This is a genomic window from Thauera sp. GDN1 (genome assembly GCF_029223545.1).
Taxonomy (GTDB): domain Bacteria; phylum Pseudomonadota; class Gammaproteobacteria; order Burkholderiales; family Rhodocyclaceae; genus Thauera.
The window spans coordinates 2,921,100-2,978,770 of the sequence record NZ_CP097870.1 but is presented as its reverse complement, the minus strand read 5'-3'; the positions used below and the strand labels follow the sequence as shown (position 1 = coordinate 2,978,770).

The window sequence follows — 57,671 nt, the reverse complement described above, 5'->3', positions numbered from 1 at the left end:
TTGCGGAACCACCGGTGCCGCGCCGCGCCGCGGCCATCCCGCCCGCTCGAGCCATGCACGACAGGGGATTGCGCGCGCTGCCGTGTTCAGCCGGTGCCGTGCCCGACCACGCGCGTGTCGAGGTGGCCTTCGGCGAGCTGCACGCTCACCGCGGCGCCCGCCTCGACGCCGACGGCGCTGCGCAGCACCTTGCCATCGGCGTCGCGGGCGATCGCGTAGCCGCGCGCGAGGACCGCGTCGGGTGCCAGATGCGCGAGATGGGCGGCGAGGGTCTGCAGGCGGGTGTGGCGGTGGGCGAGCAGGGCGGCGCCGGCGCGGTGCAGGCGGTGCGCCAGCATGTCGAGGCGGGGCAGCTGCAGGTGGGGCTTCGGCACCGCTGCAGCAAGGCGCAGGCGGGCCTGGTCGCAGCGCCCGGCGGCACGTTCGAGCCGGCGCTCGAGCGCACGCTGCAGGCGTTCGCGCTGGCGCTCGATCGTCGCATGTTCCCGGTGCAGGCGTTCGCGCGGATGCACCAGGCGCAGGCTGGCGCGATCGAGGCGTTGGACGAGGCCTTCGAGCCGGCGTCCGAGCGCGCGCTGCAGGCGAGGCTGCAGCGCCTGCACTTCGCCGTGCGCGGCATGCCAGCCGGCGCTGGCCAGCTCCGCGGCGCCGGTGGGCGTGGGCGCGCGCAGGTCTGCGGCGAAATCGGCGATGGTGAAGTCGGTCTCGTGGCCGACGCCACTCACCACCGGCAGCGGGCAGGCGCGCAGCGCGCGTGCGAGCGCTTCGTCGTTGAACGACCACAGGTCCTCGAGGCTGCCCCCGCCGCGGACCAGCAGCAGCAGGTCGACGCCGTCCTCGGCTGCGCGCCGGCCCGCGGTCTCGACCGCAGCGACCAGGCGCGCAGCCGCGTCCGCGCCCTGCACGGGCGCGGGATAGAGCACCACGGGCAGATGCGGGGCACGCCGGCGCAGGGTGACCAGCACGTCGCGCAGCGCGGCCGCCTGCGGCGAGGTCACGATGCCGAGGGCGCGGGGAAAGCGCGGGATCGGCCGGCGGCGGGCGGGGTCGAACAGGCCTTCGGCGGCGAGCTTCGCCTTCAGGCGGTTGAAGGCCTCGAACAGGTCGCCGATGCCGGCGGGCCTGAGGGCCTCGATGTTGAGCTGGTAGTCGCCGCGCGCCTCGTATAGCGTGACCAGTGCCCGCGCCTCCACGCGCATGCCGTTCTCCGGGCGGAAGGCGAGGAGCTGGGCGCGGTTGCGCCACATCGCGCAGCGCACCTGTGCGTTGGCGTCCTTGAGGGTGAAGTAGACGTGGCCGGACGCGGCGCGGGTGAGGTTGGAGATCTCGCCGCCGACCCACAGCAAGGGCAGCGCCGCCTCGAGCGCCTCGCGCGCCATGCGGTTCAGTGCGGAGACGCTAAGTACCGGAGCAAAGGACGTTTCCGCGCCGCGATCGGTGTTCGTGGCGGGCAGGAAAAGGGGCGAACGCATGGGCGGATTGTAGCTCAATCCACAGCCGCGACGCCGTGTCAAGCGCGCTCATGCAAGTCCTTGATCGATAAGGGGTGTATGGTTAAGTTGCTGATTTTTAAAGGATTAAAATGTTGCACAATTTTTCATCGGAGCAAGCGGAGGCGCGTGGCGACAGGGTTCTGGGGCAACATCCCAAAACTGCCCACAAACTTATCCACAGGTTCTGTGGATTCCTGCCCGCAAGCCGCGCCGGCCGGGCGCCCTGGTGTCGAATGCCCGGGGCGTCGTGCGGATGGGGCGGGCACCGCTCGATGCGCAAGGGGGGCAAGGCACGCTGACCGTGAATCCGCCTTGCCGGCGCCCCGGCTGCGGCGCTAGAGTCTCGCCTTTATTCGCAAGAGGTTGGCGCGTGTTCGCGATCATTCAGGCCGTTGGCTGGCCGATCTGGCCCCTGATACTGGCATCGGTCATCGCGGTGGCGCTCATCATCGAGCGCTCGATCAGCTTGCGTCGTTCGCGCATCGTTCCGACCGGGCTGCTCGACAAGGTGCTAGCCGACCTTCGCCAGGGTGGCGTGTCCGCGCAGATGATCGAGCGCGTGGCGGGGCACTCGCCGCTCGGTCGCGTGCTCGCCGCCGGCCTGCGCAATGTCGGCAGCTCGCGCGAGGTCATGAAGGAGGCGATCGAGGAGACCGGGCGTGCCGTCGTCCATGAACTGGAGCGCTTCCTCACCACGCTCGGCACGATCGCCGCGATCAGCCCGCTGATGGGCCTGCTCGGCACCATCATCGGCATGATCGACATCTTCGCTTCGCAAGGCGTCAGCGGCGCAAACCCGGCGCAACTGGCGCAGGGCATCTCGATCGCGCTGTACACCACCGGCCTCGGCCTGATCATCGCGATTCCGGCAATGATCTTCTGGCGCCACTTCCGCGCGCTGATCGACAGTTTCGTGATCGACATGGAGCAGCAGGCGATCAAGCTGGTCGAGGTCGCCCACGGCGAACGGCGTGCCTGAGGACCCGGAGCGATGAACTTCCGCCGCGGCAGCCGAAACGAGGAACCGGAGATCAACCTGATCCCGCTCATCGACGTGGTGCTGGTGATCATCATCTTCCTGATGCTGACGACGACCTTCTCCAAGGTCTCGGGGCTGGAGATCCAGCTGCCGACCGCGGAGTCCGAGGGCAGCGAGTCGGTGGCTCAGGAGATCGACGTCGCGGTGACCGCGGCGGGCGAGGTGATGGTCAACCGCCAGCCGGTGGCCGAGCGCAGCATCGACGCGATCGCCGCCGCGCTCGGCAAGGCGGCGCCGGGCGAGTCCGGCGAACCGCCGGTGATCGTGATCAACGCCGACGCCAAGGCCGCGCACCAGAGCGTGGTCGATGTGATGCAGGCGGCGCAGCGCGCCGGCTTGCCGCACATCACCTTCGCCACCCAGGCTCCGGCGCAGTGACGCGCGGGCAAGTCATCCACGGTTTCTGCCTTTCCTGAGCATGGCTGCGCAGGCTCCGGCGTTCTGGCAAGGGCGGGGCGCGGTCGCGCAGCTCCTGCGCCCGCTGTCCTGGCTCTTTGGTGCGCTCGCAGCGCGGCGCCGGGCCTCGATCACGCCCGAGCGCCTGCCGGTGCCGGTGATCGTGGTCGGCAACATCGCGGTCGGCGGCAGCGGCAAGACTCCGGTGGTGGACTGGCTTGCCGGCGTGCTGCGCGCCGCGGGCTACCGGCCGGGCATCGTCAGCCGCGGCCACGGCGGGCGGGTCGGCGCCGAAGGGGGCGTCGCCCTCGTTCCCGACGACGGTGATCCGGAGCGCTACGGCGACGAACCGGTGCTGCTGGCGCGCCTCACCGGCTGTCCGCTGGCCATCGGGCGCGACCGCCCGGCCGCGGCGCGCGAACTGCTGCGCCAGCATCCGGAGTGCGACGTCCTGATCGCCGATGACGGCATGCAGCATTATCGGCTGGCGCGTGACATCGAGATCGCGGTGGTCGACGAGGCCACGCTCGGCAACCGCCTGCTGCTGCCCGCGGGGCCGCTGCGCGAGCCGCTCGCGCGCCTGGCCGAAGTCGACCTGGTCCTGGCGCACGGTCCGCTTTCGCCTGCGTTGCGTGCGGAGATCGGCGCGGTGCCGGTGTTCTCGATGCAGCTGCAGGGCGGGGATCTGCGTGCTTTGCGCGGTCGCGGCGACACCCGGCCGGCGCGCGATTTCCGTGGCCGGCGCGTGCACGCGGTGGCCGGCATCGGTCGCCCGCAGCGCTTCTTCGATCAGCTCGCGGGCGAGGGCATCGAGGTCGTGCCGCACCCCTTCGCCGACCATCATCGCTTCGTCGCGGGCGATCTCGCCTTCGCCGAGCCGCTGCCGATCCTGATGACGGCCAAGGATGCGGTAAAATGCGCGCCTTTCGCGCCTGCAGATTGCTGGGAATACCCGGTGCGGGCGCAGATCGGTTCCGGCGCCGCCGAACGCATCCTGGAGAAACTCGAAGATGGACGCACGTCTGCTTGAAATCCTCGTCTGCCCGCTGTGCAAGGGGCCGCTCGACTACCTGAAGGACAAGCAGGAACTGGTGTGCAAGGCCGACCGCCTGGCCTATCCGATCCGCGACGGCATCCCGGTGATGCTGGACGAGGAGGCGCGCAGCATGAGCGCCGAAGAAGTCGACGCGCTGCGCAAGTGAGCCGCGCGATGGCCGCGGCTGCTTTCCGCATCGTCATCCCGGCGCGCTACGCCTCCACCCGCCTGCCCGCCAAGCCGCTCGCCGACATCTGCGGCAAGCCGATGATCGTGCGCGTGCTCGAGCGCGTGGAGGGCGCGGGCGCGCGCGAGACCTGGGTCGCGACCGACCACGCCGAGGTGCGCGACGCGGTCGCCGCGGCGGGTGGCGCGGTGCTGATGACCCGCGCCGACCACCCCAGCGGCACCGACCGCCTCGCGGAGGTCGCGGCCCTGCGCGGCTGGTCCGACGATGACATCGTGGTCAATGTGCAGGGCGACGAGCCGCTGATCGACCCCGCGATCGTCGCCGCGGTCGCCGAAGTGCTGGCTGCGGATCCGGATGCGGCGATCGCCACCGCGGCCCACGCCATCCACGATCCCGCCGAGGTGTTCAACCCCAACGTCGTGAAGGTGGTGTGCGACGCCGTCGGGCACGCACAGTATTTCTCGCGCGCACCGATCCCCTGGGCGCGCGACGCGTGGGCCGGGGGCGGGCGCACGCTGCCCGAAGGCCTGCCGGTGCTGCGCCACGTCGGCCTCTACGCCTATCGCGTCGGCTTCCTGCGCCGCTATGCCGGGCTCGCGCCCTCGCCGCTGGAGCACTGGGAGGCGCTCGAGCAGTTGCGGGCGATGTGGCACGGCTATCGCATCCGCGTGCTCGAGCTGGAGCAGGCGCCGGCGGCCGGCGTCGATACGCCACAGGACCTCGAACGTGTGCGTGCGCTGTTCGCCGCCGGAGGGGTTTGACCACCCGGCGTGCGTCGGTTAAGTTTCGACTGTTATTCAATAAGGAAACGGCCATGCTCGATGGCCGTCCATTTTCGGGAGGGAGTATGCGACTGATTCTTTTGGGACCGCCGGGCGCCGGCAAGGGTACGCAAGCCAACTTCATCAAGGAGAAGTTCGGCATTCCGCAGATCTCCACCGGTGACATGCTGCGCGCCGCGGTGAAGGCGGGCACCCCGCTGGGTCTCGAGGCGAAGAAGGTCATGGATGCCGGCGGCCTCGTGTCCGACGACATCATCATCGGCCTGGTCAAGGACCGCCTGCAGCAGGACGACTGCAAGTCCGGCTACATGTTCGACGGCTTCCCGCGCACGCTCCCGCAGGCCGACGCGATGAAGGACGCCGGCGTTCCGATCGACTTCGTGCTCGAGATCGACGTGCCCGACGCCGAGATCGTCGAACGCATGAGCGGCCGTCGCGCCCACCTGGCCTCGGGCCGCACTTACCACGTCAAGTACAACCCGCCCAAGGTCGAGGGCAAGGACGACGTCACCGGCGAAGATCTGGTGCAGCGCGACGACGACAAGGAAGAAACCGTCAAGAAGCGCCTCGACGTCTACCACTCGCAGACCAAGCCGCTGGTCGAGTACTACAGCAAGTGGGCGGCTTCGGGCGACGCCAATGCGCCCAAGGTGCGCAAGATCTCGGGCCTCGGCGCGGTGGATGAAATCACCGCGCGCGCCTTCGACGCGCTGAAGTAAGCAGCAACATGGCAGCCCGGGGGTGTCCCAGCACACGCCCGGAGCGCACCGGCGCGGCCGCATTCCCGAGCAGGGGGCGGCCGCGCCTGCTTTTTGTGGGCACGCGTCTCGCGTGTCCGGACATGGCTTTGATCGAGCCCGGGCAGCACTTAGTGGCCCTTGGCAGGAGAGCACGGCGATGACCCACGACACGCTCCTCTATGCACATTCCGGCGGGGTGACCGCCGTGATCAACGCCACCGCCGCTGCGGTGATCGCCGCAGCGCGGGCGGAGGGCGGACGAGTGGGCCGGATCCTGGCCGCGCACCGCGGCATCGGCGGGATCCTGCGCGAGGACCTTATCGACACCACCGCCCTCGACGCGGCCGGGCTCGAGCGCCTGGCGCGCACCCCGGGCGGCGCCTTCGGGTCCTGCCGCTTCGACCTGCCGCATGACGACGGTGGCTTGGTGATGGACCGCCTGTTCGCCGTGTTCGATGTGCACCGCGTCGGCTGGCTGCTCTACAACGGCGGCAACGGCTCGATGGACGCGGTCGCCCGGGTGCAGGCCGAGGCGCGCAGGCGCGGCCATCCGCTGCAGTGCATCGGGGTGCCGAAGACGGTGGACAACGACATCGTCGGTACCGACTGCTGCCCCGGCTTCGGCTCGGCGGCCAAGTATCTCGCGACCTCGATGCTGGAGGCCGGCCTGGACATCGCCTCGATGGTGGGCGCCAGGGGCAGCGTATTCGTGATGGAGGTGATGGGGCGCAACACCGGCTGGCTGGCCGCGGCGACCGCGCTGGCTGCGGGGGGCGACCCCGACCGGGCGCCGCATGTCGTGCTGGTGCCCGAGGTCGCATTCGACGAGGAGGCCTTCCTCGCCCGCGTGCAGGCGGTCACCGAGCGCCTCGGCTACTGCGCGATCACGGTGTCCGAAGGCATCCGCCGCGCCGATGGCAGCCTGATCACCGAGAAGTCGCGCGATCCCCGCGGCTACGTGCAGCTCGGCGGCGCGGGCGGGGAGGTCGCGCGCCTGATCCACACCCGGCTCGGGTACAAGCACCACTGGGCGATTCCGGACTACATGCAGCGCGCCGGCGCGCACTGGCTGTCGGCGACCGACCGCGAGCAGGCGATGGCGGTCGGGCGGGGCGCGGTCGACTGTGCGCTGCAGGGATGCGGCGGCACGATGCCGGCGATCCGTCGCCTGCAGGATGCGCCCTACCGCTGGGACGTGGTGCCGATCGACACCGCGCCGATCGCCAATCTCGAGCGCGCACTGCCCACCGAATTCATCGCAGCGGACGGCCTGCACGTGACGCGGGCGGCCTGCGATTACATCCGCCCGCTGATCGCCGGCGAGTTCGTCCAGCCGACGGTCGACGGCCTGCCGGATTACGGCGGTTTCGCGCTGCCGCGGGTTGCGCGCCGCTTGCCCGCGTGGGACGCATGAAGTCTGCGTCTCGCCGCGGGTGCCCTGGCTGCGCCCGCGCTGGCCGTGCCGAGCGCGGGGCCGGGATGTGAAGCGCACGGCCCACCTGATCATTGCGGCGCTGTTGTTCGCCGGCCTGAACCTCTGGCTCGGCGACGGCCTGGGACGCGCTGGCGCCGGACTGGCCTTGCTGGCGACGATCGCGTGGCTGTGGGTCACCGAGGCGGTGCACGTCAGCGTCACCGCCCTGCTTGTGCCCCTGCTTGCCGCACTGAGCGGGGTGCTGGCCTTCGACGAGGCACTGCTGCAGTTCGCCGACCCGGTGATCTTCCTTTTCCTCGGCGGTTTCGCGCTCGCCGCGGGGCTGCAGCGCCAGGGGCTGGACCGGTGGATGGCGGGGCAGGTGATGCGGCGCGCCGGGGCGCATTTCGGGCGCTCGGTACGCTGGCTGTTCTGGCTCACCGCCTTCCTGTCGATGTGGATCAGCAATACCGCCACGGCGGCGATGATGCTGCCGCTGGCGCTCGGCCTGCTCGCACCGCTGGCGATCGACGACTACCGCCGCACCTGGATGTACGTGCTGCTCGGCATCGCGTTCTCGGCCAACATCGGCGGCATCGGCACCCTGGTGGGCAGTCCGCCGAATGCGATCGCCGCCGCCAATGTCGGCCTGAGCTTCGCGGACTGGCTGCTGTGGGGCGTGCCGCTGGTGCTGGTGATGATGCCGCTGATGGAGCTCGCATTGCGCTGGGCGCTGCAGCCCGCGCTCGAGCTCAAGGTGACGCCGCCCCCGCCCCAGGGCGCATGGACGCGGGCGCAGCGCCAGATGCTCGGCGTGTTCGGGCTCGCCGTGCTGCTTTGGGTATTCGGCGCACCGGTCGCGGCGTGGACCGGGCTGGGGCGCGGTTACGACGCGGCGGTGGCGGTGTTCGCGCTGGTCCTGCTGCATGGATTGAAGCTGGCGAGCTGGCAGGATGTGGAGCGCAGCACCGAGTGGGGCGTGCTGCTGCTGTTCGGCGGTGGCCTGGCCCTGAGCAAGGCGCTCGCCGACAGCGGGGCGGCGAGCTGGCTGGCGGCGCAGCTGGGCGATCCGCTGGCAGAGATGCCGGTACTGCTGTGCGTGGCGCTGATGATGCTGTTCGCACTGCTGCTCACCGAAGTCACCAGCAATACCGCTAGCGCCGCGTTGCTGGTGCCGCTGTTCCTGGGAATGGCGCCGCATGTCGACAGCGTCCCGCTGGCAGTCCTGGTGGCGGTCGGCACCTCCTGCGCCTTCCTGCTGCCGGTGGCGACGCCCCCCAATGCGATCGTGTTCGGCAGCGGGCATGTACCGCAGCGGGTGATGATCTCCGCCGGCATCCGGGTGACGGTGCTGATCTATCCGGTGCTGGTGGCGATCGCGGGGCTCGCGCTGGCGCTGTACTGAGGGCGGTCGCCATGAAATCCGGGGACGCCTGCACGGCCCCTAGTGGTGAGGGTCGTCCCGGTCAGGCCTGGCCCGGCAGCGCGCATGCCGGTGCAGCGTCCTTGCGCTCCGGCATGTAGGCCGCGACCTGGCACAGGATGGCGGCGACGTAGGGGATGCACTGCAGGCACAGGATGCCGACCCACAGCTGCGTCTCCAGGTTGTCGGCGCCGCGCTGCGCCACCAGCGTCGCCGCAGCCATCAGCAGCGCCACCAGCATGCCGATCTCCTCGCGGATCGGGTTGAAGAAGGCGAGGGCGCCGCCACCACGCCAGCCCTTGGGCGTGACCACGAACACGCCCTTCTTCTTCACCAGGCCGGCGAACACACCGCGCGCGATCGCGTGCGCCAGGCCGACCGACAGGATTGAGGCGCCGAGGATGTCCTTCCACGGGCAGTCCATGGTGCGGCGGTAGAGGATGGGGCCGAGCGCGGCCTTGAAGATCATGAAGCCGAAGATCGGCAGCGCGAGCGATACCACCGGCAGGCCGAAGGCCTTCGGGAACAGCAGGATGCCCAGCGTCCACAACAGGCTGCCGAAGGCGAACACCAGCTGCAGCGCATCGCCCAGCCAGGCGAACCAGCCGGTGAGGAAGTGGTAGCGCTGCGCCAGGTTCAGGCTGCTGCGGCCGAGCATCTGCGGCAGGTGGGCCTTGAGGATCTGCATCGCGCCGAAAGCCCAGCGGAAGCGCTGACTCTTGATCGCGGAGAAGCCGGAGGGGGTCAGGCCACGGCCGAGGATGTGGTCCACGTAGCGGGTGTCGTAGCCCTTCTCGATCAGGCGCAAGCCGAGTTCGGTGTCCTCGCAGATGCACCATTCCGACCAGCCGCCGACCTCTTCCAGTGCGAGTCGGCGCACCAGGGTCATGGTGCCGTGCTGGATCAGCGCGTTGCGTTCGTTGCGGTGGTGCATGCCGATGCGGAAGAAGCCGTCGAACTCCCAGTTGCACATGCGCTTGAAGGGCTGGGTCTCCCAGTCGCGGTGCGCCTGCGGCGCTTGCACGACCGCGACGTCGGGCTGGTCGAAGTGGGGGATCAGGCAGGCCAGCCAGTCGGGATCGACCACGTAGTCCGCATCGACCACGCCGACGACCTCGGCGCGCGGGTCGGTGACCTTGAGCCCGTAGTTGAGCGCGCCGGCCTTGAAGCCCGGCCAGTTGGCGAGGTGGAAGAAGCGGAAACGCGGGCCGAGCTCGGCGCAGCGGCGTTCCAGCGGCTTCCACAGCGCCTCGTCGCGGGTGTTGTTGTCGAGGATCAGGACCTCGAAGTTCTGGTAATTCATCCGCGCCAGGCTGTCGATCGTGGCGATCACCATCTCGGGCGGCTCGTTGTAGCAGGCGAGGTGGATCGACACGAAGGGCTGCTGGTCGGGGGCGTGAGGCGGCAGCGGCATGAACCGGCGCTGCCACTTCTTCTTGAACAGGACCTCGCCGAACTCGAAGCCGTGCGACAGCAGCACGGCGGCGGTCATGCAGGTGGCGCCGATCAGCAGCACCAGGCCGATCAGGTCGCGCTGGGTCAGGTAGTACTCGACCGGCACGTTGATGCCGATGATCAGCGTCGACACGCAGGCCTGGATCAGCGCGGCGAGGAAGACGCGGCCGAAGATGCTCCAGCCGGGCAGGAAGAAGGCGGCGAGCATCATCGGGATGAAGGCGAGCGCAGCGGCGTTGCTTGCCTTGTGCGACCAGTGCGGGTCGCGCTCGACGACGCCCTCGAGGGCGTACTTGGGCTCGCGGTCGGCGTTGAACATACCCCAGTAGGGCCCTGCCCAGCCTTCCACGTCGACCTTCCAGGGCTGGTCGATCGCTTCCATCAGGAAGTAGTCGATGCGGGCGGTGCGAGGATGGGCGAGGAACTCGCGCACGAAGCGCGCCTGGTTGTCCAGCGAAGGCACCGCGGCGTCGATGGTGGGGCCGCGGCTCGGCCAGCCGACTTCGCCGACCACGATCTTCTTGCGCGGATGCGCGCGGGCGACCTCGTCGTAGCGCTGGAAGGCGTACTCGACCGCCTTCTCGACCGGCAGGCCCTCGTGATAGGGCAGCAGGTGCACGGTGATGTAGTCGACGTGCTTGGCCAGTTCCGGGTAGCGCAGCCACACGTGCCAGGGCTCGGCGGTGGACACCGGCTTGCGGATCGCTTTCCGCACACGGTCGAGGTAGCCGATCATCTCATCGACGTCGATGTCGCCGCGCAGGATGGCTTCGTTGCCGACCATCACCCGCTCGATGTGGCGCATGCGGCGGGCGACGTCGATCAGGGCCGCGATCTCGCGCTCGTTGGCGTCCGGACGGGCATCGAGCCAGGCGCCGGCGGTCACCAGCATGTCGCGCTCGCCGGCAAGCTCGAGCAGATCGGGCATGTCGGTGACGCCGTAGGTGCGCAGGCCGTCGGAGCGGCGACCGAGCAGGTCGAGGTCGGCGGCGAGTTCCTGGCGCGTGGGGTAGGTGCCCTTGAGCGGGCTCTGGTCGCGCTGGAAGCCGTTGTAGGCAAAGCCCTTGATGCTCTGGTTGGTGCCGATGAATTCCGCACTGCGGTTGAGCTGCTGCCAGATCCAGTATTGGGCGAAGGCGACAGCTGCTGCGATCGCGAGTGCAACGGCGATGCGCGCGACGAGGGAGGCGGCTTTTTTCATCTCTTTTCCAGTGCGCTGCGTCGATCGGGCAGCGCGCAAGCATGGCAGGTGCCTTGTGGGCAGGGTACCGGAACGGCGGTCATGCCCGCGGTCCGCCGCAGCTGCGCGCGATGGCGCAGTGCGCAAATTTCGGCGCGGTCCGAGCTGTGACACAATGCGCGGATCTTCGAGTACGGTCGATCAGTCCGAACCGGGCGCATTTTATGCACGATTTCAGCCGCTTACGAGCGGAGGTGCGTGCCAATTTGCAACAGTTTTGCGGCTGGCCTGCTATCCGCTGATTTTGAATGAAAAGGCGTTGAACATGCGAATTAATTTGCCGAAACATGGCGTTGCGGCACCGCTGCTCCTTGGGGCGCTGGTGGCCGCGCTGGCGCTGTGGTTCCGCCACGGCCTGCTGGAGGCGGGCGTGCTGCCGCGCGACTGTACCGTGGTCGATGCGCCGTTCGCCGCCTGCGCGTTCAAGGACGCGCTGGTGCAGACCTTCCTGCACCAGCGCCTCGGCTGGGTGAGCCTGGGTGCGGGCGTGCTGGCCTTCGCCTTCTCCTGTCGTCGGCTGGCCTGGGCGGGCTGGCTGAGCGGTGTCGCGGGCCTGGTCCTGTACAGCTACGATCCGGCCGCCGTGGGCGGGCTGCTAGCGCTGCTCGTCCTGGTTGGCGCGGACGAGCAGCAGCGGCAGGGCGAGCGTGAGTCCGACCAGCAGCCAGGCAATCGCCTGCGGGTTGGCGGGCTCGGTTGACCAGCGCGCGATGACGCCGATGGCGATGACGGCGGCGCAGGTGCGTTCGCGCCGGCTGCCGCGCCTGCGCCACCAGCCGGTCACCCCCAGCACCACCGCAGGCACCAGATAGAGCAGGGTCGGAAAGTCGCGGTAGCGCGGATCGACCCACAGCAGCAGGGCCGCCACGGCGGCGGCGAAGAGCAGCGCCGTGCGCAGCATGCCGAGCAGACGCTCGGGCTGCCAACGGATGCTGTCGGCCTGCCCGGTGGCGGGGACGGCCTGTCCATGCCAGCGTGCCAGCGTGAGCGGCAGCAGGGCGGCGAGGGCGCCGACGCCGCCGAGCACGATCCATTCGAGCGCATTGCGATAGGCCAGGTGGGCGTGCTCCCAGTGCAGCACGGCGACCAGGCCGCCCAGCGCCCCGGTGGCGGTGAGCGCACTCACCCGCAGGCAGCGGGTGCGGCGACCGGTCATGGCGAGCAGCAGCGCGAGCACACCGCCGACGAGGGCGCCGCCGACCGGGCCGTAAAGGCTGTCGCGTTCGGCGACCGGGCCGGCGAGCGGGAACTTCGGCGCCAGGGTCGCGGCGTCCAGCATCCCCCAGTAGCCGCCGACCGTGCCCTCGAGCTTGCGCTTCCAGGGCTGGTCGATGGCCTCGATCAGGTTGTAGTCCCAGCCCTCTGCATGGGCGCGATGGACGAACTCGCGCACGTAGCGGGCCTGATTCACCCGCGACGGCTTCGACTCCTCGCGCTGGCGGCCGGCGCTCGGCCAGCCGGTCTCACCGATCAGGATGTTCTTGCCGGCGAAGTGCTCGCCGACGTGGCGGCGGGTTTCGGCCACGTGTTCGAGCGCGAGCTCGATGTCCACGGGCTCGTCTTCCCAGAAGGGCAGGATATGGACGGTTACGAAATCGACTTCGGCGGCGAGGCTGTCGTGGCGGGTCCAGAACTCCCACACGTCGGCGTAGGTGACCGGCACCCGGGCATTCGCCTTCGCGTGGCGGATGAGCTCGCGCATCTCGTCCTCGGTGCGCTCGCGGCGCAGCAGGACTTCGTTGCCGACGATCAGCGCGCGCACCACGTCGGGGTTGGCATTGGCGAGCGCGATCGCGTGCTCGAGTTCGCGCGCGTTGCGCGGCTTCTCGTAGCCGATCCAGGCGCCGAGCAGGACCTTCATGCCGAGCGGACGGGCGAGCTCGGGGACCTGGTCCAGCCCCTGGTCGACCGAGTACAGGCGCACGCATTCGGTGATCTTCGCCAGCGCGGCGAGGTCGGCGGCGATCTGTTCGCGCTCGATCCGGGTGTCGATGTCGAGTGGCGTCTGGCCGGGGCGGTGATAGGGCGCGTAGGACACGCATTTCAGCTTCTCGCCGTCGGCAAGATGCAGGTCGTGCATCTCGACCGGACGCGTGCGCGACCACAGGATCGCGGACAGCAGCAGGAGCACGCCCAGGCTGGCGAGCAGCAGCGTGAGCCACAGGGCCTTGCGGTCGGTGCGCGGGGGGATCATCACCTTGGTCTGTTCCGTCGGAGGAGGGGGTAGGGAGTGCGTATCGTGCAGCGCGCACGAGTCCGGCCGCGAGGCCCGGAATGACGAGCGTCGAGACCTGCGTCGGCGAGGCGAAAAAAAGCCACGCCCGAAGGCGTGGCTTCTTGTCGGGGCGGCCGGATTCTACCAGCGCGCAGGCCCCGCGGCAGGCTTACTCGGCGTAGTCGCTCATCGGCACGCAGGCGCAGAACAGGTTGCGATCGCCATACACGTCGTCGATGCGATTGACGCTCGGCCAGAACTTGTTCTCCGCCACCCACGACAGCGGGAACACCGCCTGCTCGCGCGAGTAGGGGCGGTCCCAGTCGCCGAGGAAGTCGGCCTGGGTGTGCGGCGCGTGCTTGAGCGGATTGTCCTCGGCAGGCCAGGTGCCGGCCTCGACCTGGCGGATCTCGTCGCGGATCGCGATCATCGCGGCCACGAAGCGCTCTAGCTCGCCGAGGTCTTCCGACTCGGTCGGCTCGACCATGATCGTGCCCGGTACCGGGAAGGACATGGTCGGCGCGTGGAAGCCGTAGTCCATCAGGCGCTTGGCGATGTCGACCTCGGAGATCCCGGTCGCCGCCTTGATGGGGCGGATGTCGAGGATGCACTCGTGCGCGACGCGGCCCTGGCTGCCGGTGTACAGCACCGGGTAGTGGTCCTTGAGGCGCGCGGCCAGGTAGTTCGCGTTGAGGATCGCGACCTCGGTCGCCTGCTTCAACCCTTCGCCGCCCATCATCGTGATGTACATCCACGAGATCGGCAGTATGCTGGCCGAGCCGAACGGGGCCGCGGAGACCGCGCCCTGGCCGAGGTTCGGCCGGTCGGCGGCGCCGGTGGGCTGCACCACGTGGTCGGCCATGAAGGGCGCCAGATGCGCCGCCAGACCGATCGGCCCCATGCCCGGACCGCCGCCGCCGTGCGGGATGCAGAAGGTCTTGTGCAGGTTCATGTGCGACACGTCGGCGCCGATCGTCGCCGGCGAGGTCAGGCCGACCTGGGCGTTGAGGTTGGCGCCGTCCATATACACCTGGCCTCCGTGCAGATGGACGATATCGCAGATCTCGCGGATCGATTCCTCGAACACGCCGTGGGTCGACGGGTAGGTGATCATCAGCGCCGCGAGCTCGGCCGAATGCTTCTCCGCCTTGGCCTTGAGGTCGCCGACGTCCACGTTGCCGTTGTCGTCGCACTCGACCACCACCACCTGCATGCCGCACATCTGCGCGGTCGCCGGGTTGGTGCCGTGGGCGGACTTCGGGATCAGGCACACCTTGCGCTGCGATTCGCCGCGGCTGGCGTGGTAGCGCGCGATCGCCACCAGGCCGGTGTACTCGCCCTGGGCGCCCGAGTTGGGCTGCATGCAGATCGCCGGGAAGCCGGTGACTGCGCGCAGGTAGTCGGCCAGGCCCTCGATCATCTCGAGGTAGCCCGCGGCCTGCTCGCGCGGGGCGAACGGGTGCATGTTGGCGAACTCCGGCCAGGTGATCGGGATCATCTCGCTGGTCGCGTTGAGCTTCATCGTGCACGAGCCGAGCGAGATCATCGAATGATCGAGCGCGAGGTCGCGGTTCTGCAGCTTCTTGAGGTAGCGCAGCATCTCGTGCTCGGTGTGGTGGGTGTTGAACACCGGATGGCCGAGCACGGCGTCGCTGCGCAGCAGTTCCGCGGGCAGGGCGCCACCGGCGGCCGCGACGCGGGCGTCGAGCGCGCCGATGTCGGTGCTTGCGCCAAAGCAGGCCAGTACCGCGGCCACGTCCTCGCGGGTGGTGGTTTCATCCACCGAGAGGCCGAGCACGGTGCCCGACACGCTGCGCAGGTTGAAGCCGGCTTCCTCGGCGGCACGCAGGATGGCGGGCGCGCGTGCGCCAACCTCGACCTCGATGGTGTCGAAGAAGGGGCGGTCGTGCAGGCCGAAACCGGCCTCGCGCAGGCCGGCGGCGAGCACCGCGGCGAGGCGGTGAATGCGCGCGGCGATCGTGCGCAGGCCCTGCGGACCGTGGTAGACGGCGTAGAAGCCCGACATGTTGGCGAGCAGCACCTGCGAGGTGCAGATGTTGGAGTTCGCCTTCTCGCGGCGGATGTGCTGCTCGCGGGTCTGCAGCGTCATGCGCAGGGCGGTCTTGCCGCGCGCGTCCTTGGACACGCCGATGATGCGGCCCGGCATCGAGCGCACGTAGCCCTCGCGGGTGGCAAAGAAGGCGGCGTGCGGACCGCCGAAGCCCATCGGCACGCCGAAGCGCTGCGCCGAGCCGAGGGCGATGTCGGCGCCCATCGAGCCGGGGCTCTTGAGCAGCACGAGCGCCATGAGGTCGCTGGCGACCGCGATCACGGCGCCTTTCGCCTTGAGTTCGGCGATCGGGGCGGTGAGGTCGAGTACCTCGCCGCGCGCGTTCGGGTACTGCAGCAGTGCGCCGAAGCAGTCGTGGCTGCCGGCCTCGGCGGCCTTGCCGTAGACGAGCTCGTAGCCGAAGTAGTGAGCGCGCGTGCGCACCACGTCGATGGTTTGCGGGAAGCAGGCCTCGTCGATGAAGAACACGTTCGACTTCGACTTCGAGACCCGGCGGGCCATCGTCATCGCCTCTGCGGCGGCGGTGGCTTCATCGAGCAGCGAGGCGTTGGCGAGCTCTAGGCCGGTCAGGTCGATCACCATCTGCTGGTAGTTCAGCAGTGCTTCGAGGCGGCCCTGGGAGATCTCGGCCTGGTAGGGCGTGTAGGCGGTGTACCAGCCCGGGTTCTCGAGCACGTTGCGCAGGATTACCGCCGGAGTGTGGGTACCGTAGTAGCCCTGGCCGATCATCGACTTCTTGACCACGTTGCGGCCGGCGATGGCCTTGAGGCGGGCAAGCGCCTCGTGCTCGGGCGTGGCGCAGTCGAGCAGCAGCGGCGACTCGAGGCGGATGCCGGCGGGGACGGTCTGCGCGATCAGGCCATCGACATCGACGACGCCGACGGCGGCACACATGCGCGCCACCTCTTCGGCGTTGGGGCCGAGGTGGCGATGAATGAACGCATCGCGCTGCTCGAGGCTGGCGAGCGGGGAGGAAAGCAGGTTGTCGCTCATTGGTCAGGCCTGGGCGATTTCCGCTTCATAGGCCGCGGCGTCCATCAGCGCGGCGACGTCGGCGGCGTTGGCCGGCTTGAGCTTGAACAGCCAGGTGGCGTAGGCGTCGGCGTTGACGCCTTCGGGGGCGTCGATCGCGTCCTGGTTGTTGGCGACCACTTCACCGGTGACCGGTGCGTAGATGTCGGAGGCGGCCTTGACCGACTCGATCACCGCGCAGGCTTCGCCGGCGTTGAGGCTGCGGCCGGCTTCGGGCAGCTCGAGGAAGACGATGTCGCCGAGGGCTTCCTGGGCGTGGTCGGTGACGCCGATGGTCAGCGTGCCGTCGTCCTCGACGCGGATCCATTCGTGGGACTTGGTGTACTTGAGGGTGCTGGGGACCTTGCTCATGGTGTTCTCCGCTCTGGAAAGTGGGTATCGGGTGGGAGTATCCGGGCGCGCCTGCGTCGAGGCGCGCCCGGATGACCGCCGGCCCTGTCCAGGCCGGCGACGGGATGGGGTCAGACGAGGGCCTTGCCGTTGCGCACGAAGGGCAGCTTCACCGTACGCGCCTTCAGGCGCTTGCCGCGGATGTCCACCTCGACGGCTTCTCCCGGCTGGGTGGCGACCGGAACGCGGGCGAAGGCGATCGATTTCTCCAGGCTGGGCGAAAAGCTGCCGCTGGTGGTTTCGCCTTCACCGGCGGCGGTGAATACCTTCATGTGCGAGCGCAGCACGCCCTTGTCCTCGAGGATCAGGCCGAGCAGGCGCTGGGTGACCGGATTGGCCTGCAGCGCTGCTCGGCCGACGAAGTCGCGCGCCTCGTCCTTCATGTCCACCGTCCACGCCAGGCCGGCGTTGAGCGGCGAAACGTCGTCGTCCATGTCCTGCCCGTAGAGGTTCATGCCGGCTTCCAGGCGCAGCGTGTCGCGCGCACCCAGGCCGCAGGGCTTCACGCCGGCGGCCGCGAGCGCGTTCCACATTGCTTCCGCGCGGGTGACGGGTACGGCGATCTCCAGGCCGTCCTCGCCGGTGTAGCCGGTTCGGGCGATCAGCAGGTCGCCGACCCGGGCACCGCTGAAGGGAGAGGGGATGCCGTTTGCGGTGGAGAGTTCGGGCAGCGCGGCGGTCGCACGCTCGATCGCGCGCGGCCCCTGTACCGCGATCATCGCCAGGTCGCGGCGCGGCTGCAGCGTGACGTTCGCTCCGGTGGCGGCGATGCGCTCGCGCATCCAGGCGAGGTCCTTGTCGGCCGTGCCGGCGTTCACGACGATGCGGTAGTCGGCATCGCTGAAACGATAGACGATCAGGTCGTCAATCACACCGCCGCGCTCGTTCAGCATGCACGAATAGAGCGCCTTGCCGCTCTCCTTGAGCTTGGCGACGTCATTGGCGAGCAGCCCGCGCAGCCAGGCGGTGGCGTCGGGGCCCGCGAGGTCGAGCGCGAGCATGTGCGAGACGTCGAACATGCCGGCGTCGCGGCGCACCGCGTGGTGCTCCTCGATCTGCGAGCCGTAGTTGACCGGCATGTCCCAGCCGGCGAAGTCGACCATGCGCGCACCAGCGGCGACATGGGCGGCGTGGAGAGGGGTCTGCTTGGCAGCGATCGTCATCGCGGAGGCGCTCCGTTGAAGTAAACGAAAAAGGGCGAACGCGGCGCATCGCCGGGCTCGCCCCATCTGTCCCTTGTACCTGAGAGATTTCCTGTCATCGCTCCATATACATATATATGGCGAGTCGCTGACCGTGTGCCCCTTCGGTGGATACGCAAACGCTGTGCGTTCGTATCGCTCTCCAGACTTGTGCTGCACACGCGGTCCTTTTGCCTGAGCGGTTCCGGGGGTTGCGCCTTCGGCGACTCCTGGGTGGAGTTCTCTCCCGCGTGTCGCGCGGACGATAACACCGCAGCGACGCTCGTCGCAACCGCCATCTTGCGTGTCATCCCATACGTGAATCGGGGGTACTTTGTTGGTGTGGGCCGGCAGTTGCTGAGGGGGGGTGAGGGGTGGCTTCTCCGCGCAGTGACGAGTCACGATTCGTGAGGCGACCGTCGCAGTGCATGGCTTCATAAGAATCTTTATGTCTTTTCGTTGTTGACGCGTTTTTTTTGATGTCTATAATGCGCAGCTCTTCGGCGCTGCGGCGGTTTCTACGGAAGCGGAGTGGTGCGGAAGGCGAGGGGTGGAGTGGGTGCTTTGGGGTCTTTTGTTTCGGTGTTGAGCCGGGGCGGTTGGAAAAAAGATTCTCGAGGTGCTTGACAGCGAAATCGAAGTTGATCATAATTTCGCCTCTCTGCTGCAGCGAATGCGGCGCTCTTTAAAAAGTTGAACAACCGATAAGTGTGGGTGCTTGGTGGTTGTGGTCGGATCGTTTCGGCGATTTGGTTTCACAATGATTAGGTGCTCATGCTGATGTAAGTCAGTTATTTGAGTACTTTGCTGGATTGAACTTAAGAGTTTGATCCTGGCTCAGATTGAACGCTGGCGGCATGCTTTACACATGCAAGTCGAACGGCAGCGGGGGCTTCGGCCTGCCGGCGAGTGGCGAACGGGTGAGTAATGCATCGGAACGTGCCCATGTCGTGGGGGATAACGTATCGAAAGGTACGCTAATACCGCATACGCCCTGAGGGGGAAAGCGGGGGATTCTTTGGAACCTCGCGCGATTGGAGCGGCCGATGTCGGATTAGCTAGTAGGTGAGGTAAAGGCTCACCTAGGCGACGATCCGTAGCGGGTCTGAGAGGATGATCCGCCACACTGGGACTGAGACACGGCCCAGACTCCTACGGGAGGCAGCAGTGGGGAATTTTGGACAATGGGCGCAAGCCTGATCCAGCCATGCCGCGTGAGTGAAGAAGGCCTTCGGGTTGTAAAGCTCTTTCGGCCGGGAAGAAATCGCGCGCTCTAACATAGCGCGTGGATGACGGTACCGGACTAAGAAGCACCGGCTAACTACGTGCCAGCAGCCGCGGTAATACGTAGGGTGCGAGCGTTAATCGGAATTACTGGGCGTAAAGCGTGCGCAGGCGGTTTTGTAAGACAGATGTGAAATCCCCGGGCTTAACCTGGGAACTGCGTTTGTGACTGCAAGGCTAGAGTACGGCAGAGGGGGGTGGAATTCCTGGTGTAGCAGTGAAATGCGTAGAGATCAGGAGGAACACCGATGGCGAAGGCAGCCCCCTGGGCCTGTACTGACGCTCATGCACGAAAGCGTGGGGAGCAAACAGGATTAGATACCCTGGTAGTCCACGCCCTAAACGATGTCGACTAGTCGTTCGGAGCAGCAATGCACTGAGTGACGCAGCTAACGCGTGAAGTCGACCGCCTGGGGAGTACGGCCGCAAGGTTAAAACTCAAAGGAATTGACGGGGACCCGCACAAGCGGTGGATGATGTGGATTAATTCGATGCAACGCGAAAAACCTTACCTACCCTTGACATGTCTGGAACCTTGCTGAGAGGCGAGGGTGCCTTCGGGAGCCAGAACACAGGTGCTGCATGGCTGTCGTCAGCTCGTGTCGTGAGATGTTGGGTTAAGTCCCGCAACGAGCGCAACCCTTGTCACTAGTTGCCATCATTTAGTTGGGCACTCTAGTGAGACTGCCGGTGACAAACCGGAGGAAGGTGGGGATGACGTCAAGTCCTCATGGCCCTTATGGGTAGGGCTTCACACGTCATACAATGGTCGGTACAGAGGGTTGCCAAGCCGCGAGGTGGAGCCAATCCCTTAAAGCCGATCGTAGTCCGGATCGTAGTCTGCAACTCGACTACGTGAAGTCGGAATCGCTAGTAATCGCAGATCAGCATGCTGCGGTGAATACGTTCCCGGGTCTTGTACACACCGCCCGTCACACCATGGGAGTGGGTTTCACCAGAAGTAGGTAGCTTAACCTTCGGGAGGGCGCTTACCACGGTGAGATTCATGACTGGGGTGAAGTCGTAACAAGGTAGCCGTATCGGAAGGTGCGGCTGGATCACCTCCTTTCAAGAGAACAGGCCACTGTTCCATCAAGTATCCACAACTTATCGGTTGTTCAGGCGAAGAGCCTCGGATGAGAGGGTCTGTAGCTCAGCTGGTTAGAGCACCGTCTTGATAAGGCGGGGGTCGTTGGTTCGAACCCAACCAGACCCACCAATCAATTGGTTGCTCGAAGCAGTGGGGGGCTGTAGCTCAGCTGGGAGAGCGGCGGCTTTGCAAGCCGTAGGTCGTCGGTTCGATCCCGACCAGCTCCACCAGTCGTGTCCAAGGCTCGAGACGAGAAGTAAGAGATGACGCGCACCGGTGTCGGTGTCGGTATCTCTTACTTCTTGAACGGCAGCGTAGCTGCCGGTCATTGAGGTTCGCTCTTTAACAAAGTGGAAGAAGTGCAGTACGTACCGAGCCGGTGCGTACTGCAAGTTGTGTGATTGCATTGGTCACATCACCGTTGTCAGCAGTGGTGTGGCCGCACAAACGAGTTCGTTCCTGTACGCGGGCCTTCGGGATGGCAACATCGAAGAGGGTCCAAGGTTATAGGATCAAGCGACTAAGTGCATGTGGTGGATGCCTTGGCGATCACAGGCGATGAAGGACGTGTAAGCCTGCGAAAAGCGTGGGGGAGCTGGCAATAGAGCTTTGATCCCACGATGTCCGAATGGGGAAACCCACCCCGCAAGGGGTATCCCAGACTGAATACATAGGTCTGAGGAGGCGAACCGAGCGAACTGAAACATCTAAGTAGCTCGAGGAACAGAAATCAACCGAGATTCCGCAAGTAGTGGCGAGCGAACGCGGAGCAGCCTGCACGACTAAACCATCAGCTTAGCAAAACGGTCTGGAAAGTCCGACGATACAGGGTGATAGTCCCGTATGCGAAAAGCCGGTGGCGGGTCTGAGCGTGCGACAAGTAGGGCGGGACACGAGAAATCCTGTCTGAAGATGGGGGGACCATCCTCCAAGGCTAAATACTCGTGATCGACCGATAGTGAACCAGTACCGTGAGGGAAAGGCGAAAAGAACCCCGGGAGGGGAGTGAAATAGATCCTGAAACCGCATGCATACAAACAGTGGGAGCCTCGTAAGGGGTGACTGCGTACCTTTTGTATAATGGGTCAGCGACTTACGTTCTGTAGCGAGCTTAACCGAGTAGGGGAGGCGTAGCGAAAGCGAGTCTGATAAGGGCGACTGAGTTGCAGGGCGTAGACCCGAAACCGGATGATCTATCCATGGCCAGGATGAAGGTGCCGTAACAGGTACTGGAGGTCCGAACCCACTAACGTTGAAAAGTTAGGGGATGAGCTGTGGATAGGGGTGAAAGGCTAAACAAATCCGGAAATAGCTGGTTCTCCCCGAAAACTATTTAGGTAGTGCGTCGTACGGACACTTGCGGGGGTAGAGCACTGTAATCGTTGGGGGGGTCATTGCGATCTACCCCGCGATAGCAAACTCCGAATACCGCAAAGTGATATACGGCAGACAGACATCGGGTGCTAACGTCCGGTGTCAAGAGGGAAACAACCCAGACCGCCAGCTAAGGTCCCAAATGCATGGCTAAGTGGCAAACGAGGTGGGAAGGCACAGACAGCTAGGAGGTTGGCTTAGAAGCAGCCATCCTTTAAAGAAAGCGTAATAGCTCACTAGTCGAGTCGTCCTGCGCGGAAGATGTAACGGGGCTCAAGCCATGAACCGAAGCTGCGGATGTGTCTTTGACACGTGGTAGGGGAGCGTTCCGTAAGCCTGCGAAGGTGTCTCGTAAGGGATGCTGGAGGTATCGGAAGTGCGAATGCTGACATGAGTAGCGATAAAGGGTGTGAAAAGCACCCTCGCCGTAAGCCCAAGGTTTCCTGCGCAACGTTCATCGGCGCAGGGTGAGTCGGCCCCTAAGGCGAGGCAGAAATGCGTAGTCGATGGGAAACAGGTCAATATTCCTGTACCGCTCTATGATGCGATGGGGGGACGGAGAAGGTTAGCTCGGCCATCTGTTGGAATAGGTGGTTTAAGCGTGTAGTCGTGCCGCGTAGGCAAATCCGCGTGGCTTAGATGAGGCGTGATGACGAGGATCCTCGGATCCGAAGTGAGTGATACCCAGCTTCCAGGAAAAGCCTCTAAGCTTCAGTCATAGAGTGACCGTACCGCAAACCGACACAGGTGGGCTGGTAGAGAATACCAAGGCGCTTGAGAGAACTCAGGAGAAGGAACTCGGCAAATTGATACCGTAACTTCGGGAGAAGGTATGCCCCTCGTACGTGAAAGCCCTCGCGGCTGGAGCGGAAAGGGGTCGCAGAGAATCGGTGGCTGCGACTGTTTATTAAAAACACAGCACTCTGCAAACACGAAAGTGGACGTATAGGGTGTGACGCCTGCCCGGTGCCGGAAGGTTAAGTGATGGGGTGCAAGCTCTTGATCGAAGCCCCGGTAAACGGCGGCCGTAACTATAACGGTCCTAAGGTAGCGAAATTCCTTGTCGGGTAAGTTCCGACCTGCACGAATGGCGTAACGATGGCCACACTGTCTCCTCCTGAGACTCAGCGAAGTTGAAATGTTTGTGAAGATGCAATCTCCCCGCGGCTAGACGGAAAGACCCCATGAACCTTTACTGTAGCTTTGCATTGGACTTTGACGGGACTTGTGTAGGATAGGTGGGAGGCTATGAAGCCAGGACGCTAGTTCTGGTGGAGCCGTCCTTGAAATACCACCCTGGTGTCGTCGAGGTTCTAACCCAGGCCTGTGAATCCAGGTCGGGGACCGTGCATGGTGGGCAGTTTGACTGGGGCGGTCTCCTCCCAAAAGGTAACGGAGGAGTACGAAGGTCACCTAGGTACGGTCGGACATCGTACTGATAGTGCAATGGCAAAAGGTGGCTTGACTGCGAGACCCACACGTCGAGCAGGTGCGAAAGCAGGTCATAGTGATCCGGTGGTTCTGTATGGAAGGGCCATCGCTCAACGGATAAAAGGTACTCTGGGGATAACAGGCTGATTCCGCCCAAGAGTTCACATCGACGGCGGAGTTTGGCACCTCGATGTCGGCTCATCACATCCTGGGGCTGTAGCCGGTCCCAAGGGTATGGCTGTTCGCCATTTAAAGTGGTACGTGAGCTGGGTTTAAAACGTCGTGAGACAGTTTGGTCCCTATCTGCCGTGGGCGCTGGAAGTTTGAGAGGGCCTGCTCCTAGTACGAGAGGACCGGAGTGGACGCACCCCTGGTGTACCGGTTGTGACGCCAGTCGCATCGCCGGGTAGCTATGTGCGGAAGAGATAACCGCTGAAAGCATCTAAGCGGGAAACTCGCCTCAAGATGAGACTTCCCCGGGGCCTCGAGCCCCCTGAAGGGTCGTTGAAGACCACAACGTTGATAGGCCGGGTGTGTAAGCGTGGCAACACGTTCAGCTAACCGGTACTAATTGCCCGTGTGGCTTGATCCTATAACCTTCAAAACAAAACGAACTCGACTCTCTGGTTCAACAAAACCAGACAATCACACAACACTTCTTCCTACTTTGGCCTGCGATACCGCGCAGGTGACAAGTCAAAGTCTGACGACCATAGCCGTGTGGAACCACCCCTTCCCTTCCCGAACAGGACCGTGAAACACCCGTGCGCCGATGATAGTGAGGTCCGCCCTCGTGAAAGTAGGTCATCGTCAGACTAACCCACAAAACAAACGCCCTGAGCGCCCAACCGCAATCAGGGCGTTTGGCCGTGAACGCAAACGGAAAAGCCTCCCGGAAACCCGCGAGGCCAAAAGCCGAAAACCACCCCCCCGGGGGGGGAGGGCGAACATGACGCAAGGCCTCCGTGGGGGCGAGCCAGAGCTCAGGGGCGGGCGGGGATCAGCAGTTCCGCCTCGCCGTCGAGGACTACGCTCGCTCCAACCGCGCACACGGTAGAAAAGACCGCACGCCGCTTCTCGGCCTTCAGCTCCTTGACCGTGACGCGCGCCACCACGGTGTCGCCAATCTTCACCGGGGCCTTGAACTTCAGGTTCTGCGACAGGTAGATGCAGCCGGGCCCGGGCAGACGGGTGCCGAAGACGGCGGAAATCAGGCCGGCAGAGAGCATGCCGTGCGCGATTCGGCCGCCGAACATGGTGCTTGCGGCGAATTCCTGGTCGAGATGTACGGGGTTGGTGTCACCGGACACGCCTGCAAACATGAGGATGTCGGCTTCGCTCACCGTGCGCGAGACGGCAGCGCTCATGCCGAGTTCCAGATCTTCGAACCGATAGCCGTAGACCTCACTGAAGTCGCGTTCATTGCTGCTCATGTGTTCTCCTTTTATTAGGGGGATGGGGAAGGGGATGACGTGGTCCGACGCTACAGGCTCCGGATGCTAAAATCAACTTGCGTTATGCATCTGGCGGCGTTCTGGGGTGTGCGTCTCGGCATCGGCATGTCCGCGGGCGTGAACTGCGTCACGCGCACGAAGGTGGGATTCCACTAGGTTTATAAAGTAGGCGGTGCTTTTTGCGCTGCGCTGGCGTTCGAGCCTCGCAGCGCGCTCATCGTCGTTGCTGGCTTCGACATACGGAGGCGCAGGATGCTGAAGGTTTTCAGGCATTACCTCCCCGTGAACACGCTGCAGCAGGTCCTGTTCGATGCGGCAGCCCTGTTCTTGATCGTGGTTGCCGCGATCGCGTTGCAGGTGTCGCCGGCCGTGCCGTGGGTGGAGTGCATTCCGTCGGCGCTGGCATTTGCTGCAATCATGATCACGCTCAATGCCGCGATGGGTTTGTACCGCCCGGTTTATCAGCGCTCGGGCAGGCAGACCTTCGCTCGCGTCGCGCTCTCGCTCGTGGTGAGCATTCCGGTGGCGTACGTGGTGTTTGGCCTCTTGCCTTGGGCGGAGATCGCACCGCATTCGCTACAGGTCAGCGTCCTGATCCTGTTGTGTTCGCTACTGGCGATCCGTGGGCTGGTCAACCAGCGTCAGGCCTCGGGCTTCCTCGTTCCACGGGTGCTCATCGTCGGTACGGGTCATGATGCACGGATCGTGCATCATGACCTCACGCGTCCCCTTCAGCGCAGCGTGGAAATCGTGGGCTTCCTGCCGGTGAGCGGAGGCGAGCGCATCGAGGTGGAGCCTTCGAACGTACTACCGCCTGGAAGCCTGGTGGATGTGGTGCGCAACCTCCGTGTCGACGAGGTGATCGTCGCGGTGCGTGAGCGCCGGGGCGGAGTGTTATCGCTTAGGGAGCTGCTGGACTGCAAGCTCGCCGGCATCCGTATTCTGGACCTGTCCTCTTTCTTCGAGCGCGTCCAGGGACAGGTGCGGCTCGACTCGTTGCGCGCGAGCTGGCTGATCTATGGGGACGGCTTCCGGCAGGGATGGGCGAGGACCTTCGTGAAACGCTGTTTCGATCTGGCGGTCGGAACGACGCTGTTGCTGCTGGCTGCGCCGATCATGTTGCTGACGGCCTTGCTGATCCTCCTTGAAGACGGCGCGCCGATCTTCTACTCCCAGGAGCGTGTGGGTCGTGGCGGAAGGATCTTCCGGGTGATCAAGTTCCGCAGCATGCGCAGGGATGCCGAGAAGGATGGCAAGCCGCGTTGGGCGAGTTCCAACGACGATCGCGTGACCCGAGTCGGGCGGGTGATCCGCAAGCTGCGGATCGATGAACTGCCGCAGTTGTTCAACGTGCTGGCCGGCGAGATGAGTCTGGTCGGACCGCGCCCGGAGCGGCTCTATTTCGTCGATCAGCTGACGCAGCAGATTCCGTTCTACGCCGTGCGCCATTGTGTGAAGCCCGGCGTCACCGGCTGGGCGCAGGTGCGTTACCAGTATGGCGCGTCGGTCGACGATGCGGCCGAGAAGCTGCAATACGACCTGTACTACGTGAAGAACCACTCGCTGATACTCGATACGCTCGTTCTGTTCGAGACGGTTCGTGTGGTGCTTACGGGCGAAGGCGCCCATTGATGTGGAAGTCCGATCGGCGGCGGCACCGAGTTGCTCGTGGCTGAGGACGGCGGCCGTGGATCCGTGAGCAAGGGAGGCGTTTGGCGTGGCTGAAGTCGCGACCTGGAGTCATGGGCTTGCGGCCTTGGCCTATCTCTTGTTCGGGCTCTACATCTTCTTCGCTTGGCGGGGGGGCTTGCCGGGGGGCGTGCTGCTGGGTGCAGTTGCCATCTCGTCGTTGTGGGCTGCCGTGTCGGCGGCCAACGCGCACGAGCCGCGGGCCTGGTTGGGACTCGGGGCGGTGGTGCTCGACATCGCGCGCAGTGGCGCCTGGTATGCCTTCATCATCGTGCTGTCACGGCCGCTCTGGGCAGGCAGGCTCAGGTGGCCCGCGGTGTTGGCCGGGCTCGTCGTCCTGTTCCAGATCGGCGCTCTCGTCTTCGAGGCGCTGTTCGGCAGTGAGGGACTGCCCCTGCGACCGCTTCTGGCGGCATGGCTGGCAAACGCGATCGTCGGCCTGGTGCTGGTCGAGCAACTCTACCGGGGCGTGCCCGCGAATTCGCGCTGGGGCATCAAGCCCGCATGCTTGGCCCTCGCCGCCGGCTACACCTTCGAGCTCTACTTCTTCGCGGACGCCTTCCTGTTCTCGCGCATCGACGAGGATGTGTGGGCAGTACGCGGCATCGCGCATTCGCTGCTCATCCCCCTGATCGCGCTGTCCGGCAACCGCAGTCCTTCGTGGACGCTGCGCATGTCGGTGTCGCGCGAGATCGTGTTTCATTCCACCGCGCTCGCCGGCGCCGGGCTCTATCTGCTGGTGATCGCCGGCGCGGCCTACTACGTGCGCTACTTCGGTGGCGACTGGGGGCGGGCGCTGCAGATGACGCTGCTGTTCGCCGGCCTCGTGCTGCTCGGCGCGCTGCTGTTTTCGGGGGGCCTGCGCGCGAAGTTGCGCGTGCTCATCAGCAAGCATCTGTTCTCCTATCGCTACGATTACCGCAACGAGTGGCTGCGATTCACGCAGGCCCTGTCGTCCGCGGATCGGGGCCTCGACCTCGGCCAGTCGGTGATCCGCGCGCTGTCCGATCTCGTCGAGAGCCCCGGTGGGGCGCTCTGGCTGGCTGATGCCTACGGCAGCTGCGCGATGCACTCGCGGCTCAACCACCCGCAACTGCCGGCGGTGGAGTCCCTGCAGTCCCCGTTCTGCCGCTTCCTCGACGAGCGCGGCTGGATCCTCAATCTCGAGGAGTTCCGGCTTCATCCCGCGCGCTACGAGGGGCTGGTGCTGCCCGAGTGGCTTGCTGCCCTCGACGATGCCTGGCTCGTGATCCCGCTCAAGACCGGCGAGCGCCTGATCGGCTTCGTGGTGCTCTCGTCGCCGCGCACACCCTTCGAGATCGACTGGGAGGTTCTCGACCTGCTGAAAACCGCGCAGCGCCAGGCTGCCGGCTATCTCGACCGGATGCTCGCCGCGGAAGCGCTGCTCGAGGCGCGCAAGTTCGATTCCTTCAACCGCATGTCGGCCTTCGTCGTGCACGACCTGAAGAATCTCGTCGCGCAACTGTCCCTGATGCTGAAGAACGCCGAGCGCCATCGTGACAACCCCGAATTCCAGCAGGACATGCTGGAGACGGTTGCGCACGTCGAGTCCCGCATGCGGGGGCTGATGACCCAGTTGCAGGAAAAGCGCTCGATCGATCCCCCGCGAGTGGTGGATCTGCTGGCGCTCCTGCGTGCCGTTCGCGATCACAAGCGTGGACTGCGTCCGGACATCGATCTGCGCCTGGGTGAAGTGGTGTCCTGCGAGGTCACGGCCCACCCCGAACGGCTGGAGCGGATCATCGGCCACGTCGTGCAAAATGCCCTCGACGCGACCGGCGAGGATGGTAATGTGTCCCTAACGCTCGCGGTCCCGAACGCCCAGCGCGCGCGCGTGGTGGTCGAGGACAACGGTTGCGGCATGAGCCCCGAGTTCATCCTCGAGCGCCTCTCGCGCCCCTTCCAGACGACCAAGGCCAGCGGAATGGGGATTGGTGTGTTCGAGACGCGCCAGTACCTGGAAGAGATCGGCGGCACGCTGCGCTACGACAGCGAGGTCGGCGTCGGAACCCGGGTCACGATCGAACTTCCAATGAGCCGGCGCGATCCTTGATGAACTGAAATGGGCAGGTAAACAGTGAATTCGACGACCGAGAAGCGGCGCACCCTCTTGATCGTGGAGGACGACCCGGCATTGCAGAAGCAGATGCGCTGGGCCTTCGATGCCTGCGACACCGTCGTGGCCGACGATCGCGAGAGCGCGATCAATCAGTTGCGCAAGCACGAGCCCGCGGTGGTGACCATGGACCTCGGCCTGCCGCCCGCGCCGGACGACGTCAGCGAGGGCTTCAAGCTGCTCCGCGAGATGCTCGCGCTCGCCCCCGATACCAAGGTGATCGTCCTCACCGGGCAGCACGACCGCGAGAATGCGGTGAAGGCGGTGGGGCTCGGCGCCTACGATTTCTTCGCAAAGCCCTTCGAGCCCGAACTGCTCAGCCTCACCATCGACCGCGCCTTCCGCATGCATGACCTGCAGCGCGAGAACGCGCGCCTCGCGGCGCTCGAGGCCGGCCCGCTGTCGGGCCTGCTCACGCGCGATCCGGGCATGCTGAAGATCTGCCGCACGATCGAGAAGCTCGCCTCGGCATCGGTCACGGTTGCGCTGCTCGGCGAGAGCGGCACCGGCAAGGAGATCCTCGCCCGTGCCCTGCATGTGCTGTCGCCGCGCGCGCGCGAGCGCTTTGTCGCGATCAACTGCGCCGCGATCCCCGACACGCTGCTCGAGAGCGAGCTCTTCGGTTACGAGAAGGGCGCGTTCACCGGGGCGGTCAAGCAGACCCCGGGCAAGATCGAGACCGCGCACGGCGGCACCCTGTTCCTCGACGAGATCGGCGACCTGCCGCTGGCGCTGCAGGCCAAGCTGCTGCGCTTCCTGCAGGAGCGCCGGATCGAGCGCATCGGCGGGCGCGATGAGATCCCCGTCGATGTCCGCATCGTCTGTGCCACGCACCGCGACCTCAAGGCACAGATCCGCAGTGGTCACTTCCGCGAGGACCTCTACTACCGGCTGGCCGAGATCGTGGTCGAGATTCCGCCGCTGCGCGATCGCGAGGGCGATGCCGCGCTGCTGGCGCATGCCTTCGCGCAGCGCTTCGCGCGCGACAACGGGCGCAGGACCCCGGTGCTCGCCGAGGATGCGCTGTCCGCGATCGAGGCGCACAAGTGGCCGGGCAACGTCCGCGAGCTCGAGAACTGCATCAAGCGGGCGGTGATCATGGCCGACGGCGACTGCATCACCGCGGCCGACCTCGGTCTGCAGGTTCCCGACGACGACCTCGAGCACCTGAATCTGCGTGCGGTACGCGAGGAAGCCGAGCGCAACGCCGTGCTCAAGGTCATCGCGCGCACCAACGGAAACATCGCCCGTGCGGCCGAGATCCTCGGCATCAGCCGGCCCTCTCTCTACGATCTGCTCGGCCGCTTCGGCCTCAAGAAGGAGAATGTGTCGTGAGTCGCAAGCTGAAGGCTATTCACCCTTCGGGGTGGTCGGTGCGTGGCCACGGCATTGCCGTCGCCGCGCTGTCGGCGGCGCTGCTCGCGGGCTGCGCGCAGAGTCCCGAGGACATGCTGGCGTCGGCAAAGTCCTACCTGGAAAAGCAGGATCTGAGCGCCGCGAGCATCCAGCTCAAGAACGCCCTGCAGGAGAACGGCAGCCTTGCAGAGGCGCGCTTCCTGCTCGGCAGCATCCACGTCAGGCAGGGAGACGCCGTTGCGGCGGTCAAGGAGCTGCAGCGTGCCCGCGACCTCGGCTATCCGCAGGAGCAGGTCGCGCCCCTGCTGGCCCGTGCCCTGTTCGGCGCCGGCGAGCTCGACAAGCTGCTGGCCGAGTTTACCGACACGCGGCTGACGGATGCCCGCGCCCAGGCCGCGGTTCTCGCCGCACTCGGCGATGCGCACCTGGCCAGGCGGGATGTGGACAAAGCGCGTATCACCTACGTCGACGCGCTCGCCGCGGACGCCGATCAGACCGAGGCGCGCATCGGACTCGCCCGCACCCATATCCTCAAGCAGGATCTCAAGGCCGCCGAGGACGAGGCGCGCGAAGCGATCCGGCGCAAGCCCGACAGCGCCGACGCGCACGCGACGCTGTCCGACGTGCTGATGATGCGCGACGAGCCGGAGCAGTCCCTGCTCTCGCTGCGTGAGGCGATCCGGCTCGCACCGGGCGCAGTGAATTACCATTTCGCTCACGTTTCGCAACTGCTGCGCCGGGGAGACCTGCCGGAAGCGGAGAAGGCCCTGCAGGCCATGCAGGCGAACGCGCCGAATCATCCGTCGACGCGCTACCTGAAGGCCTTGCTCGATTACCAGAGCGATCGGCTCACCGAGGCACGCGACACCTTGATGGCGGTGCTCAAGGACGCGCCGCAGTACCTGCCGGCCGAACTGCTCGCCGGGACCGTGCTGGTGCGACTCAACGACCATGTGCTCGGCCGTGCGCATCTCGCGCGCGTGCTCGAACGGGTTCCGGGCGAACCGACGGCGCGGCGCACCCTGGTCGCCTCGCATCTGGCGACGGGCGAGGCCGAGCGCGCGCTCGAGCAGCTGCAGCCGCTGCTGCAGGTGCAGGATCCGGACGCACGGCTGCTGGGCCTGGCGGGCCAGGTCTTCCTGGCCAATGGCGATTTCGAACGCGCCGAGGAGTATCTCGAGCGCGCGGCGCGCGCGGCCCCCGAAGATGCCCAGGCCCGCGTGCGACTCGGCGTGGCACGGATGGCCGGTGGCGACGCCGAGGCCGCCTTCGCCGACCTGGAGAACGCCGCGCGCATGGACGACTCGGCCTTCCAGGCCGATCTCGCGCTGGTGATGGCGCACCTGCGCCGCGGCGAGACGGACAAGGCGCTCGAGGCCCATGCCCAGCTCGAGCGCAAGCAGCCCGACAATCCGCTTGTGCACAACCTGCGCGGCGGCCTGATGCTCGCCAAACGCGACATCCCGGCAGCGCGTGCCGCCTTCGATAAGGCGTTGTCCCTGCGGCCCGACTACCTGTCGGCCGCCGTCAACCTGGCGCGCCTCGACCTCGCCGAGCGCCGCCCGGACGATGCGCTGGGGCGGGTGCAGGCGGTGCTCGAGCGCAACCCGAAGAACGTCGAGGCCCTGCTGACGCTGGCCGAGCTGCAGCGCGCCACCGGCGCCGCTCCGGCCGATGTGTTCGCCACCCTCGAGCGGGCCGAAGCGGCCTCGCCGGGCGCGGTGGCACCCAGCCTGGCGATCGTCCAGCACCACCTGCGCCAGCGCGAGTTCGCGCCTGCGCTGCAGCTCGCGCAGAAGGTCGCGGTGGCTCACCCCGCGGATCTGCGCGTGGTCGAGGCGCTCGGTCGCGCCCAGCTGGCGGCGGGCGACAGCCAGCAGGCGATATCGGCCTTCAACAAGCTCGCGGGCCTGATGCCGCGCTCGCCCCAGCCGCTGGTGATGCTGGCTGACGTGCATCGTTCGCTGAAGAACAACGACGCGGCCGAGCAGGCCTTGCGCCGCGCGCTGACGATCGCACCCGATGCCATCGAAGCCCAGCGGCGCCTGATCGCGCTGCTGCTCGAGGGCGGCAAGCGCGACGCTGCGCTCGGGCTTGCGCGCGAGGCACAGGCCCGCCAGCCGCAACGGGCGGGGGGTTATGTGCTCGAGGGCGAGATCCACGGCGCGGATCGGAAATGGGCCGAGGCGGCGAGCGCCTACCGCAAGGCGCTGGACAACGGCGGTGGCGGCCAGGCCGCCATCCGCCTGCACGCGGCGCTGCTGCGCGGCGAGCGCAAGGCGGACGCGGAGCGCGTCGCATCCGACTGGCTGTCGAGCAATCCCACCGACCTGGCGATGCGCGGCTACCTCGCCGAGCGCGCGCTTGCCGAGAAGCGTTACCAGGACGCCGGGGCGCTGTTCGGCAAGATGCACGAGATGGCGCCGCAGAACGCGCTGATCCTCAACAACCTGGCATGGACCGCCCGCGAGCTCGGCGACCCCAGGGCGCTCGACTATGCCGAGCAGGCCCTGCGCCTGGCACCCGAGAATCCGGCCATCATCGACACCGTCGGCATGATCCAGGTCGCGCGTGGCGAGTTCGACGCCGGCATCGCCAACCTCGAGCGCGCGGTCGCGCTCGGCCCGGATCTGCTCCCGCTCCAGCTCAATCTCGCCAAGGCGCTGGCCAAGGCCGGCCGCAGCGCCGAAGCGCGCACCCGGCTCGATGCGCTGCTGCCCCGCCTCAAGGAAGGCTCGCCGCTGCACGGCGAGGCGCTCGCACTGCAGAAGACCCTCTGAACATCGCAACGACTCAAGGCAACAAGGAACACCATCATGACCACCATCGCCGTCATCGGCCTCGGCTACGTCGGCCTGCCGCTCGCCGTCGAGTTCGGCAAGAAATACCGCACCGTGGGCTTCGACCTTTCCGCCGAGAAGGTTGCGGCCTATCGCGAGTTCTACGACCCCACCGGCGAGGTGTCGTCGGAAGACCTGCGCGCCGCGACCCGGCTCACCTGTCACACAGACCCCGCCGTGCTGCGCGAGGCCGACTTCGTGGTCATCGCCGTCCCGACGCCGGTCGATGATGCCCACCAGCCGGACTTCACCCCGCTGGTGAAGTCCTCCCAGACCGCCGGCCGCCACCTCAAGCGCGGCGCGATCGTCGTGTACGAATCGACCGTCTATCCGGGCGCGACCGAGGAGGTCTGCATCCCCATCCTCGAGCGCGAATCGGGCATGAAGTGGAAGCAGGACTTCTTCGTCGGTTATTCGCCCGAGCGCATCAACCCGGGTGACAAGGAGCGCACCGTCACCCGGATCCTCAAGGTCGTCTCCGGCGACACGCCCGAGACCCTGGCCACGGTGCAGGAGATCTACGGTTCGGTGATCACCGCCGGGGTGTATCCGGCGAGCTCGATCAAGGTCGCCGAAGCTGCCAAGGTTATCGAGAACACTCAGCGCGACCTCAACATCGCGCTGATGAACGAACTCGCGGTGCTCTTCCACAAGATCGGCATCGATACCGTGGAGGTGCTGCAGGCCGCCGGCACCAAGTGGAACTTTCTGCCCTTCCGCCCGGGGCTGGTCGGCGGCCACTGCATCGGCGTGGATCCGTACTACCTGACGCACAAGGCCGACATGCTCGGCTACCACCCCCAGGTCATCCTCGCCGGCCGCCGCATCAACGACGGCATGGGCAAGTACGTGGCCGAGCAGACGGTCAAGGAAATGATCGCCGCCGGCTCCAGCATCAAGGGGGCCAACGTGCTCGTGCTCGGCCTCACCTTCAAGGAAAACTGCCCCGACCTGCGCAACAGCAAGGTCATCGACGTGATCCACGAGCTGCAAAGCTACGGCTGCAACGTGCATGTGCACGACCCGGTCGCCGCCTCGGCCGAGGCCGAGCACGAGTACGGCGTGCGCCTGGAGAGCTGGGACGCGTTGCCGGTGGCCGACGCGATCGTCGCTGCGGTGGCGCACAAGGAGTATCTGCAGATGCCGCTGCCCCGACTGCTCGAGAAACTCGCGCCGGGAGGCGTGTTCGCCGACGTGAAGTCCAGCTACGACCAGGCGGCGATGCGGGAGGCGGGCGTCCGGCTCTGGCGTCTTTGAGTTTCGTCTGCCATAAAGAATTATGGCGAAGAAGAAACAACATCCATCCGCTCAGGGCACCAGGGAGGGCAAGCTTGCCGTGCTTGCCCGCCATGTCCGGCGTGCATTGGGTCTGGGGGCCGCATTTGCATGCTCGATGTCCGCCGTGGCCGCGGATACGGACCTGATCGCGCGCGCCTTCGCCGAGCAGGCGCGGTATCTGGCCCGCGAGGCGCTGAGTTACGAGCATGGCGAAGGTGTGCCGCGCGACCAGGCCTACGCCGTGCGGCTGTACTGCGAGTCGGCGCGCCTTGGTGATGCGGAGGGCATGTACGCGCTGGGCTGGATGTATGCCAACGGCCGCGGGGTCGAGCGCAACGACGAGTATGCCGCGACGTTCTTCGCGATGGCGGCGGGCAAGGGCAACGAGTACGCCGCCCGCATGCAGCGCTATACCGGCGAATCGACCGGCGCCGTGCCGGAATGCATGCAGACGCCGTCCACCCTGCTCGTGCAGCGCTGGCCGGTCGAGGCGCTGATCGCCCGCCTGCCGCCGGCACGCCAGGAGGTGGCGCGCATGCTGGGCGAACTGGCGCCGAAGTACGGCATCCTTCCGCAGTTCGCGCTCGCGATCGGCCTGACCGAGTCCGCGCTCAACCCGCAGGCCTTGTCGCCGAAGAACGCCATGGGGGTCATGCAGCTGATTCCCGAGACCGCCCAGCGCTTCAATGTCAGCAAGCCCTACGACCCCGAGCAGAACATCCGCGGCGGCCTGGCCTACCTGCGCTGGCTGCTCGCCTATTTCGAGGGTGACATCGCGCTTGCGGCCGCCGGCTACAACGCCGGCGAGGGCGCGGTCGACCGCCACCGCGGCGTGCCGCCCTATCGCGAGACCCGCGCCTATGTCGAGCGCATCCTGCGCCACGTCGGCCAGGCGCGTCATCCCTACGATGGCAGCGTGGTGTCGCCGAGCCCGATGCTGCGCAGCCTGCGCCTGGCCAGCCAGGAGGATCACGAGACATGAGCTCGCCCGCGCCCGCACGGGCGGTGCGGTCGTTGCGGCGCCGGTTCCTGATCTGCGCGCTGGCCCTGTCTGCGGTGGTGGGCATGGGCACGTCCGCACGCGCGGATCTGGTGGCCACGGTGCCGCGGATCAAACCCTCGGTGGTGGCGGTCGGCACCTACCAGCGCACCCGCAGCCCGGCCTTCCTGTTTCGCGGCACCGGCTTCGTCGTCGGCAACGGCCTGCTCGTCGCCACCAATGCGCACGTGCTCCCCGAGCGCGTCGATACCGACAAGATGGAGGCGCTGGTCGTCGTGGTGCCGGGGGATGGCCAAACCGGGACGGTGCGCGCCGCCCGCGTCGTGGCCAGCGAGCGCAGCCGCGATCTGGCCGTGCTGCGCCTGGACGGTGGCCCGGCGCTGCCGGCGCTGCGCCTGGGGGCGAGCGCGCGCGTGCTCGAGGGGCAGGAAATCGCCTTCACCGGGTTTCCGATCGGGAACGTGCTGGGCATGACGCCGGTCACGCATCGCGGCATCGTGTCGGCGATCACGCCGATCGGAATTCCGCAGGCCAATTCGCGCGACCTCGATCCGGCCCTGATCCGTCGCCTCGCCAACGACGTGTTTCGCGTCTATCAGCTCGATGCCACGGCCTATCCGGGCAACAGCGGCAGTCCGCTCTACGACCCCGCCAGCGGCGAGGTGCTGGGGGTCATGAACATGGTGTTCGTGAAGTCCACCAAGGAGAACGTGCTGTCCGATCCCTCAGGCATCAGCTATGCGATCCCGGTCGAGTATCTGCAGCGCCTGCTCGCCGAGCTGAAGTAGCCGGATACCTGCAGCTGTTCTAGATCGGTTCGGCGGACAGGATCGCGTCGGCGAGTGCTGCCGGGGTGGCGACCGCATGCCAGTGGGGCGCCATTTCCGCTCTGCTCAGGCTGCCGTAGCCCCAGGTCGCGGCGAGAAAGGGCAGGCCATTGGCATCGGCCGATTCGCCGTCCTCGCTGCGGTCGCCGACATAGACCGCCTCGTTGCGCGCGATCGCCCGGTCCTGCATCAGGCGCGCGATCATCGCCGCCTTGTGCGGCAGGCGGGGCTCGAACAGGTCGAGCGCGTACACCGCGGCGAAGTGCCCGGCCCAGCCCAGGTGTTCCAGGATCAGCCGCGTCGGCAGCAGGCGCTTGTTGGTGGCGATCGCCAGCGTGCACCCGGCATCGACCAGGCGTTGCAGCATCTCGCCCACGCCCGCGTAGGCCGCGGTCTGGCGGTAGCCGTCACTGTCGTAGCTGGCCTTGAAACCTGCCGCCAGGTCACCGATCACCGCCGCGTCGGTGGTGCCCGCCAGCATCTGCAGGGTCTCGAGCAGTGGCGGGCCGACGATCGAGGCGTCGATCGGCACCACCGCCTCGCGTCCGGCCGCGGCGAAGGCGTCGCGATAGCTGGCGAGGATGGCGGGCGCGGAATCGATCAGGGTGCCGTCGAGGTCGAACAGCACGTGCGCGTAGCGGGGCATGCGGGGAACCGGCGGGTGGGCGGTCAGCGGGAAAGGCACCGCAGGAGTGGGATTGGTCCCGTCACCAGGAATCGAACCTGGATCTGGCGCTTAGGAGGCGCCCGTTCTATCCATTGAACTATGACGAGACTCAGGGCCGGCATTCTAGCCGTTCGGGGGCGTAGGACCAAGTGCCGGTTCGTCGGATCGCGGCGGAAAGAGGAAGGCGGCGGGGTTGCGCAGCAGCCTTTTCAGCAGCAGCCCGCCCAGCGTGCGGCCCTGCGCGAAGCTGATGCGACGGGCGCGCATGGCCACGCTCAGGGTGAGCGTGAAGCTCACCAGCAGGTTGGTGAGGCCGATCAGCAGCACGCCGCTGAAGGCGAGGACCACGGTGGCGGTCGGAATTGAGAAGTCGAGCGCGGTCGCCGCATAGCCCAGATAGGCCGACGAGAAGGCGATGTGGCGGATGTCGATCGGCAGGCCGAACAGCACGCCGATCGCGGTGGCGCCGCCGAGCAGGAAGCCGAAGAAGAAGTTGCCGACCAGCGCGCCGATGTTCTGCTCGACATACGCTGCGAAGCGTTCCGCCCGCGCCTCGCCCAGCCAGCTGCGCAGGCCGCGTAGCTGGCGCAGGCGCTGCGGGACGCGGTTGTAGGCCGAGAGGTTGTCGTAATAGGCGGCGATCAGGCCCGAGGTGAACAGGCATACACCGGCGATCGCTGCGAACAGCAGGGCGCCGCCGCGCGGGTCGATCTCGTCGAGCAGCTTGTGCGCCTTGTCCGGGCCGATGAAGTGCTCCCCGGTGCCGAGCCTGATCAGCAGGCCGACGAGCAGCGCCACCGGGATGGCCACGCAGATGTTGCCGAGAATGGCGCCGACCTGGCTGCGTATGGTGCGCACGACCAGGTCGGCCAGCGCCTCGAGGTCGCGGGTCTTGCCCCTCGCTTCGCCGATCGAGGCGGCGATGGCGTTCGCCGTCATCGCCGGCTGCTTGGTGGCGACCGTGCCGCCGAGCATGTGGATCAGCATGAAGCCGAGGCCGTAGTTGAGGCAGAAGGACAGCAGCTCGTTGAGCGGTGCCATGCCCTGGCTGCCGAGCACGATCTTGTTGCCGGCCATGAAGGCGATGATCAGCCCGCCGAGCGCGGCCGAGGCCATCAGCCCGAAGTATTCGTTGCGCGAGCTGGTGATGTACTTCTCGCCGGTCTTGCTCGCGCTCTCGGTCATGCGCAGCGACAGCAGCTCGACGTTCTGCCCCCAGTAGTCGGACAGGATGTTCTTGCGGCACTCGGCGCGCACCAGGGTCTTGAACAGGCGCACGATGCGCGGCGCAGCGTCCTCGACGACCCGTCGCGTGCGCAGCTCGCTCAGCAGCGAGTTGAGTTCGTGGATGCGCTCGAGGTGCTGGCGCAGGCGTTCGAGCTTGAAGGTCAGTGTCAGGCTGGTGCCGATGCGCATTGCGCGCTTCCTCACGCGCTGCAGCACCTCGTCGCACTGGTGCAGCATCACGGTCAGGTGGGCGTCGTCGGCAATCAGCGCGCCCGGGGTGGTCCACCACGCGCTGTAATGCTCGATGTAGGTCAGCAGTTCGGCGTTCTGCGCCAGGAAGGGCGACTCGTGCTCTTCCAGGTTGGGGTCGATGCGCACCAGCTCGCGGTCGAGACCGATCGCCGAGACGTGGAAGGACAGCACGCGCATCGACTCGAGGATCTCGCCGAGTGCGTTGGGCAGCGGGCTGGCGTCCTCCTCGAACATCGGCGTCTGGTGGCCGACGAGCAGGCGGAGCAGTTCCTGCCAGTCCTCGTCGGCGATGGCATTGACCCAGACCTCGTCGTCCACGCGGTGGAAGACGACCGAGATCAGGTCCTTGAGGTAGCTGGTGTCGACCACTTCCGGCAGCAGCCGGCTGCCGATGCGGCGCGAGGTCTCGGAGAAGAAGCCGGTCGAGGGCAGCAGGCCGGAGGAGACATACATCGTCACCTGCTTGTGCTCGTCGAACAGCCGCAGCACGGCGTTGCGCAGGTTGGCCAGCAGCTCCGGGCGGCGTGCCAGCAGACGGCACAATGTGCGCAGGTTTTCGGTGGCCTTGTCGGCCTCGGTCGGTCGCCGCGGGCGCAGTTTGTCGACCAGCGCCACCCACAGGGCGACCTGGTCCTGATCGGGCTGAGCGAAGCGTTCGAGGAGTCTTTCCATCGTGTTCCTGTATCTGTTTGCTGCGCGCTGCAGAGCCGGACAGGGCGCGCGCAGCGGTACCGGGGACAGGCGTAAGGAGCGCCTCCGGAGAGAAATTGTGCACTGCATTATGCGGTATTCCGCCGCCATCGCCAGCGCGGGGCTAAAATCGCCGGCCCTGTTCCAGAATGCAGCCGAGCGCTGCACCGTGCGCCGATGCCCCTGCTTTCCGTCGATAACGCCTGTCTTGCCTTCGGTCACGTCGATCTGCTCGATCACGTGAGTTTCCAGCTCGATGCCGGTGAGCGCGTCGCCCTCATCGGGCGCAACGGCTCGGGCAAGTCCAGCCTGCTGCGGGCACTTGCCGGCCAGGCGGCGCTCGATGATGGCACGGTCTGGCGGCAGGCCGAAATGGTCACCGCCTACGTGCCGCAGGAGCCGGACTTCGATCTCGAGCGCGACGTGTTCGAGACCATCGCCGACGGCCTGGGCGCCGCCGCCAGGCTGCTGGTCGATTACCACGCCGCGATGCTGGCGGTCGCCGAACACGCCACGCCGGAGGCGCTGGCGCGGCTCGACAGCCTGCAGCACGCGGTGGAAGCGGCCGAGGCCTGGCGCCTGAACCAGCGCGTGGAACAGGTCGTGGCCCGTCTCGGACTCGATCCTGCGGCGAAGGTTTCCAGCCTGTCGGGCGGGGGCGTCAAGCGCGTGGCGCTGGCGCGCGCACTGGTTGCCGAACCCGACCTGCTGCTGCTCGACGAGCCCACCAACCACCTCGACCTCGACGGCATCCTGTGGCTGGAGGAGCTGATCCGCGACTTCCGCGGCGCGGTCATGGTGATCACCCACGACCGCGTCTTCCTCGACAACGTCGCCACCCGCATCATCGAGCTCGACCGCGGCAAGCTGGCAAGCTACCCGGGGCGTTTCGCCGACTACCAGCGGCGCAAGGCCGAGGAACTGGAAGCCGAAGAGAAGGCCGCCGCGCGCTTCGACAAGTTCCTCGCCCAGGAGGAGGTGTGGATCCGCAAGGGTGTCGAGGCCCGCCGCACCCGCAACGAGGGCCGCGTGCGCCGGCTCGAGGCCCTGCGCGTCGCACGCGCCGCGCGCCGCGACCGCCTCGGCAACGTCAGCCTGGCGGTGGATACGGGCGACAAGAGCGGCCAGATGGTGGCTGAGCTGACCCACGTCACCAAGCGCTACGGCGGCAAGACCGTCGTGCGCGACTTTTCCACCCGCATCCTGCGCGGCGACCGCATCGGCTTCATCGGCCCCAACGGCGCCGGCAAGACCACGCTGCTGAAGCTGATCCTCGGCGAGATCGAGCCCGACGAGGGCACGGTGCGCCGCGGCACGCGCCAGACCGTGGCCTACTTCGACCAGCTGCGCGAACAGCTCGACCCCGAACTGCCGCTCACCGAGGTCATCAGCCCGGGCTCAGATTTCGTGGAGATCGGCGGCGAGAAGAAGCACGTCATCGGCTATCTCGGCGACTTCCTGTTCGCGCCGCAGCGCGCGCGCTCGCCGGTCAAGTCGCTCTCGGGCGGCGAGCGCAACCGCCTGCTGCTGGCGCGCCTGTTCGCCCGTCCGGCCAACCTGCTGGTGCTCGACGAGCCGACCAACGACCTCGACATCGAGACCCTCGACCTGCTCGAGGAGCTCCTGGCCGGCTACGACGGCACGCTGTTCCTGGTCAGCCATGACCGCGCCTTCCTCGACAACGTCGTCACCCAGGTGATCGCCGCCGAGGGCGACGGGCGCTGGGGCGAGTACGCCGGCGGCTATGGCGACTGGCAGCGCGTGCAGGCCAGGCGCGCCGAGGAGGCCGCCGCGCGCGAAAGCGCGAAGCGCAGCGCGGCGCCCGCCGAAAAGGCGCGCGCGCCCGAGCCCAAGGCCGCCGGCCGGCCGGCGAAGCTGTCCTTCAACGAGAAGCGCGAGCTGGAGGCCTTGCCCGAGCGCATCGCCGCGCTCGAGGACGAGCAGACCGCGCTGCACGCGCGCATGGCCGATCCGGCGCTGTACCAGAGCGCACCGCAGGAGGTCGCGCACATCAAGGCGCGGATGGAGGCGCTCGACGGCGAGATCGAGGCCGCGATGCTGCGTTGGGAAGAGCTGGAGTCGCGCGCCGGCGGCTGAGCGCGGCCGTGTTCAGATCAACCCGATCTGCATGAACCAGGCACCGGAAGCGGCGGCGCAGAGGAACACGCAGGCGTGGAAGACCGCCAGCCAGCGGTAGTTGCGCCCGATCTGCTCCGGGTCGCGATCCGAGATCAGGTACAGGCGCCTGTCAGCCGGCTGCCGCATCACGTGCAGCTCGGGCGCGGCAAGCACCTCGGCCTGCAGGCGGCGAACTTCGCGCTTCGCCTGCGCGCGGGCGAGTTCCCATTCGCGCAGGTCGATCTGGCCGTCGCCGTCGAGGTCGAAACGGGCGAGCAGCGCGGGGTGGTCGGCCTTCCATTGCGCGAGCAGTTCCCTGAACTGGGTCGCGAAGTCGAAGTCCGCATCCACGCTGCCCAGCGTGGCGAAATCGCCGAGCACGTACAGGCGGTCGTGGCGGATCAGCGACCACTGGCGGTAGCGCAGGTCGTCGCGGCGGATGACGTCGTGGCGCCGCACCAGCATCTCGGCGCCGTCCGGGTCGATGACGCACTGGCCGCTGCCGTCGTAGAGCAGGAAGGAGGCGTCGCTGGTGTCGGTGCTCACCACCCGCCACTTGCCGTCGGACTGCCGGCGCTCGGTCACCAGCCGGTACCACAGCACCGGCAGGCCGTTGACCGGCGACAGCAGCGGGGTGCCGTCGAGCGGCTGGCCACGGCCCTGCAGTTCGGTATAGCCCTGTGCCGCCGAGGCGATGCGTGCGGTCGGCGTGTCCGAAATCAGGCGCGCGTGGCGGATCGCCCGCATCCAGCCGAGCAGGCTCGTGGCGAGCAGGAGCAGCAGTGCGGTGATGGTGCCCGGGCGCTCGCCGAAGCGCAGCGCGAGCAGCACCGCGCAGAGCTGGATCGCCGGCAGGGCGACGTCGAGGCGGACAGGACGCAGATGGACGAGCATGGCTCAGACGCCCGGGCGCGGGCGGCACCGGCTGCGCGGCAGGGGTGCCTGGGTTGGGGGAAGGCGGGGGAGGGCGGTCGTCGACGGCGATGTTCGGCGGCGCCCGTCGGGCAGCGTGTCAGGTGCCGAACAGCGCCTTCAGGTCGACGTCGGCCTTTTCGGCCACGCTGAATTGCAGCAGCGGCTGTTCGGTGTAGCTGAACAGGCGGGCGACGATCAGGTCGGGGAACTGCTCGATGCGCACGTTGTGCAGGTTGACCGACTCGTTGTACCACTCGCGGCGGTCGGCGATGGCGTTCTCGAGCGCGGTGATGCGGGTCTGCAGCTGCATGAAGTGCTCGTTGGCCTTGAGCTCGGGATAGGCCTCGGCGACCGCGAAGATCTGCCCCAGGCCGGCGCGCAGCAGGTTTTCGGCGGCGCCCAGCGCGGGCACGTCGTGCGCCTCGCGCGCCCGGGCCACGCGCGCACGCGCCTCGGTGACGCGGGCCAGCGTCTCCTGCTCGAATTGCTTGTACTGGCGGCACACCTCGACCAGCTTGGGCAGCTCGTCGTGGCGCTGCTTGAGCAGCACGTCGATGTTGGCCCAGGCCTTGGCGATGTTGTGCTTGAGCTGCACCAGCCCGTTGTAGGTGACGACGCCATAGAGCAGGGCGAGGACGATCAGGGCGAGGAAGACGGCAGTGCCGATGCTCATGTCAGGACTCCTGTTTGTTCGGGCGCATCTTATACTCGCGCCCTGATCCCAAGCGTTACGCATGCCACAGCGGCCCTCAATCAGGGCCACCAGAGCGGAAGTCCCCGTCTTGTCCACCCAGAACCTGTCCTTCCTTCGCCGCCCGATCGTCGTCATGGTGTGCGGCGCGCTGATCCTGACCCTGTCGATGGGCGTGCGCCACACCGGCGGCCTTTTCCTGCAGCCGATGACGCTCGACCAGGGCTGGTCGCGCGAGCTGTTCTCCTTCTCGATCGCGCTGCAGAACCTGCTGTGGGGGCTGTTCCAGCCCTTCGCCGGCGCCTTCGCCGATCGTCACGGCGCCGGCCGCACCCTGGTCGGCGGCGCGCTGCTCTACATCCTCGGCCTGGTGATCATGGCGCACGCCGACTCCGCGCTCGGCCTCAACGTCGGCGCCGGCCTGTTCATCGGCATGGGCCTGGCGGGCACCACGTTCAGCGTGGTGCTGGGCGTGATCGGGCGCATGGCGGCGCCGGAAAAGCGCAGCATGGCGCTCGGCCTGGCCTCGGCCGGCGGCAGCTTCGGCCAGTTCGCGGTGCTGCCGGTGGGGCAGGGGCTGATCGCCATGGTGGGCTGGCAGGACGCGCTGCTGTGGCTGGCCTTCGGCATCGCGCTGATCGTTCCGCTCGCCGCTGCGGTCACCGGCACCAGCGATCGCGGCACCGGCGTGCAGCAGTCGCTGCGCCAGGCCCTGAACGAGGCGATGCGCACGCCGAGTTTCCATTATCTGTTCTGGAGCTTCTTCGTCTGCGGCTTCCAGACCGCCTTCATCATGCTGCACCTGCCCGCCTTCGTCGTGGACAGCGGCATGTCGGCCAATATCGGCATGACCGCGGTGGCGCTGATCGGGCTGTTCAACATCTTCGGCTCCTTCCTGTCGGGCTGGCTGGGCGGCTGCTACAGCAAGAAGGGGCTGCTGGCGGGGATCTATGCGTTGCGCATCGTCGCCATCCTGGCGCTGCTGCTGTTCCCGCTGTCGCAGCTCACGCTCTACCTGTTCGCCGCGGTGATGGGGCTGCTGTGGCTGGGCACGGTGCCGCTGACTTCCGGCCTGGTCGGCCACATCTTCGGGCTGCGCTACATGGGCATGCTGTACGGCATCGTCTTCCTCGGCCATCAGATCGGCGGCTTCCTCGGCGCCTGGCTGGGCGGGCGCATCTTCGATCTCAGCGGCTCGTACCTGATGGCATGGTGGCTGTCGATCGCGCTCTCGGTGATGGCGGCGGCGCTGTCGCTGCCGGTCCGCGAGGCGCCGCTGCTGCGGACCGAAGCGCGATGAGCAAGGGGCTGCTGCGCCTGGCGCTGATCGTGCTGGCGGCGCTCGTGCTCGGCCTGCTGTTCGCCGCCTACCAGCATCCGGCGCTGCTGCTCGATTTCGGCAACCTGCTGCTGATGTGCGGCTGAGGCGGTGAACGGAGGGCGAGGCGACGCGCGGAATTGGCTATAATTATGGATCACGCCGCACGGCGGCAGCCCCGAGCGTTCGACAGGAGACTTCCGGATGAATCCCTTCAAGGCTTTCGTGATCGACCAGGACGAGAACCGCAAGGTGGTCAGCCGCATGGGCACGCTCGCCCCCGAGCAGCTCGACGCGGGCGAGGTCACGATCCGCGTCCATTACTCCAGCATCAACTACAAGGACGCCCTGGCGGCCACCGGCGCCGGCAAGATCATCCGCCGCTTCCCCTGCGTGGGCGGCATCGACCTGTGCGGCGAGGTGGTGGAGAGCGCCGACGCGCGCTTTGCGCCCGGCGACAAGGTCATCGCCACCAGCTTCGACATCGGCGTCGCCCACCACGGCGGCTATGCCGAGTACGCGCGCGTGCCGGCGGGCTGGGTGGTGCCGCTGCCGGCCGGGCTGGACCTGTTCGAGGCGATGGCGCTCGGCACGGCCGGCTTCACCGCGGCGCTTGGTATCGTGCGCATGGAAGACAACGGCCTGGCGCCGGCCAACGGCCCGGTAATCGTCACCGGCGCCACCGGCGGCGTGGGCGCGCTGGCGATCGACATGCTCGCGCAGCTCGGCTACTACGTGGTCGCGCTCACCGGCAAGGAAGCCGAGTCCGACTACCTGAAGATGCTCGGCGCGGCCGAGATCCTGCTGCGCTCGACCATCGACTTCGACAAGGTGCGTCCGCTCGAGGCGGCGAGATGGGCCGGCGCGGTGGACAACGTCGGCGGGCAGATCCTGCACTGGGTGCTGGCGACGATGAAGCAGGCCGGCACGGTGGCGAGCATCGGCAACGCGGCGAGCTTCAACATCGACACCACGGTCTTCCCCTTCATCCTGCGCGGGGTGAGCCTGCTCGGGGTGGATTCTGGCTACATGGGTTTCCCGACCCGGCAGCGGGTGTGGGACCGCCTGGCCACCGACCTCAAGCCGCGCCACCTCGCGGCGATCACGCGCACGATCGCGTTCGACGAGCTGCCGGCGGCCTTCGACGATTTCATCCACGGCCGCGTCAAGGGTCGCACCGTGGTGCGGATCGGCGCCTGATCCCGACGCGCTGACGGACACGGGATGACGATGAGCGAAGACGAGCGCCTTCCCCGCATCCTCGTCGTCGACGACTCGCGCATGGTGCGCGCGTCCATCGTCAAGCACATCCGGGGCCGCTTCGAGGTGCGTGAGGAGGCGGACGGCGAGGCGGGCTGGGAGGCGCTGCTGGTCGATCCGGGCATCGAGCTCGTGCTCACCGACATCGGCATGCCGCGGCTCGACGGCTACGGCCTGCTCGAGCGCATCCGCGCCTCCAGGGTGTCGCGCGTGCGCGAATTGCCGGTGGTGATCATCTCTGGCGACGAGGACGAGTCGGCGCGCGAGCGGGCGCTGGGGCTGGGGGCGAACGGCTTCGTGGCCAAGGGCTCGGGCAGTGTCGAACTGCTCGCCACCCTGAGTTCGCTGCTGAGGCTGTCGCGCGCGCAGAGCGAACTGGCGCGCAGCCGGGTCGCGCTCGCGCAGAACAGCCCGGTCGATCCCGAGTCGGGCCTCGTCACCCCGGCATATCTGGCGCATCGGGCCACCCAGGCAGTCGCCGAGGCGGAGCGGCGGCAGGCCGATACCGCCGCCCTGGTGATGGAGCTCGACCAGTACGACGAGCTCGTCGCGCGTCACGGCAGCCATGTGGTGCAGCTCGTGCTGCGCAAGCTCGGCCGCCTGATCACCGAGCGCATCCGCGCCGAGGACACGCTGTCGCAGCATGCCGCGGCGCAGTTCGCACTGCTGTCGTCGCCGGGCGCCGACCGCGCCTCGGCCTGCGCCTTCGCGCTGCGCGTCCGCGCCAGTGTCGAGAAGCTGGTGATGGGCTACCGCGAGGAACGCATCCGGGTCACGCTCAGCATCGGCGTCGCCAACGCCCTGGGCGACGGGCGCAGCGCGGTGAACGAGCTGCTCGCCCTCGCTGCCGAGCGCGCCGCGCAGGCGCGGGCAGCCGGCGGCAATCGCGTGTTCGCGGACGCTGGTGAGGTCGATGCCGCCGAGATCGAGCGCCAGCTCGCCCGCGTGCCGAGCATCGATCAGGTGCTGCAGCAACTGCGCAGCGGCGCCACGGAGGGGCTGTCGGCGAAGGTGCCGGCGCTGGTCGCCGCCCTGATGCCACTGCTCGAATTGATAGAATCGCAACACCCGGTCGGACTACCGCTCGCCAGGCTAAAGGCACTCCAACACAAGGGCGGAGGCGACCACATCGACGGGGAGGCAACCCGGACCTCCGTCTGAACCGTGCGTGCCTGTCGGCCATGTCGCGCTGTCCCGGCGCGGCGCGGCCACGGGTCGCCAAATCTACTCAGGGACCATTGAAGGGAGAGAGGAAACAATGTCCGACTACACGCAATTCCACCGCCGTTCCATCGATGACCGCGACGGCTTCTGGGCCGAGCAGGCCCGGCTCGTGCACTGGAACAAGCCCGCGGAGCAGATCTGCGACTTTTCCAGGCCGCCGTTCGTCAAGTGGTTCAAGGGCGGCGAGACCAACCTGTGCTACAACGCCGTCGATCGCCACGCCGCCGCGCGTCCGGACGACCGCGCGCTCGTATACATCTCGACCGAGACCAACGAGGAGAAGGTCTATTCCTTCGCCGAGCTGCAGCGCGAAGTCGAGCGCATGGCGGCGATCTACCGGGAGCTCGGGGTCAAGCGCGGCGACCGCGTGCTGATCTACATGCCGATGATCGCCGAGGCGGCGTTCGCGATGCTGGCCTGCGCGCGTATCGGTGCGATCCACTCGGTGGTGTTCGGCGGCTTCGCGGCCGGCTCGCTCGCGACCCGCATCGACGACGCCAAGCCGGTGCTGATGGTCAGCTCGGACGCCGGCATGCGCAACGGCAAGCCGGTGCCCTACAAGCACCTCGTGGACGAGGCCTGCAAGCTCGCCGAATTCCCGCCCGCCAAGGTGCTGATCGTCGATCGCGGCCTGGACAAGGGCTTCCCGCGCGTCGAAGGGCGTGACGTCGATTACGCCGAGCTGCGCGCCAGGCACATGGACGCCAAGGTCCCGGTCGAGTGGCTGGAGTCCTCCGAGCCAAGCTACATCCTGTACACCTCCGGCACCACCGGCAAGCCCAAGGGCGTGCAGCGCGACACCGGCGGCTACACCGTGGCCCTGGCCGCGTCGATGAAGCACATCTTCACCGGCGGCGCGGGCGAGACCATGTTCTCGACCTCGGACATCGGCTGGGTGGTCGGCCACAGCTACATCATCTACGGCCCGCTGATCGCCGGCATGGCGACGATCATGTACGAGGGCACGCCGCTGCGTCCGGACGCCGGCATCTGGTGGCAGATCGTCGAGAAGTACAAGGTTTCGGTCATGTTCTCCGCGCCCACCGCGGTGCGCGTGCTGAAGAAGCAGGACCCGGCCTTCCTCAAGAAATACGACCTGTCCTCGCTCAAGCACCTGTTCCTCGCCGGCGAGCCGCTCGACGAGACCTCGCACGAGTGGATCATGAGCGAGCTCGGCATCCCGGTCATCGACAACTACTGGCAGACCGAGACCGGCTGGCCGATGCTCGCCATCTGCCGCGGCGTCGAGGACAGCCCGATCAAGCTCGGCTCGCCCGCCTTTCCCGTCTACGGCTACGACCTTCGCATCTTCCGCGAGGACGGCAGCGAATGCGGTGCCAACGAGAAGGGCATCGTCGGCATCGTGCCGCCGCTGCCGCCGGGCTGCCTGTCCACCGTGTGGGGCCAGGACGAGCGCTTCGTCAGCACCTACTTCAGCCTGTTCACCGAGCCGGTGGTCTATTCCTCGTCCGACTGGGGCATCAAGGACGACAAGGGCTACTACACCATCCTCGGCCGCATGGACGACGTGATCAACGTCGCCGGCCACCGCCTCGGTACCCGCGAGATCGAGGAAGCGGTGCAGACCCACCCGGCGATCGCCGAGGTGGCCGTGGTCGGCGTGGCCGACGAGCTCAAGGGCCAGATGCCGATGGCCTTCGCGGTGGTGAAGAACGCCGCCGACGTCGACAGCCCCGAGAAGCGCGCCGCGCTCGAGAAGGAAGTGATGAAGAAGGTCGACGAGAGCCTGGGTGCAATCGCCCGTCCGGCGCGTGTCCACTTCATCGGCGGCCTGCCCAAGACGCGTTCGGGCAAGATGCTGCGCCGCTCGATCCAGGCGCTGGCCGAAGGGCGTGATGCGGGGGATCTGACCACGATCGACGATCCGAGCACGCTGGAGCAGATCAGGGATGCGCTGAAGGGCTGATCCGGGTTGTTCGCTGAAGAGACGGGGCTCGCTAGACGCGGGCCCCGTTTTTTTCTTCTTTCCGTCTATGGTTCAGGTCAGGGACTAGCGGATGGCGGGTGTGATCTATGTCAGCGCGAAATTCACCAACTGGATCATCATTAATCTATGAACACCGGCTCATACAACTTCGAACAGCTGGACGACGCAGCGTTCCAGACCACGCGTCTGTATCAGCAGTCTCAGGCCATGCGCGACATGGAGGTCAGCATATTGCGTGCCGCGGGCCTCAAGCCGGCGCATGACGTGCTCGAGGTGGGCAGCGGGCCGGGTTTCGTTTCCGACCTGCTGGCCGAGCTCGCGCCCGAGGGCAGTCTGCATGCAGTCGAGCCCAGCGCGGCACTCTCTGCGCAGATCGAGACCAATGTGCGCAGCCGGCCTGCCCGTGGCCTTTTCGTTCATCAGGCCTTCGGCGACGCCGTGCCGCTCGCCGATGAGCAGATCGATTTCTCGTATGCGCGCTTCGTGCTGCAACACGTTCCGCATCCCCTGGACGTGGTGCGCGAAGTCCATCGCGTCACCCGGTCGGGCGGGCGCTTCTGTGCTGTCGACTCGGACGACGGACTGGTGATCTTCCATCCGGAGGACGCCCGGGTGAGCAAACTGCTGTGCGATGCGCAGGCCGTCCAGACCGCGCAGGGCGGAGACCGCTTCATCGGTCGCAAGCTCCAGGGGATGATGACCGAGGCCGGCTTCGTCGACGTCAGGAGCCGGGTTCTGGCTCTCACCAGTAGCGAGCTGCCTTTCCCGGTGCTGTTCAACATCCTGCTCGGATACAAGGCTTCACTGCTCGGCGGCGCAGTGGATGTCCCTGCGCTTTACGAGGAACTCGCGGAGAAGGTGGCGTCAGGAGGTCTGATGGTGGCCGCTGGCGTCTTCATCGTGTCTGGCCGGAAAGCATGATCGACAGCTTGATCTGGGAGTGAACATGGAAACCGAGTACTTTCGCTTCGAGGAAGTGCTGCCCGGTTCGCCCGCCTACGAGCGGTATCTCGAGGCGCGCTACCAAGTGTTTTGCGCCGAACTCGGGCGGATCGAGCCGAGTGGCCTGTGTTCCAGCAGGGGGCTGCCGATCGAAACCGACGGCTATGACGGATACAGCCGGCACTTCATAGCCTTATACAAGCCCGACGCTTCGGTTGCAGGTTTCGTGCGCGTGATCCTGCCGAGTGCGAAGGGGCTCAACGTCACCTCGCGCTATGTCATCGACCACCCGCTGCCCTATGCCGACGCTACGGAGGGCAGCATCGGCGAAATATCGCGCATGGCGATCGCCCCGCGTTTCCGTCGCCGGCACTCGGACCAGGGCAAGCCCATCGAGGGCGACCCGGGCGACGAGATGCTGCGCCGGCCGGAAGGCATGCGCCGACATCAGCCCGAACTGGTCCTTGGCATGTACCGCGAGATCTACCAGCTGTGCAAGGGCATCGGCATCGGCTATTGCGTGGCGGCGATGGACAGCCACTTCAGCCGCCTGCTGATCGCGCTTGGTTTTCCGTTCGTGCCCGTGGGGCCCGTCAATGCAGGCGTGTCGCCGCCGCGTCGCGTGTTCCTGATCAGTGCGCTCGAGATCGAACGCAGCCTGGGGGCCCGGGAAGAGGCGGTGCTGCGCTTCATGCAGCAAGGACAGGCAGAGCTGGGCATGGCCTGATCGCACATATTTCCCCGCTCGCCTTGTGCTTTCGCGCGTGAGATCTGTGAGATCTATCACGAAGAAATTTACAAATTACTTGACGGACAGCCTCCGGGGCTAAGTTATCTTCCACGGCAACATACGCGTGCGAATGCTTTGAGGCATCGCGCCATCGCACACGCGTAAACCTCAAGGTGTGGATGTTGCTGGAGAGATACGAATACTCGGTGGTCGAGCCCGGCACGGGCGCCTACGCGGAATACCTGGCCTTGCGCCACATGGTGTTCTGCGAGGAGTTGGGGCGGATCGTGCCCGACGGCAGGCGCGCGGGTGGCGTCGCCATCGAAAGTGACGAATACGACGTGCACAGCCTGCATGTGCTGTGCCGGGTGAAAGAGACGGGTGTCGCCGTCGGGTGCTCGCGGCTCATCCTGCCGGGGCCGAACGGGCTGAACGTCAGCGCGCGCTACAGCCTGTCGCGAGGCACGGAGGCTTCAGTCGGCCAGATCGGCGAAATCGGTCGCCTTGCGCTGTCGTCGAGGTTGCGCAGGCTTCGCGGTGAGGTCTCGAACATGCTGGGGCGACATCAGGCGTCTGGCACGGCCGGTGGGTCGGCGCATTCCATGCTCAAGCGCGAGGGGCCTCTCGTGGCGCTGGGTCTGTATCGCGAGATTTTCAACCTCGCCAACCGCTATGGCATCACCCACTGCTACGCTGCCATGGAGCCGGCGCTCGCACGGCTGTTGAACCGTCTCGGCTTTCCCTTTCATGAAGCCGGCCCGCTGAATACCACCGTGAGTCCGGCTCGTCAGCCCTATCTGATCGGTGCGCAGGCTGCCAGGGCGGGGCTGGCGGCGCGCAATTCGTGCCTGTATCGCTTCATGTTCGGTGGTGTGGAGGCGGAGCCGCAGGTGATGATGACCTCCGCCGCGTGGCCGCTGGTGGCTGAGGCCAAGAGCTACAGGGATGCTGGCCTTCATATCTGATAGCGTCTGAGCGACTGGCGGGACAACCCGGTTACGCCTTTGGCGTTGTCTCCTCTGGATGGGGGGCGAAAAAAAGCCGCGCCATCATTGCGCGGCTTTTTTCTTGGTGTGCTCCGACAGAGTCAGGAAGCCTTCTTCATGCGCCGTGCGGCGCCTAGTCCGAAGAGGCCCACGCCGAGAAGAGCAAGGATGCCTGGCTCAGGGACCCGGTTAAACTCCACGCTGCCATTCAGCGTGGTGGAGCGAGTATATTGGCCATTCCCAATGGATGTGGGCGCCGTTCTCGTATCCAGGTTGGTGTCCAGACGCATGTTGATAGCTACGGTCACATCGCTCCAGTCAGTTGCTGGCGGGAAGAACCATGTGTCCGCGAGTGGGTTCGACACCGTTGCGTAGATAATTGCGTTTGCAAGGTCGCCGGCACTGGCGAAGACGTTCAGGGTGAGCAACTGCAGTTCAGGGGCAACGATGTTTCCATTGATATCGATTGCCGATCCATAAACGTAAATAGTGCCGGAAGTGTAATTCGCCAAAATGGCGGTCGAGGCGAGATTTATCGCGGCAATCGTGCCCGAGAGGTCGGTATATGCGAAACGGATCTGGTAGTTCGATCCGATGCCTTCATTGTTATTGCCCCCGAGGATTGCGCTTCCAGTGCTGCCCAAGAAATTAGAAACGGAGCCCCCGCCACTGTCGGTAACCGAGTCACCGATGTTAAGGCCGGCCGTGCCGTTGTCGTCGGTGTAGGTGGAAGTGGCTGACCAATCTACCGCGAGCTGAAAGATGCTTGCAGTCGTGCCGTCCCCTGCGTAAGAACTAGAGAACTGAGTCACGTCCATGTAGAAGGGCTCAGCCATCGCGGCGCCCGATGCGAACATCGACGAAACCGCCAGCGCTGCTGCAAATTTGTTGAGTTTCATGATTTTGCCTCCAAGTTGGCGGGGTACCAGGCGCTTCCATGTTTCCCCTGCGGTTCAATAAGCACCATCCGTGCCTGAACATGCAAGGTCATAAAAAACAGTGAGATAGCGCTGGTCGCCGTGTTGGTTGGCGTGTGAGTGTAAAAAATGCCGACACATTCTCGCGGCTGAATGCCCTCGGGCATGCGAAGACAGGGTTCGTGGGATCCGCCCTTGTAATGCAGCCGTCCCTGCGGAAAGATGCCCTCAACCCCGTCATCGCCGGAGACCTGTCTTGACTCCCTTCGATTACAACCAAGCCTTCAGCCGCAACCTCGGCGTCGTCAGTGCCACCGAGCACGAGCGCCTGCGCAATGCCACCGTCGCGATCGCCGGCATGGGCGGGGTGGGGGGGGATTACCTGATCAGCCTGGTGCGGGCCGGCGTGGGTGGCTTTCACCTGGCCGAGTTCGACGAGTTCGAACTAGTGAACTTCAACCGCCAGTACGGCGCCAGCGTGCCGACGCTGGGGCGGCGCAAGCTGGAGGTGATGGTGGAGCAGGCGCTCGCGATCAACCCGGAACTGCGCATCACCACCTTCGCCGACGGCATCCAGGCCGACAACATCGATGCCTTCCTCGACGGTGTCGATCTCGCGGTGGATGCGGTCGATGCCTTCGCCGTGGACAAGCACCCGCTGCTGGTCAATGCGGCTTCGGCGCGCGGCCTGGCGACGGTCGCGGCGGTGCCGCTGGGGCTGGGGGCGGGCATGCTGGCCTTCGGGCCGCAGGGCATGAGCTACGAAGATTACTTCGCGATCACGCCCGCCATGAGCGAGGACGAGAAGATCGTGCAGTTCCTGCTCGGCTTCGCGCCCGAGCTTTACCACCTGCGCTATCTCGACCCGAGCTCCATCAACCTGAAGGCGCGCAAGGGGCCGAGTTCGGTGGCAGGCTGCAAGCTGTGCGCGGGTTTCATCACCACGCAGGCGCTGGTGGCGCTGCTGCATCCCGACGAGCTTCGATGCGTGCCCTGGTACACCTACCTCGATGCACGCGTCGGCCGCTTCCATCACCGCCGGCTGTGGATGGGCAACCGCAATCCCCTGCAGCGCCTGAAGAGTTTCGTCGCCAAGCGGCGGCTGGCAAAGCTCGACGCGCAGCGCTGATCGGGTGCTGGCCTTCGGGGGCCGCGCGTCGCTGGGCTAGAATGCGGCGAGTCTTGGCCGTTCCGGCAGGGGAGGAGCAATGGCAGGTCTGCAGGCGCTGGAGCGCCGCTGGTTCATGAATACCTTTTCGCGTGCGCTTGCCGGCCTTGCCGCGGGCTTGCTGATCGGCTCGGCCGCAGGGGCGGACGATGCGGGTCTGGCGCTCGCCCAGCGCGTGTATGACCGCCCCGATGGCAAGGATGCGAGCTCGGTGGTCACGATGTCGCTGACCGAGGAGGGGCGCAGCCCGCGGGTGCGCAGCATGGTGCTGTACCGGCTGAGCGGCGAGGGCGGCGAGGTCGCCACGCTGATCCGCTTCACCGACCCCGCCGACATCGCGGGCACCGGGCTGCTGACGCTGGATGCGGCCTACGGCGAATCCAGCCAGTGGATCTATCTGCCCGCGATGCAGCGCGTGCGCCGGGTGGACTCCAGCCGCAAGGGCGGCCGCTTCGTAAACTCCGACTACTATTTCGAGGACTTGCGCGACCGCAAGCCGGCCATGGATACCCACCGCGTGATCGGTCAGGAGTCCATCGACGGCGTGGCCTGCGAGGTGCTGGAGAGCGTGCCGGTGGAGGCGGGCAATTCCGTCTATCTGCGTCGGGTGAGCTGGATCGATCCGGTGAGCCTGCTGCCGCTGCGAGTCGACTTCTACGAGAAGGACGCCGAACGGCCGGCCAAGCGCCTCGAGGTGGCCGCTCGCGAGCAGGTGCAGGGCTACTGGACGGTGACGGACAGCACGATGACGGATCTGCGCAGCGGGCATCGCACGCGGCTGGTGGTGGAGCGCATCGCATACGACCGCGGTCTGCCGGCGCGGCTGTTCAGTTCGAAGGCACTCGAGGACGAGGCCGGCGAGAAGGAATTCCGGCCGTGAGCGCGGGCTGGGCAACGGGTGGGCGGGTGGCGCCGGAACCTCGAATCAACGCAAGCAGGACAGGGCATGCAAGCTAAACACGAGGGCCGGCTTCGGCGCGGCATGGTGACGGTCGCCAGCGGGATGCTGCTGTCCATGGGCGCGCTCGCGGCGGACGAGGGGGCGGGATTCAAGGTCGACAGCCTGCGCGTCGAACTGGGCGGCTTCACCGACCATCCCCGCGCTTCGGGCGATGCCTTTGCGCAGATGGCGGTCAGCGCCACCGGCGGCGAGGGCGACTGGAGCTACGCGCTCGGCGCGCGGCTGGATGCATGGTCGCAATTCGGCAGCGCGGACTTCACCCGCGTGCGGGCGGACTACACCGAGAATTATCTGCGCTGGCGTGGCAAGGATTTGCGGCTTACGCTCGGCACGCAGAACGTGATGTGGGGGCGGGTAGACGAGATCTCGCCCATCGATCGCATGAGCCGGGTCGATCTGTCGCGTGTGATCCTCGACCGGCTGCCCGATCGCCGCCGTGCGGTGCCGGCGGTGCGCGCGGAATATTTCGGCGAGGACTTCAAGCTGGATGCGGTGTGGCTGCCGGCATTCGATGATGCGGTGATGCCTCATGGCGACAGCGTATGGCATCCGGTGGATACGGTGAAGGGGCGCCTGCTCGGCTTCGGCGCGCTGCCCGGGCTGGCCGGCGTGAAGGTACGCGAGGCCGACGAGGATGGCAGCGGTGGCGGCGGTGTGCGCCTGACTGGCGGTGGCGACGGGCTGGACTACGGCTTCAGCGTGCAGCGCGTGCGCCAGTCGCAGCCCTATTACCGTGTATCGCCCGGTGTGCTGACGGCGATCCACCCCTACGACACGGTGGTCGGTGCCGAGCTCGAGACCGAGCGCATGGGCGCCACCTGGCGCATGGAGCTGGCCTGGCGCAGCGACGTACCGCTCACCACCCCCGGCTTCGAGTACCGTACCGATCCCGGCGTCGATGTGGTGGTGGGCGCGGAGTTCTTCCCCGGCGATGGTGAGACGCGCGTCACGCTCCAGCTTGCCGGCCATCGCACGCTGACCGACGTGTCGGTGCTCGATCGTACCGAGTTCTACGCCGTGACCGGCGAGATCGAGCATCCCTTCGCTCACGGCCGCTGGCGCGCCGACCTGCGCCTCATGGCCGGGCTGGGCGAGCGTGATCTGTATCTCAACCCGCGCCTGGCCTACACCGGCATCGACCAGCACGAGTTCTTCCTCGCCGCCCATCTCTTCAGTGGCGCCGAGCAGACGCTCGGCGGCTACTACGCGCGCAACGACTCGGTGATGGTGGGCTGGCAGGCTAAGTTCTGAATGCGAGGCCAGGGCACGACGGCGGTGCTGCAATGTTGAATGATCGACTCCGCACCTTTCTCCTGCGCCTGATGCAGCCGCGCCTGCTGCGCTGGCGCCATGCGCTGGCGATCATCGTCGTCGTGCAGGCGCTCGGCGCCGCGCTCCTGTTGCGGCTAGACCTCAACAATGCACCCGAGCTCTACTTCCCCCACGACGCACCGGCCACGGTGCTGGAGCGCGAGCTGCGCAAGGAGTTCCCCAACGACGAGATCCTGATCGGCCTCTTTGCCGGCGACGGGCTCTATGGCGCTGCCGCGCTGGGTGCGCTCGATCGCGTCAGCGCGCGCATGGAACGCCATCCGGACGTGGATCGGGTGTTCGCGCTGACCCGCGTCGATCACATTTCCGGCACGGCGGACGGCTTCGTGGTCGAGCCGCTGATCGACGCCGAGGCGCTGGAGGCGGACGGCGATGCCGAGCGCCTCCAGCGCGTGCTCGAGGACCGTTTCATGCCCGGGTGGCTGGCGTCGTCGGACGGAAAGGCGGTGGCGCTGGTCGTTCGCACCCACAAGCTGGGCGAGAGTCGCCAGCGCCAGTCGATCGAGACCGAGTTCCGCGCGGCGGTCGAGGCCGAGCAGATGGGCGACAGCCTGGTCGCGGTGGCCGGCACGGTGGCGCTCGACGCCGCCGAGATGCGGTCGATGCTGCGCGACACGCTGATCTTCACGCCGCTGGTGATGGCGCTCGGCCTCGCGCTGCTGTACTGGGTGGTGGGCCGCCTGGTGCCGGTACTGCTGGGCGCGATGGCGATGAGCACCGCCGTGATCGCCTCGGTGGGACTGATCGCGGCCATCGGCCAGCCCTACACGCTGGTGACGGCGATGGTGCCCACCCTGATCTCCGCCTACACGGTGTCGAACCTGCTGCACCTGTACGCGGCGCTCAAACGTACGCGCGACGCCGGCTTCCGACGCCCGAAGCGCGTCGTCTTCGCGTTGCAGATGGTGCATACGCCCGCATTGTTCAACGTGATGACCACGGCGGCAGGGATGATCAGCCTGGTGCTGGTGCCCATCCCGCCGATCCAGACCTTCGGCCTGATCGCGGCGATCGGCGCGATCATCATCTATCTGGTCGTGTTCTACCTCGTCCCCCCCTTCCTGGTGAGGTTCGACCGCGGGCCCTGGCCGCAGCGCTCCGGCGGTTTCGCGTGGACCAAGCGCCTGTCGTGTGCGCTGGCGAACTTCGGCATCCGCCACGCCGGCTGGGTGGTGGGCACGGTGGTGGTGCTGGTGGTGGCGGCGACGCCCCTGGTGCTGCGGGTGCAGGCCGAGTCGGACCTGCTGAAGTTCTTCAACGAGGATCATCCGCTGACCCAGTCCACCGCGAAGGTGGAGGCCGCGCTGGTCGGGGTGACGGCGCTCGAGATCGTGGTCGACGGCCCGGGGCGGGATGCCTTCAAGGATGCGGCGCGCCTGCAGCGCATCAAGGCCTTGCAGACACGGGTCGAAGCGCTGCCCGAGGTCGATCGCACGCTGTCGATGATGGACATCGTCGAAGAAATGAACTGGGCCTTCAACGAGGAGGATGATGCCTTCCGCCGCCTGCCCGACGACGACCGCATGTTGAGCCAGCTCCTGCTGATCTACGACGGACGCGACCTGCAGGAACTCGTCAATGGCGAATATCAGCGCATGCGCATCCTGCTCAACGTGAACGTGCATGGCGCCAACGCGATCCAGGCGGTGATCGACAAGATCGACGCGCTGGTGGGCGAAGTTGACGACCCCGGACTGAGGTGGCAGACCGCAGGGTACGGTCGCCTGTTCGCCGATCAGGAGGATCTGCTCGTGGTCGGCCAGCTGCACAGCTTCCTCGGTGCCTTCGGGCAGATCTTCCTGATCATGCTGGTGCTGTGGCGCTCCTTCCCGGCGGCCGTGATCAGCATGCTGCCGAATCTCGCGCCGCTGTTCTTCGTGTTCGTGCTGATGGGCGCGGCAGGCATCCATCTGGACATGGCGACGGTACTGATCGCCGGTGTCGTGCTCGGCATCACGGTGGATGACACCATCCACATCTTCCACAACTATCAGGAGCGCCGACACAAGGGTCATGGCGTGGTGTTCTCGGTGGCGCGCAGCTTCGAGGCGTCGGGGAGGGCGGTGGTGGCGACTTCGCTGCTGCTGGTGTCGCAGTTCCTGCTGCTGACCACCTCGAGCTTCGTGCCTACCGCGCATTTCGGCATGCTGACAGCGGTGGGCCTGCTGTCCGGTCAGCTCATGGAGTTGATTCTGCTCCCGGCGCTGCTGGTGCTGTGGAGCCGGGTTCAGGGTCGGCGCAGCCGATGTCAGGATGGGCAGGCGGCCTGAGCCGCCGTCGCGGACACCCTCGGCCTTGCCTGCAGATGCTTGCGCGTGGTGCCCCTGGCGCGTCACCGCGCCGTGACCGTTTCCTTGTAGCTGCGCTCGATCTCGCTCACGACCTCCCGCCACAGCGGCCGCATCACCAGGCGCATGTTCCGGATGACCTCCTGCACGTCGATCATCGACGGCACGCGCGTGCCACGG

The 57,671-nt window shown here is 66.6% G+C and carries 42 protein-coding genes, 3 tRNA genes, 3 rRNA genes and 1 riboswitch (1 of these 49 only partly in view); of the genes, 34 read left to right on the top strand and 14 right to left on the bottom strand.

Features of this window, described 5'->3' with window-relative positions:
* Positions 1-86: 86 nt before the first annotated feature.
* Entirely contained in the window at positions 87-1,379 is a 1,293-nt protein-coding gene (gene xseA / locus CKCBHOJB_RS13645; RefSeq protein ID WP_281051694.1) for an exodeoxyribonuclease VII large subunit, read from the bottom strand.
* 484 nt (positions 1,380-1,863) lie between these two features.
* Here xseA and CKCBHOJB_RS13640 point away from each other — a divergent pair, with 484 nt between their 5' ends.
* From CKCBHOJB_RS13640 to CKCBHOJB_RS13605, 8 genes are all read left to right on the top strand, one after another.
* The gene (locus tag CKCBHOJB_RS13640) at positions 1,864-2,472 is read left to right on the top strand and encodes a MotA/TolQ/ExbB proton channel family protein (RefSeq protein WP_281049206.1); all 609 of its coding nucleotides are present in this window, start codon (positions 1,864-1,866) and stop codon (positions 2,470-2,472) included.
* 12 nt (positions 2,473-2,484) lie between these two features.
* Positions 2,485-2,910, top strand: coding sequence for a biopolymer transporter ExbD (locus tag CKCBHOJB_RS13635; protein ID WP_281049205.1), 426 nt, complete (start codon positions 2,485-2,487; stop codon positions 2,908-2,910).
* A 40-nt stretch (positions 2,911-2,950) separates the two neighbouring features.
* Positions 2,951-3,958: a tetraacyldisaccharide 4'-kinase gene (gene lpxK, locus CKCBHOJB_RS13630; protein ID WP_281049204.1), complete on the top strand. Its 1,008-nt coding sequence runs from the start codon at positions 2,951-2,953 to the stop codon at positions 3,956-3,958.
* Positions 3,939-4,130, top strand: a complete 192-nt coding sequence (locus tag CKCBHOJB_RS13625; protein WP_281049203.1) for a Trm112 family protein — start codon at positions 3,939-3,941, stop codon at positions 4,128-4,130. The genes lpxK and CKCBHOJB_RS13625 overlap by 20 nt, the downstream gene beginning before the upstream one ends.
* An 8-nt stretch (positions 4,131-4,138) precedes the next feature.
* On the top strand, positions 4,139-4,915 hold the full coding sequence (gene kdsB / locus CKCBHOJB_RS13620; RefSeq protein ID WP_281049202.1) for a 3-deoxy-manno-octulosonate cytidylyltransferase: 777 nt from the start codon (positions 4,139-4,141) through the stop codon (positions 4,913-4,915).
* Positions 4,916-5,001: 86 nt separating this feature from the next.
* Entirely contained in the window at positions 5,002-5,655 is a 654-nt protein-coding gene (gene adk, locus CKCBHOJB_RS13615; RefSeq protein WP_281049201.1) for an adenylate kinase, read from the top strand.
* A 178-nt stretch (positions 5,656-5,833) separates the two neighbouring features.
* A complete protein-coding gene (locus CKCBHOJB_RS13610; protein WP_281049200.1) occupies positions 5,834-7,090 on the top strand; it encodes a 6-phosphofructokinase in 1,257 nt (418 codons plus the stop codon).
* 67 nt (positions 7,091-7,157) lie between these two features.
* The gene (locus CKCBHOJB_RS13605; protein WP_281049199.1) at positions 7,158-8,495 is read left to right on the top strand and encodes a DASS family sodium-coupled anion symporter; all 1,338 of its coding nucleotides are present in this window, start codon (positions 7,158-7,160) and stop codon (positions 8,493-8,495) included.
* 61 nt (positions 8,496-8,556) lie between these two features.
* On the opposite strand, the gene CKCBHOJB_RS13600 is transcribed toward CKCBHOJB_RS13605, so the two are convergent.
* Positions 8,557-11,169 (bottom strand): glycosyltransferase family 2 protein, encoded by a 2,613-nt coding sequence (locus CKCBHOJB_RS13600; protein ID WP_281049198.1) that lies wholly within the window; start codon positions 11,167-11,169, stop codon positions 8,557-8,559.
* 304 nt (positions 11,170-11,473) lie between these two features.
* Between CKCBHOJB_RS13600 and CKCBHOJB_RS13595 the strand changes: the two genes are divergently transcribed.
* Positions 11,474-11,908, top strand: a complete 435-nt coding sequence (locus tag CKCBHOJB_RS13595) for a hypothetical protein (protein ID WP_281049197.1) — start codon at positions 11,474-11,476, stop codon at positions 11,906-11,908.
* Here CKCBHOJB_RS13595 and CKCBHOJB_RS13590 read toward each other — a convergent pair.
* The 4 genes from CKCBHOJB_RS13590 to gcvT all read right to left on the bottom strand — a co-directional run bounded on the left by CKCBHOJB_RS13590 (position 11,804) and on the right by gcvT (position 18,079).
* Positions 11,804-13,402, bottom strand: coding sequence for a beta-1,6-glucan synthase (locus CKCBHOJB_RS13590; RefSeq protein WP_281051693.1), 1,599 nt, complete (start codon positions 13,400-13,402; stop codon positions 11,804-11,806). The two genes, CKCBHOJB_RS13595 and CKCBHOJB_RS13590, sit on opposite strands and share 105 nt — an antisense overlap.
* Before the next feature lie 190 nt (positions 13,403-13,592).
* Complete coding sequence (gcvP, locus tag CKCBHOJB_RS13585) at positions 13,593-16,487, bottom strand: aminomethyl-transferring glycine dehydrogenase (RefSeq protein ID WP_281049196.1); 2,895 nt, start codon at positions 16,485-16,487, stop codon at positions 13,593-13,595.
* A 3-nt stretch (positions 16,488-16,490) separates the two neighbouring features.
* Positions 16,491-16,877, bottom strand: a complete 387-nt coding sequence (gcvH, locus tag CKCBHOJB_RS13580) for a glycine cleavage system protein GcvH (protein ID WP_281049195.1) — start codon at positions 16,875-16,877, stop codon at positions 16,491-16,493.
* Between the two features lie 110 nt (positions 16,878-16,987).
* Positions 16,988-18,079 carry a glycine cleavage system aminomethyltransferase GcvT gene (gcvT, locus tag CKCBHOJB_RS13575; RefSeq protein ID WP_281049194.1) on the bottom strand — a complete coding sequence of 364 codons (1,092 nt, stop codon included), beginning with the start codon at positions 18,077-18,079 and terminating at the stop codon, positions 16,988-16,990.
* Between the two features lie 191 nt (positions 18,080-18,270).
* Positions 18,271-18,357, bottom strand: a riboswitch (glycine riboswitch).
* A 554-nt stretch (positions 18,358-18,911) separates the two neighbouring features.
* Between gcvT and CKCBHOJB_RS13570 the strand changes: the two genes are divergently transcribed.
* The 5 genes from CKCBHOJB_RS13570 (at position 18,912) to rrf (ending at position 24,092) form a co-directional block, all read left to right on the top strand.
* Positions 18,912-20,450 (top strand): 16S ribosomal RNA (locus CKCBHOJB_RS13570).
* Between the two features lie 73 nt (positions 20,451-20,523).
* Positions 20,524-20,600, top strand: a tRNA-Ile gene (locus CKCBHOJB_RS13565).
* A gap of 25 nt (positions 20,601-20,625) precedes the next feature.
* A tRNA-Ala gene (locus CKCBHOJB_RS13560) sits at positions 20,626-20,701 on the top strand.
* A gap of 280 nt (positions 20,702-20,981) precedes the next feature.
* Positions 20,982-23,868, top strand: a 23S ribosomal RNA gene (locus CKCBHOJB_RS13555).
* A 110-nt stretch (positions 23,869-23,978) separates the two neighbouring features.
* A 5S ribosomal RNA gene (rrf, locus tag CKCBHOJB_RS13550) occupies positions 23,979-24,092 on the top strand.
* The 16S, 23S and 5S rRNA genes sit together here with 2 tRNA genes alongside, the layout of an rRNA operon.
* 167 nt (positions 24,093-24,259) lie before the next feature.
* Here rrf and CKCBHOJB_RS13545 read toward each other — a convergent pair.
* Entirely contained in the window at positions 24,260-24,709 is a 450-nt protein-coding gene (locus CKCBHOJB_RS13545; protein ID WP_281049193.1) for a MaoC family dehydratase, read from the bottom strand.
* Positions 24,710-24,982: 273 nt separating this feature from the next.
* On the opposite strand from CKCBHOJB_RS13545, the gene CKCBHOJB_RS13540 reads away from it, so the two are divergent.
* The 7 genes from CKCBHOJB_RS13540 (at position 24,983) to CKCBHOJB_RS13510 (ending at position 35,818) form a co-directional block, all read left to right on the top strand.
* A complete protein-coding gene (locus CKCBHOJB_RS13540; protein WP_281049192.1) occupies positions 24,983-26,362 on the top strand; it encodes a TIGR03013 family XrtA/PEP-CTERM system glycosyltransferase in 1,380 nt (459 codons plus the stop codon).
* Between the two features lie 85 nt (positions 26,363-26,447).
* The gene (gene prsK, locus CKCBHOJB_RS13535; RefSeq protein ID WP_281049191.1) at positions 26,448-28,493 is read left to right on the top strand and encodes an XrtA/PEP-CTERM system histidine kinase PrsK; all 2,046 of its coding nucleotides are present in this window, start codon (positions 26,448-26,450) and stop codon (positions 28,491-28,493) included.
* Between the two features lie 24 nt (positions 28,494-28,517).
* The gene (gene prsR / locus CKCBHOJB_RS13530; protein WP_281049190.1) at positions 28,518-29,891 is read left to right on the top strand and encodes a PEP-CTERM-box response regulator transcription factor; all 1,374 of its coding nucleotides are present in this window, start codon (positions 28,518-28,520) and stop codon (positions 29,889-29,891) included.
* Positions 29,888-32,692, top strand: a complete 2,805-nt coding sequence (prsT, locus tag CKCBHOJB_RS13525; RefSeq protein WP_281049189.1) for an XrtA/PEP-CTERM system TPR-repeat protein PrsT — start codon at positions 29,888-29,890, stop codon at positions 32,690-32,692. Before prsR ends, prsT begins: the two co-directional genes overlap by 4 nt.
* Before the next feature lie 36 nt (positions 32,693-32,728).
* Positions 32,729-34,009 (top strand): nucleotide sugar dehydrogenase, encoded by a 1,281-nt coding sequence (locus tag CKCBHOJB_RS13520; protein ID WP_281049188.1) that lies wholly within the window; start codon positions 32,729-32,731, stop codon positions 34,007-34,009.
* Between the two features lie 136 nt (positions 34,010-34,145).
* Positions 34,146-35,012 (top strand): transglycosylase SLT domain-containing protein, encoded by an 867-nt coding sequence (locus tag CKCBHOJB_RS13515; RefSeq protein ID WP_281049187.1) that lies wholly within the window; start codon positions 34,146-34,148, stop codon positions 35,010-35,012.
* Positions 35,009-35,818, top strand: a complete 810-nt coding sequence (locus tag CKCBHOJB_RS13510; RefSeq protein WP_281049186.1) for a serine protease — start codon at positions 35,009-35,011, stop codon at positions 35,816-35,818. The genes CKCBHOJB_RS13515 and CKCBHOJB_RS13510 overlap by 4 nt, the downstream gene beginning before the upstream one ends.
* A gap of 19 nt (positions 35,819-35,837) precedes the next feature.
* Here the strand turns inward: CKCBHOJB_RS13510 and CKCBHOJB_RS13505 are convergent, their stop codons facing one another.
* From CKCBHOJB_RS13505 to CKCBHOJB_RS13495, 3 genes are all read right to left on the bottom strand, one after another.
* Positions 35,838-36,503: an HAD hydrolase-like protein gene (locus tag CKCBHOJB_RS13505; RefSeq protein ID WP_281049185.1), complete on the bottom strand. Its 666-nt coding sequence runs from the start codon at positions 36,501-36,503 to the stop codon at positions 35,838-35,840.
* Between the two features lie 53 nt (positions 36,504-36,556).
* Positions 36,557-36,631, bottom strand: a tRNA-Arg gene (locus CKCBHOJB_RS13500).
* A gap of 16 nt (positions 36,632-36,647) precedes the next feature.
* Entirely contained in the window at positions 36,648-38,675 is a 2,028-nt protein-coding gene (locus CKCBHOJB_RS13495; protein WP_281049184.1) for a site-specific recombinase, read from the bottom strand.
* A gap of 195 nt (positions 38,676-38,870) precedes the next feature.
* On the opposite strand from CKCBHOJB_RS13495, the gene CKCBHOJB_RS13490 reads away from it, so the two are divergent.
* Positions 38,871-40,790 (top strand): ATP-binding cassette domain-containing protein, encoded by a 1,920-nt coding sequence (locus CKCBHOJB_RS13490; protein WP_281049183.1) that lies wholly within the window; start codon positions 38,871-38,873, stop codon positions 40,788-40,790.
* A 12-nt stretch (positions 40,791-40,802) separates the two neighbouring features.
* On the opposite strand, the gene CKCBHOJB_RS13485 is transcribed toward CKCBHOJB_RS13490, so the two are convergent.
* Positions 40,803-41,705, bottom strand: coding sequence for a hypothetical protein (locus CKCBHOJB_RS13485; RefSeq protein WP_281049182.1), 903 nt, complete (start codon positions 41,703-41,705; stop codon positions 40,803-40,805).
* Positions 41,706-41,823: 118 nt separating this feature from the next.
* Positions 41,824-42,399, bottom strand: coding sequence for a LemA family protein (locus CKCBHOJB_RS13480; protein WP_281049181.1), 576 nt, complete (start codon positions 42,397-42,399; stop codon positions 41,824-41,826).
* A 109-nt stretch (positions 42,400-42,508) separates the two neighbouring features.
* Here CKCBHOJB_RS13480 and CKCBHOJB_RS13475 point away from each other — a divergent pair, with 109 nt between their 5' ends.
* The 8 genes from CKCBHOJB_RS13475 (at position 42,509) to CKCBHOJB_RS13440 (ending at position 50,804) form a co-directional block, all read left to right on the top strand.
* On the top strand, positions 42,509-43,717 hold the full coding sequence (locus CKCBHOJB_RS13475; RefSeq protein WP_281049180.1) for an MFS transporter: 1,209 nt from the start codon (positions 42,509-42,511) through the stop codon (positions 43,715-43,717).
* Complete coding sequence (locus CKCBHOJB_RS13470) at positions 43,714-43,842, top strand: hypothetical protein (protein WP_281049179.1); 129 nt, start codon at positions 43,714-43,716, stop codon at positions 43,840-43,842. Before CKCBHOJB_RS13475 ends, CKCBHOJB_RS13470 begins: the two co-directional genes overlap by 4 nt.
* Before the next feature lie 97 nt (positions 43,843-43,939).
* Positions 43,940-44,935 (top strand): oxidoreductase, encoded by a 996-nt coding sequence (locus CKCBHOJB_RS13465; protein ID WP_281049178.1) that lies wholly within the window; start codon positions 43,940-43,942, stop codon positions 44,933-44,935.
* A gap of 24 nt (positions 44,936-44,959) precedes the next feature.
* Positions 44,960-46,156: a response regulator gene (locus tag CKCBHOJB_RS13460; RefSeq protein WP_281049177.1), complete on the top strand. Its 1,197-nt coding sequence runs from the start codon at positions 44,960-44,962 to the stop codon at positions 46,154-46,156.
* A 97-nt stretch (positions 46,157-46,253) separates the two neighbouring features.
* The gene (locus CKCBHOJB_RS13455) at positions 46,254-48,146 is read left to right on the top strand and encodes a propionate--CoA ligase (protein WP_281049176.1); all 1,893 of its coding nucleotides are present in this window, start codon (positions 46,254-46,256) and stop codon (positions 48,144-48,146) included.
* 147 nt (positions 48,147-48,293) lie between these two features.
* Positions 48,294-49,088: a methyltransferase domain-containing protein gene (locus CKCBHOJB_RS13450; RefSeq protein WP_281049175.1), complete on the top strand. Its 795-nt coding sequence runs from the start codon at positions 48,294-48,296 to the stop codon at positions 49,086-49,088.
* Positions 49,089-49,113: 25 nt separating this feature from the next.
* Positions 49,114-49,836, top strand: coding sequence for a GNAT family N-acyltransferase (locus CKCBHOJB_RS13445; protein ID WP_281049174.1), 723 nt, complete (start codon positions 49,114-49,116; stop codon positions 49,834-49,836).
* 182 nt (positions 49,837-50,018) lie between these two features.
* Positions 50,019-50,804 (top strand): PEP-CTERM/exosortase system-associated acyltransferase, encoded by a 786-nt coding sequence (locus tag CKCBHOJB_RS13440; RefSeq protein ID WP_281049173.1) that lies wholly within the window; start codon positions 50,019-50,021, stop codon positions 50,802-50,804.
* A gap of 122 nt (positions 50,805-50,926) precedes the next feature.
* Here CKCBHOJB_RS13440 and CKCBHOJB_RS13435 read toward each other — a convergent pair whose 3' ends face one another.
* Entirely contained in the window at positions 50,927-51,724 is a 798-nt protein-coding gene (locus CKCBHOJB_RS13435) for a PEP-CTERM sorting domain-containing protein (protein ID WP_281049172.1), read from the bottom strand.
* Positions 51,725-51,998: 274 nt separating this feature from the next.
* Here CKCBHOJB_RS13435 and CKCBHOJB_RS13430 point away from each other — a divergent pair, with 274 nt between their 5' ends.
* The 4 genes from CKCBHOJB_RS13430 to CKCBHOJB_RS13415 all read left to right on the top strand — a co-directional run bounded on the left by CKCBHOJB_RS13430 (position 51,999) and on the right by CKCBHOJB_RS13415 (position 57,473).
* Positions 51,999-52,871 carry a ThiF family adenylyltransferase gene (locus CKCBHOJB_RS13430; RefSeq protein WP_281049171.1) on the top strand — a complete coding sequence of 291 codons (873 nt, stop codon included), beginning with the start codon at positions 51,999-52,001 and terminating at the stop codon, positions 52,869-52,871.
* Between the two features lie 115 nt (positions 52,872-52,986).
* A complete protein-coding gene (locus tag CKCBHOJB_RS13425; RefSeq protein ID WP_281049170.1) occupies positions 52,987-53,790 on the top strand; it encodes an outer membrane lipoprotein-sorting protein in 804 nt (267 codons plus the stop codon).
* 66 nt (positions 53,791-53,856) lie between these two features.
* On the top strand, positions 53,857-55,122 hold the full coding sequence (locus CKCBHOJB_RS13420; protein WP_281049169.1) for a DUF1302 family protein: 1,266 nt from the start codon (positions 53,857-53,859) through the stop codon (positions 55,120-55,122).
* A gap of 32 nt (positions 55,123-55,154) precedes the next feature.
* Positions 55,155-57,473 (top strand): MMPL family transporter, encoded by a 2,319-nt coding sequence (locus CKCBHOJB_RS13415; RefSeq protein WP_281049168.1) that lies wholly within the window; start codon positions 55,155-55,157, stop codon positions 57,471-57,473.
* A 62-nt stretch (positions 57,474-57,535) separates the two neighbouring features.
* Here the strand turns inward: CKCBHOJB_RS13415 and CKCBHOJB_RS13410 are convergent, their stop codons facing one another.
* A protein-coding gene (locus tag CKCBHOJB_RS13410) for a PEP-CTERM/exosortase system-associated acyltransferase (RefSeq protein ID WP_281049167.1) crosses the window boundary here: on the bottom strand, positions 57,536-57,671 show its 3' portion. Its footprint extends 626 nt past the window's final position; the window shows 136 of its 762 coding nt (coding positions 627-762); its start codon lies beyond the right edge, outside the window; the stop codon is at positions 57,536-57,538.

What these genes read in the sequence shown, in the direction of transcription:
- xseA (WP_281051694.1), bottom strand. Translation starts at nt 1,379, where the DNA reads ATGGCGCGCGAGGCGCTCGAGGCGGCGCTGCCCTTGCTGTGGGTCGGC.
- CKCBHOJB_RS13635 (WP_281049205.1), top strand. Translation starts at nt 2,485, where the DNA reads ATGAACTTCCGCCGCGGCAGCCGAAACGAGGAACCGGAGATCAACCTG.
- lpxK (WP_281049204.1), top strand. Translation starts at nt 2,951, where the DNA reads ATGGCTGCGCAGGCTCCGGCGTTCTGGCAAGGGCGGGGCGCGGTCGCG.
- CKCBHOJB_RS13625 (WP_281049203.1), top strand. Translation starts at nt 3,939, where the DNA reads ATGGACGCACGTCTGCTTGAAATCCTCGTCTGCCCGCTGTGCAAGGGG.
- kdsB (WP_281049202.1), top strand. Translation starts at nt 4,139, where the DNA reads ATGGCCGCGGCTGCTTTCCGCATCGTCATCCCGGCGCGCTACGCCTCC.
- adk (WP_281049201.1), top strand. Translation starts at nt 5,002, where the DNA reads ATGCGACTGATTCTTTTGGGACCGCCGGGCGCCGGCAAGGGTACGCAA.
- CKCBHOJB_RS13610 (WP_281049200.1), top strand. Translation starts at nt 5,834, where the DNA reads ATGACCCACGACACGCTCCTCTATGCACATTCCGGCGGGGTGACCGCC.
- CKCBHOJB_RS13600 (WP_281049198.1), bottom strand. Translation starts at nt 11,169, where the DNA reads ATGAAAAAAGCCGCCTCCCTCGTCGCGCGCATCGCCGTTGCACTCGCG.
- CKCBHOJB_RS13595 (WP_281049197.1), top strand. Translation starts at nt 11,474, where the DNA reads ATGCGAATTAATTTGCCGAAACATGGCGTTGCGGCACCGCTGCTCCTT.
- CKCBHOJB_RS13590 (WP_281051693.1), bottom strand. Translation starts at nt 13,402, where the DNA reads ATGATCCCCCCGCGCACCGACCGCAAGGCCCTGTGGCTCACGCTGCTG.
- gcvP (WP_281049196.1), bottom strand. Translation starts at nt 16,487, where the DNA reads ATGAGCGACAACCTGCTTTCCTCCCCGCTCGCCAGCCTCGAGCAGCGC.
- gcvH (WP_281049195.1), bottom strand. Translation starts at nt 16,877, where the DNA reads ATGAGCAAGGTCCCCAGCACCCTCAAGTACACCAAGTCCCACGAATGG.
- gcvT (WP_281049194.1), bottom strand. Translation starts at nt 18,079, where the DNA reads ATGACGATCGCTGCCAAGCAGACCCCTCTCCACGCCGCCCATGTCGCC.
- CKCBHOJB_RS13545 (WP_281049193.1), bottom strand. Translation starts at nt 24,709, where the DNA reads ATGAGCAGCAATGAACGCGACTTCAGTGAGGTCTACGGCTATCGGTTC.
- CKCBHOJB_RS13540 (WP_281049192.1), top strand. Translation starts at nt 24,983, where the DNA reads ATGCTGAAGGTTTTCAGGCATTACCTCCCCGTGAACACGCTGCAGCAG.
- CKCBHOJB_RS13520 (WP_281049188.1), top strand. Translation starts at nt 32,729, where the DNA reads ATGACCACCATCGCCGTCATCGGCCTCGGCTACGTCGGCCTGCCGCTC.
- CKCBHOJB_RS13515 (WP_281049187.1), top strand. Translation starts at nt 34,146, where the DNA reads ATGTCCGCCGTGGCCGCGGATACGGACCTGATCGCGCGCGCCTTCGCC.
- CKCBHOJB_RS13510 (WP_281049186.1), top strand. Translation starts at nt 35,009, where the DNA reads ATGAGCTCGCCCGCGCCCGCACGGGCGGTGCGGTCGTTGCGGCGCCGG.
- CKCBHOJB_RS13505 (WP_281049185.1), bottom strand. Translation starts at nt 36,503, where the DNA reads ATGCCCCGCTACGCGCACGTGCTGTTCGACCTCGACGGCACCCTGATC.
- CKCBHOJB_RS13495 (WP_281049184.1), bottom strand. Translation starts at nt 38,675, where the DNA reads ATGGAAAGACTCCTCGAACGCTTCGCTCAGCCCGATCAGGACCAGGTC.
- CKCBHOJB_RS13490 (WP_281049183.1), top strand. Translation starts at nt 38,871, where the DNA reads ATGCCCCTGCTTTCCGTCGATAACGCCTGTCTTGCCTTCGGTCACGTC.
- CKCBHOJB_RS13485 (WP_281049182.1), bottom strand. Translation starts at nt 41,705, where the DNA reads ATGCTCGTCCATCTGCGTCCTGTCCGCCTCGACGTCGCCCTGCCGGCG.
- CKCBHOJB_RS13480 (WP_281049181.1), bottom strand. Translation starts at nt 42,399, where the DNA reads ATGAGCATCGGCACTGCCGTCTTCCTCGCCCTGATCGTCCTCGCCCTG.
- CKCBHOJB_RS13470 (WP_281049179.1), top strand. Translation starts at nt 43,714, where the DNA reads ATGAGCAAGGGGCTGCTGCGCCTGGCGCTGATCGTGCTGGCGGCGCTC.
- CKCBHOJB_RS13465 (WP_281049178.1), top strand. Translation starts at nt 43,940, where the DNA reads ATGAATCCCTTCAAGGCTTTCGTGATCGACCAGGACGAGAACCGCAAG.
- CKCBHOJB_RS13460 (WP_281049177.1), top strand. Translation starts at nt 44,960, where the DNA reads ATGACGATGAGCGAAGACGAGCGCCTTCCCCGCATCCTCGTCGTCGAC.
- CKCBHOJB_RS13455 (WP_281049176.1), top strand. Translation starts at nt 46,254, where the DNA reads ATGTCCGACTACACGCAATTCCACCGCCGTTCCATCGATGACCGCGAC.
- CKCBHOJB_RS13450 (WP_281049175.1), top strand. Translation starts at nt 48,294, where the DNA reads ATGAACACCGGCTCATACAACTTCGAACAGCTGGACGACGCAGCGTTC.
- CKCBHOJB_RS13445 (WP_281049174.1), top strand. Translation starts at nt 49,114, where the DNA reads ATGGAAACCGAGTACTTTCGCTTCGAGGAAGTGCTGCCCGGTTCGCCC.
- CKCBHOJB_RS13440 (WP_281049173.1), top strand. Translation starts at nt 50,019, where the DNA reads ATGTTGCTGGAGAGATACGAATACTCGGTGGTCGAGCCCGGCACGGGC.
- CKCBHOJB_RS13435 (WP_281049172.1), bottom strand. Translation starts at nt 51,724, where the DNA reads ATGAAACTCAACAAATTTGCAGCAGCGCTGGCGGTTTCGTCGATGTTC.
- CKCBHOJB_RS13425 (WP_281049170.1), top strand. Translation starts at nt 52,987, where the DNA reads ATGAATACCTTTTCGCGTGCGCTTGCCGGCCTTGCCGCGGGCTTGCTG.
- CKCBHOJB_RS13420 (WP_281049169.1), top strand. Translation starts at nt 53,857, where the DNA reads ATGCAAGCTAAACACGAGGGCCGGCTTCGGCGCGGCATGGTGACGGTC.
- CKCBHOJB_RS13415 (WP_281049168.1), top strand. Translation starts at nt 55,155, where the DNA reads ATGTTGAATGATCGACTCCGCACCTTTCTCCTGCGCCTGATGCAGCCG.